The following is a 56,602-nucleotide window of genomic DNA, read 5'->3' as shown; positions in this document are numbered from 1 at the left end:
CGTGAGGCCACGGCACCGTTGAACCAGACGATTTATCCGGGCTTTTCCAGAGTACGCAACGACCCGGTCCGGCTTATCGCCGCCTATCAGCGCGCGCAGGCGCTTTTGGCTGCAGTGGCGCTTCCGGCTGGAATCGGCATGGCGGTCGTGGCTGATCCGATGATGCGGCTCGCCTTGGGAGAGAAATGGATTCCCGCCATCTTTATCGTCCAGGCGCTCGCATCGGTCTTTGCTCTGCAGACGCTCGGTTCCCTCGTCCAGCCGTTGGGCATGGCAAAGGGTCATACCAAGTTGCTGTTCATCCGCGACGCCCAGATGCTGGTGGTCCGCGTTCCCATCATCATCGTCGGCCTGATGATTGCCGGACTTCCAGGCGTCGTCTATGCGCGTGTGTTGACGGGTTTGATTTCCACCGCGGTCAATATGCTTCTCGTCAAGCGACTGATCGGCCTGCCGTTCTTCCAGCAACTCGGGGCCAACTTCCGCGCGCTTGCCAGCGTCGCATTGATGGCCGCCGGCGTCTGGGGGCTGTCACATGTCCTGAACATGCCGACCGATAAGCTGGGCCTGGCTCTCCATCTGGCCATACTGATCATCACCGGCGGTATTCTCTATGTCGGTTCCAGCTTTGTCCTTTGGCTCGCGATGAAGAAGCCAAATGGCCCGGAAACCGAAGTTCAGCGTATCTTTGTCAAGTTCCTGTCAAAAGCCAAACGTATGGCCTTACCCAAGTCGGCCTAAAAGCTAAAACGAACATCAACAAGAGAGGCAGAATGACCAGCCAATCCAGAACGGAGCTGATCGCAAAACTTAATGGTATGATCCATGATTGCCTGAAAGACTATGTCTCACGCGATGAACCGCTTGCAATCCTCGATTTTCCCGACATCCGCAATTGCGGCGACTCCGCAATCTGGCTGGGCGAAATGGCCTATCTGAAGGATCGCTTCGGCAAACGCCCGGACTATGTTTCGAGAACGGCGGACTTCTCCGCAGATGAACTAAAAAAACGCGTACCGACCGGTCCGATTTTCATTCATGGCGGCGGCAATTTCGGCGACATCTGGGTTTCCCATCAGGATTTCCGCGAAGCCATCATGGAGCGTTTCCCGGATCGGCAGATCGTCCAGTTCCCGCAGTCTATCCACTACAGTTCACCTGAGCGCATCGAGCAATCCGCACGCGCAATCGCGCGTCACAAGAATTTCGTCCTGCTCGTGCGCGATGAAGAATCGAAGGAATTTTCCGAGAAGCACTTCGACTGCACCGTTCGGCTATGCCCCGACATGGCCTTCGCCATCGGGCCGCTGCCGGACAGGGCAACGCAAATTTCCGTCCTCGCCATGCTGCGAGAGGATGCGGAACGGGTTGGCGGCACCGATCGCAAGATCCCTTCCGATATTCCCGTTGAAGACTGGATCACCGAGTCGAAGCGGAAGGTGGATATCGCCAAGAAGTTGGGGGCAGCTTCGGCTTTCCTGGCACTGAAGCCGAGCGAAGTGGCATTGCGCAAGCTGGACGCCGCAGCGCACAACCGCTTCGAGCGTGGCATCAGCCAGATTTCACGCGCCCGCGCCATCGTTACCGATCGCCTGCACGTCCATATCTGCTCGCTGCTGCTTGGCCGGCCGCATGCCGTGCTGGACAACAGCTACGGAAAGATCCGCCGCTTCATGAATGCCTTCTCCGGCGGGACCGACCTTTCATACAAGGCAACATCGCTCGAAGATGGAATCGAGTGGGCGCGTCACCAGGCCGGGCAAGGAGCGCGCGGATGACGGAGACGCTGCGTGCTTGCAGGATCAGGAGGGTAATCCGATGACACTTGTCACCTTCATTATCCCGGTCCGACATCAGGACAATGCCCGCGACTGGAGCAGGTTGAAGGCAAATCTGACCCAGACCGTGGCTTCCATTTCCAACCAGACCAATGGGGACTGGCGCGGCATTATCGTGGCAAACGAAGGCGCCGATCTGCCTGAGCTGCCGGAAAAATTCTCCGCCGTGCGCGTCACCTTTCCGCCGAACGACCTGCATGAGCTTGGAAAGGGCAGCAAGGAAGACTTCCTCGATGCCTTCCGGGCAGACAAAGGCCGTCGCGTTCTGAGTGGCATGTTGAACGCCACCGACAGTCGCTTCTTCATGATTGTCGATGACGACGATTTCGTCAGTTCGCGAATCGTTCAGCACGTGTCCGAAAATCGTGACGCCAACGGATGGACGATCGACCATGGTTATATCTGGGACGATGGCGGCAACTTCCTGTTTGGCCATGACGACTTCAGCCATCTCTGCGGCACCTCATTGATCATTCGTGCCGATCTCTACGAACTGCCGCAACGCTTTGAGGATGCTTCGCTCGACTGGATCAAGTCGATGCTGGGCAGCCATGTCCGCATAGCGGATATTCTTGCGCAACGGGGAGCGCCGCTCACGAAGCTTCCCTTTCGCGGGGCAGTCTATCGGGTCGCCCACGGCGGATCGCATAGTCAGGCACCGAGCCTGCTGCGACAGTATTTCCTGAACCGCGGCGTACTCACCAAACCGCGGCGGTGGTGGCGCAATCTTCGTAAGCTGAGGATGGTCGGCGAGGGTCACAGGCGCGAGTTTTTCGGCAAGACGCGGTCGAACCCCGCGTAAGCGCCAATCCCTTTCGAACATCGCACAGGCAGTCAAAATATGAAGCTTTTCTCTTTCGACTTCACCAAGAGGGTTGATAACTGATGTCGGATCTATTGGTCAGCGTGCTTTTTTCATCCTACAATGGCGCCAGCCGCCGGCTGCGCCATACTTTGGATTCCTTGGTGCGCCAAGAGCTTCCCCATGATCGGTGGGAACTGATAGCCGTCGACAACAATAGCAATGACGGCACGTTTGATCTTTTGGAAACCTATAGCGACAAGCTTCCCATCACCATCCTGCAGCAGCGCAAGCCGGGAAAGTCCGGCGCGCTGAATATGGCCTTGGATCGGGTGAAGGGGGATCTCGTCGTCTTTACGGACGACGATGTTCGTGCCGAACCGAACTGGCTGAAAGCGATCGTCGACTGCGCCGCAGCCCATCCGAGTTATGGCGTCTTCGGCGGCAGAATCGTCCCTGAATGGGAGAAAGAACCAAAAGATAGGTTTATCGAATGGATTCCGATGGGATCCACCTTTGCGATAGTCGATGACACCCAAAGCGGACCGTGTGACCCGACGAAAGTCTGGGGCCCGAATACGATCGTCCGGCGAGAGCTGCTCGGAACAAGCGTGCGCTACCGCGAAGATATCGGTCCTCTTCCCGGAAAGATTTTTGCCATGGGTGAAGATGCGGAAATCATCATTCGCCTGGCGGCCAATGGCGCCAAGTCCTATCGATGCGCCGAGGCCGTGGTCCATCATTGGATTCCGGCATCGAGCGTGACGGAGGATTGGGTACAGAAAAGAGGCGAGCGGCTCGGCTACGGCATGCCGGCGCTCTTTCCCGACGAGGTGCCTGGAGGGGTGAGGTTAAGCGGAGTTCCGCTTCCGACCTGGATCGAAAGCGCACAATGGGCCTTCCGGGCAGCAATGCTTTATCTCCTGCCGCGATCGAAGAAACGTTTCTGGGCGATCTGGAAATATTATTACATGCGTGGCTATCGCGCCGGAATTCGCCGATACGTTTCTCAGACGATGACGCAGTAATCGATTGCATAGGAGGCAGTAATTTGAAACTCTCGGTGCTCATCAAAAATATATGGCAGTATTTGCGCCCACGCATCGACAGCGTTCTATCGCAGGCCCAAGACATCGGTAAAGGCGTGACCCGAATCGCACAGGGAAGCGATCCGACCGAAATGAGGTCCGGAGCATCACATGAGCAAAGTCAAGGTTACAATACTGTTCTCAACTTATAACGGTGAGAAGACTTTGCCGACGATGCTTGACGCACTGTGCGCTTCAACCCTACCGAAGGAAGAATGGAAAATCGTTGCGGTCGACAACAACAGCAGCGACGACACTGCAGCAGTCTTGAATTCCTATAAGGAGCGGCTTCCGCTGGAAGTTTATTTTGAGCCAAAACAAGGTAAGCAGTACGCATTGACTTTGGGCTTCCGCCATCTGGAGGGCGAACTCGTCATTTTAACCGATGACGACGTCATTCCCGCGCCGGATTGGATCGAGCAGTTTCTCACCTTGGCAGATGAGCAGCCACAGTTTGCCATATTCGGCGGCTTAATCACGCCCGAATGGGAGGAAAGGCCTGCACCGTGGTTAGTCAAGTATGGGCATCTGGGGATTCTTTATGCGCTAAATGGCGGTCTATCCGAGGGGCCGATTTCAGCGGCATTGATATCGGGGCCGAATTCGGCCTTCCGTCGTTCCATTTTAGGATCCAGCTATATCGTTCACGACGGCCTCGGCCCCGATGCCACTGTCGCTCAATTCCCCATGGGTGAGGATACTGCTTTCGCTCTCAGGTTGGAGAAGAATGGAGCCAAGGCTTTTCACTCGCGGCATCCCGGGGTTCGGCACATTGTCAGGAAGGGCTATGTGAACGAAGGCTGGGTTTTGCGGCGCGGCGAGCGTTATGGCATGGGCTTGGTTATCGTTCGGCCGGACCTCTTCGACAGAAAAACGAAAATTGGCGGTCTGCCCATCGCTAGCGCCCTGAGATGGCTTCTGATGGTGCCGGCCAGCGTCGTCGTCAAGAGATTTCCGCCAAGCGGCGTTCGCTTCAAATTGCTCTGGGCGCAGTCGGTGAGACAGGGGATCCTGCGCCAATTTCTCAAGCAGCGATCTACGATGAATAAAACGATCTACTCTCAGGTCGGTGCCAAATGACAAAAGTACTAAACCGCGGCATCGACAGGAAGTGCTCCAACTGCGGAGGCAGCGGGCAGGATTTTCGCACGTCAGGAGGCGAGTGGGTTTGATGACGGATCCGAGAATTAGTGTCATCTTTTCGTCCTTCAACGGCGCCAGCAGACGGCTTCAACAGATGCTGGATTCGATGTTGGGGCAAAACCTTCCAGTCGAACAATGGGAACTGATTGCCGTCAACAACAACAGTAAAGACGAAACACAGGAGCTTCTCGATCAATATGCAAAGAAGCTTCCAATTGTTGTTGTTAATCATACCCGCCCAGGCAAATCAGGAGCTATGAACGCAGCTCTGGCGATAGCTCGAGGAACGCTGATCGTTTTTACGGACGACGACGTCGAGGCAGATGCGAACTGGTTGAGTTCGATCGCTGCATGCGCTGAGGCGAACCCGGATTTCGGCGTTATCGGCGGCCGAATTCTTCCAAATTGGGAGCATTATCCCCACGGGGATCCGCTGTTGGAGTGGATTCCCATGGGATCAACCTTCGCCATATCCGACCAGGAATCCAGTGGCCCATGCGACCCGACAAAAATTTGGGGTCCGAACACGACCGTGCGTCGTGAATTGCTTGGCAGCAATGTTCGATTCCGCGAAGATATCGGACCGCTTCCAGGAGGTCTTTTCGCAATGGGAGAGGATACGGAAATTGTCAGCCGCCTATCCCGAAGCGGCGTGAAAACCTATCGGTGCGCCGAGGCCATTGTTCATCATTGGATTCCAGCCTCTAGCGTGACAGAGGCTTGGGTACAGAAGCGTGGGGAACGTCTTGGCTATGGAATGCCAGCGCTCTTCGCCGAGGACATTCCAAAAGGTATAAGGATCGGGGGAATCCCCTTAAGAACCTGGATCGAGAGCGCCAACTGGGCGGTTCGGGCAGCCCTCCTTTATCCGTTGCCGCGATCAAAGAAGCGGTTCTGGGCCATCTGGAAGTACTATTACATGCGTGGCTACCGCGCCGGACTTCGCCGATACGCACCGGCAGTAAATCATTCTGGTCGACTAGCGCAGGAGGTCGTGCATTGAAATTATCGGTGCTTATCAACAATTTCAATTACGGCCGGTATTTGCGCCCATGCATCGATAGTGTTCTGTCGCAGGTCTATCCCGACTTCGAAGTGATCGTGGTCGACGATGGCTCCACCGATGATTCCCAAGAGATTCTTGCTTCCTATGGCGAGCGGATCCTGACCGTATTGAAGGAAAATGGCGGCCAGGCCTCGAGCTTCAATGCGGGTTTTGCGGCCGCAAGCGGCGATATCCTCTTTCTCCTCGACGCCGATGATGCGTTTCTGCCCGGCAAACTTGCTCGTATCGCCGAGATCTACGATCGCAACGAGATCGACTGGTGCTTCGACCGGGTGACGACCGAGGAAAGCGACCAGCCTCCTGCAGAACTGCAGGTGACACTGTTCGACAAGCGGGATACGCTTCGCAGGGGCGGCTTTCCCTCGCTTCCTGTGCCGACCTCCGGCTTGAGCTTCCGCCGCGATCTGCTGTCTCAGATCCTGCCGATGTCCGTCGCGACCGATGTCGTCCTCAGTGACAATTATATCAAGTTTGCCGCTGCCTTTCTCGGCCGCGGCGCCATCGTCGAAACGCCGCTGACGTTTCAGCGCATTCATGAGTCGAACCGCTACACGGGCACAAGCAGGGCAAAGACGCTGCGCCCGCGGATCATGATCGCGACTGGGCTGGAACTGGCACGCCGCTATGACGGGTTGCAGGCACTCGGCAAGAGCCTCGTGGCCGGCGGAATTGCCGAAACGACATCGCTTCTGAAGCTCCCGAGCGAAGCTCGCAACACGGTGGCCGGCGGTCCGTTTGGCGATGCTGCCGCGACCGAAGTGGCTTTGATGGCGGCGCGCAAGCGTTTGGGAAATATGCTGCGGAGAGGACAGTCATGAATCAGCAAGAGACTTTTCCGCATTCATCCGTCGGCACAGAAGCAGGCGTCGCACCACTGAAGATCACCGTTGGTGTGCTGACCTATCGGCGCCTCGACGGGATCGCCAAGCTGCTTGACGTCATGACGCGCCAGGTCAGGCACCCGGCTCGCCCCTATCATCTCACCATGGTGATCGTGGATAATGATGCGGCTGGCAGCGCGAGGACCACGGTAGAGAGCTTTGGTCAAACAGGTGCCTACGACCTGATCTACGTCATCGAACAAAACCAGGGCATACCCTTTGCACGCAATCGTGCACTGGATTCGGCACCTCCAGGCACTGACCTCTTCTGCTTTCTCGACGATGACGAATGGCCGGTCGACGGCTGGCTGGATGCGATGCTGGAGACACGGGAGAAAAACCGCGCCGATTGCGTCTATGGCCCCGTCCAACCAGTCTATCCCGAAAACCCGCCGGAATATTTCATCAAGGCAAGGGTGTTCGAGCGCAAGAAGAACAAGGACGGTCAACGCATTTCTTATGCGGCCTCGAACAACGTCATGTTCGACTATCCCCTGATCCGTTCATGGAATCTTCGTTTTGAAGAGAAGATGCGCTTCACCGGGGGCACGGATTACCTTTTCTTCAACCAAGCCATCCGCCGGGGCATGCAGGTCTTCTGGGCTGACAAGGCGCTTGTCCATGATATCGTTCCGGCCAGCCGGATGACCTGGAAATGGGTATTGCAAAGACAATACCGGCTCGGCAATACCTTCGCAGTCAGCGAGGTCCTGCATGGCAATCTCAAGCGCCGGATCTATCGCGCGGCCTATGGCGCCACGAGAGTTGTGCTTGGGCTGGTCATGCTGCCGGCGATCTTGATTTCACCCTATTGGGGCATGCGAGCCCTCACCCACCTTCTGCGCGGCGCGGGCATGGTTAATGGGATTCTCGGACATGCATACCAGGAATACAAGCCCAATGCCGCTCTCTGATATTGTTTACGCAGACGCCCTTGGAAGAGTTCTGAGCGTTATTATGTTCGAGCTGAAACATCACAAAGATTGGCTGTCCATGAACTTCAAGGCTTCAATCAACCGGGCCAAAAATGGTACACTTCTACTGAACTATCGTGACCCAATCGCTGTTCGAACAGAACGGTTTTCGCCCTTATCCATCGGTCAAATATAGGAGATGCCTGTTTATGACTGAGAAAAAATTGAAGGTTCTCGCTGCCTCGTCGGGAGGCGGCCACTGGGAACAGCTGATGGCCATGCGCGGCGCATTCGATGGCTGCGATATTGTCTTTGCAACGACCATCCCGGGACTGCTTGCAAAATACGACATTCGGGGCGGACTAGTGCTTCCCGATTGCAGCCGCGACTCGATTACCATGTCGATCCGGTGCTTTTTCACCGCCTTCTCCATCGTCATCAAGCACAGGCCCGACGTCATCATCTCGACTGGTGCCGCACCCGGCCTTTTTTGCCTGCTGGCCGGCAAATTGACGGGCAAGCGGACGATCTGGATCGATAGCGTCGCCAATGTGGAGAAGCTGTCCCTATCGGGTAAATTGGCCGGCCATATTGCGACGCTCTGGCTCACGCAATGGCAACATCTGTCGAGGCCGGATGGCCCCCATTACGCAGGAGCTGTCCTTTGATCCTTGTCACCGTCGGAACGCAGCTGCCGTTTGATCGCCTCGTCAAGGCTGTCGACACCTTCGCAAACGAACTGTCGAAACCGGTTCTGGCGCAGATCGGCAAGGGCACCTACACGCCACAGAATATGAAATGGATCAAGAATATCGAGCCCAAAGACTTTGATAACGTCTTTCGCGATGCAAGTGTCATCGTCTCTCATGCGGGAATTGGCACTGTGCTTACGGCCAAGCGTTTTGGGAAGCCGATCATTCTCGTTCCCCGGCAGGCGGCTCTCGGCGAGCACAGAAACGATCATCAGCTCGCCACGGTAAGCCAGCTCGTGGGCCGGCCGGGCATCTATGTCGCACACACCGATGACGATCTCCGGAACTATCTGCTCGAAGAGCTGGATAGCCCATCTCACGAAGATTCGTCGGAAGCCGGTCGGGCTTCACTGGTGACCTACCTGAAAAACTATATTACGGCAGTCTGACCCCGAGAGCTGTCATAGCCTCTGACGCTTACGAGCGAATTTTCATTCTCCGCAATTGTTGCCGGCGATACGTTTGACGAGCTCAGGCGCGATGATTTTGGAGGCTGTGTCGGGCAGAGGATGCACGCCATCAGGAATTGCCGTGGCCAGATCATCCGGCGTCAGACGCTCCCAATTGGGCCGGTGGTCGACAAACTCCAGACCACGTTTTTGCGCCTCCGCCTGATGTGCCGAGACGTAATTGTCGACAAAGGGGCGGATCAGCCCACGCAGTCCGGAAAACGGATTCATGGCCATGACGATGATCCGCGCTTGCGGCAGGCGCTGCCGGAGCTGATCGAGAATGTCGCCGATATTCTTTCGGCTTTGCGCAAGCGACACAAACCGATGCAATGTCGCATCATTGGCGTAGAGCTCAATCAGGATGATATCCGGCTGCTCGGCAACGACGCGATCAATCTGGGTCAGAGCCCACAGTGACGTTTCACCGCTTTTTGCAACGCTCTCGACCTTCACCGGCTTCTGCAGGCAGGCTGCAAGCTCTGTCTCAAGGGCAGGCTGCCATCCTCCCCGCGCCGTCAAGGATGTTCCGAAGGCCACTATTTTCAGCGGCACGGGACTATCGGCATAGCCGTTCCTGACCGCCGAAAGCATCACCAGACACGCCAGAAACAGAACCAGTCCATAGGCCGGTCGCCTCTCAGTCGGCACCGCTCGCCAAAACTGCAAACATATCATGAGGAGACCTTGCAGCAGGCTTGAGACAATTTCGTGAAATGGCCGCGCATGCCTGTTCGAGCAATGCGAAACCATCCAATCCCCATCCTGGCGGATGACAACGGCTGCTTTGAAACGTCGGGGCTATTAACGACGCGAAACAGCCGCCAATCACTCCTGGCGAAATACGTGCTGCATCTGATCGGTCAGCGGCTTCGTCAGATAGGATATGACGGTCCGATCGCCGATCTTGATGAAGACCTCGGCCGGCATGCCGGGATAGAGCTTTATCGTCTTCATCCTGGCAATGCTTTCAGCTTTCGGCTTGACGCGCAGGGGATAGTAGCTGATGCCCGTGCGCTCATCCTTGACGATATCGGGCGCGATCGAGGTAATCTCACCGCTCACATCAGGCGTCGTGCGTTGATCGAAAGCGCTGAAACGCACATCGACGGACTGGCCGACGTGAACCTGGTCAATATCGCGGGTGGCGACTTTCGCCTCGACCGTAAGTTCGTTATTTTCGGGAACGACGAGCATCAACGTCTGACCGGGATCGATGACACCGTTGACGGTGTGAACCGAAAGTTCGTGAACTCGCCCAGTCAGCGGCGCGGTAATGTCGAGACGGTGCAGCTGATCGACTGCGGTTCCGCGGCGCTCTTCATATTCGGCGATCTGTGCCTCGACGTCGGTCAGGTCCTTGGCGATCTCCGAACGACGATCCTCATCCAGCTGGATTGACTGGCGATCGATCTCGATTGCCTTACCCTCGGCCTCTGCCTTTGCTGCGATTTCCTGGCCGCTGTTGCCCTGGAGATCGGCGCGGGCACGCTTGAGTGTGTTCAAACGCTGAAGCGTGACGAGCCCCTTCTTGTAGAGCGTATCAATGCCCTCAAGCTCTTGTTCGATCAAGCCCAAGGCATCGTTGGTGGCGTTGATCTGAACGACCAACCCCTTTACCTGCTCGCCCAGCTGGTCCTTGCGCGATGCCAACTGGCTCTTCATTCCGATAAGTGCCGTCCTGCGACTGTCGAACAACTTCTGCTCGCCATCGAGAAGCTTCTCTGCGGAGGTGCTGGATGTCAGATCGCTGATGTTTTCCTCGACCTCGAACGAATCGGCGCCGATTCGCTCCGCCTTCAGACGGGCGCGGCGCGCATAAAGCTGAGCGAGCGTGCTTTCGACAATCGAGAGGTTCGCTCTTGTCGTCGTCCCATCGAGCCGTATCAGCACCTGCCCTGCCGTCACATGGTCGTTTTCGGCGACCAGCAGTTCCGACACGATACCACCTGTCAGGTGCTGGACCTTCTTGACATCGCCGTCGACGACGATCACGCCCTCGCCGATGACGGCGCTCGAAAGCTCTGTCGTCGCCGCCCAACCGCCAATGCCGCAAACGAGGGCTATCGACAATACACCGACAACGGCAACATGCCGATTGAGGGAGCGTTTCGATTCACTGATAACCTTGCTCACAATCTTCCCTCTGGCCTATTCGGCCGCATTCATGCCGTCGACCACGACTTTAAGCTGAGCCACGCGCTCGGCGATCGGCGTGCGCGCCGCTTCCGGCCGGCTGACCCTTGCCAGAACTTCCTCTTTGGGACCGAACGCGATCATGCGGCCATCCTGCATCATCAGCACGAAGTCGCAGACCGCCAGAACGCCGGACCGATGTGCGATGACGACAACAATGCCGCCGCGCGCCCGCACGCTCATGATCGCGGCACTCAGCGCCCGCTCGCCTTCTTCATCGAGATTGGAATTCGGCTCGTCGAGCACGACGAGGAATGGTTCGCCGTAAAGCGCTCTTGCAAGCGCGATACGCTGCCTCTGGCCGGCCGAAAGCGCGGCACCGCCTTCGCCGATTTCGGTTTCGTAACCGTTCGGCAGACGAAGAATGAGATCGTGAACACGCGCCGCCCTCGCCGCGGCAACCACCGCCTCAGGCGACATCTCCTTTGCGAAACGGCAGATATTCTGCGCAACGGTCCCCGAGAAAAGCTCCACATCCTGCGGGAGATAACCAATATGCCGGCCAAGTGCGTCGCCGTCCCACTGGTCGAGTGCTGCGCCATCGAGGCGAATGGATCCTCTGACGGTTGGCCAGATGCCCATCATCGCCCGTGCCAATGACGATTTACCCGAGGCACTGTAACCAATGACCCCAAGCGCGCTCCCTGCCCGTAAGCCGAAGCTGACATCGGAAATAACCAGGCGCTGACCCGCCGGCGGCCCGCTCGCCAGTCCTTCGACAGTGACTTGCTTGGTAGGAGCCGCGAGTGCAAGGGGGGCTGGAATCTCAGGAATGGTTTTCAGCAGGCTCGAAAGCCGCGCCCAGCTCTGCTGAGCAGACACGAAACCACGCCAATTTCCGATCGCCGCTTCGACAGGCGCCAGGGCGCGCGAGGTCAATATCGAGCCGGCGATGATAATTCCCGAAGAGGCCTGTCCCTGAATGACCAGGATTGCGCCGGTCGCGAGCGTTCCCGATTGCAAAGCAATACGGAAAATCTTCGACAAGGTCGCATATCCATTGCCGACATCCGATGCCTGCCTGGTGATCGTCCGGTATTCACTGTTCTTGCGGTCCCAGATTTCGGCCATCGTACCCGCCATGCCCATGGCGTGGATGACCTCGGAGTTGCGGATCGAGGTCTGCGCGAAGGCATTTCGCATATTGGCGGAGTCAGACTGCTTTTTTGAGAGCGTACGCGTTCCCTGATTGGTCAGGAACGTCAGGATGGCGAGAACCAGCGATCCACCAATCGCGATATATCCGATCGCCGGATGAAAGAGGAAGCAGATCACAATATAGAACGGCAACCAGGGCAGATCGAACATCGCTGTCGGCCCCATGCCGGACAGGAAGGTTCTGATCTGGTCGAAGTCGCGCAACGGCTGAAGCCCGTCGCCGCCGATTTTGACCTTCAACGGAGCCTTGATCAGCGCCCGGAACACACGCCCGTTCACCATCTCGTCAAGCGCACCGGCAACACGCACAAGCATTCTGCTTCGCAGGACCTCGAACGCTCCTTGAAAGGCGTAAAGCATTAACGCAAGTATTGCCAGGACAGCCAGCGAGGGTATGCTTTTGCTAGGGATGACCCGGTCATACACCTCAAGCATAAAAAATGAACTTGTAAGGTATAGGATATTGATAAGCGCGCTTGCTATTCCAATGAAAACAAGTCCCCCCTTGCATTTCCTCAATGCTTTGGACGGCTCGCTGACATCAGCTGCTGAACTCTGAAACACGAAGTAATCCCTCTCTTACCGTATCGCACGAAAGCAAATATGCCGCCGCGCACTCCAGCTCCGGGTCCATCACGCCCGATCAATGACACGACTGCCTTGGACCCCGACACCGGCGCCGGACCCGCTTGCAAGCCCACGACCTATTACATGAATCCAACCAAAAAGTGACCAAAATTCCAATTTATATCGAGCGGCTTCAGGGATTCTGACTTGACGCTACGCTAAATATACCAACCTAAGCAAGTGAAAATCGCATATTGCCCAACAACGGCGCAGAGGGATGAACGTGTTGCGCGCATATTCGCGACGTTTACTGGGGCGTTAACTATAAATTCAATCTATAGTTCATTTTTCCTTTGAACGGCGGAAATATTTTTTTATCCGCATCTCCCCGGCCTTCGACCGCCGACACCCCTTCATCATAAAGCTTTCAAGTCTTGAACAGCGGGGCCGGCGCTCTCTAAATTTGACGTGATTTCAAACCAGCAGGTGCGACGCTTGGCTGCTATGGAACGCGTCCACATTGATATACACGCCGAGCGAGTCGGTATCGATGTGAGAAGCGCCGTCAGAAATCTTGTATTGGAAGGATTCACTGACCTTTCCGCTGAGACCGGCGATTTTCACCGCATCGACCGTATAGGTGTAATCACCATCGCTCTCCACGTGGATAACGCCGTATTTCCCGGTCAGCGTCAGGCCATGCTTATCCACTGCACTGTCACCGAAGCGACGGAGCAGCACGGTTCCATTGATTGCGCTATCGTTTTCGAAGAGGTTGCCATGATAGGCGCCGCCCGTATCCGTGGAGATTTTCAGGCTGTCATGGGCTGCGACAATCCTGGGAACGGCGACGGTGGGTGCGGTCGGAACCTGCGCTTCGGCCGCGGGCAGAGGAGCGCTTGTCTGCGTCGGTGTTGACGGTTCGACCTGCGGCTCCACAACCGGCGTGGTAGGCGTCTCACTGTTGGACGGGGTGTTGCCACTCGTGGCGTCGAGTTCGGCCTGCGCTTGCTCCAGGGTCTTATTGTCGTTGATCAAGAAAGTGCTCTGGAGAGCAATTGCGACCGGCATTGTCAGGGTCGACACCACGCTGTCGATGATATTATCATAGAAAGAGCCGGATGCAGGCCTGTCGACCTTCAGCGCCGAGGACGACAGGTCGTCAAAGACATTACCATGAATATCGATATCCGTGCGTGTATAACTTGGGTAACCTGCAGCGCTGATCGACACGCCCCAGACGCCGTCATGAATATAGTTTCCACTGATATCGTAATTTGTCGCATTGCCCTGATCGCCAAGGCCGATACCGTAGGACCAACTATAGCCGCCGTATCCCGAGATGTCGTTGTCGTGGATGGCGATATTCGTGCCCGCGTTGGCACCTATCCCGAAACCGCCGCCGATCACGGTGTTGTCCTCGACTGCTGCATTTACAGCCCGAACAAGCACCAGGACGCCCTTTGCGCTATTGGTCTCAGTCTGCTCTAGGTGGTTACCCTTGATCAGGATATTGCTGCTGTCGTTCAACTGAACGGCGTCTGCCGCAGCGCCCTGGCTGTTGATGACCAGATTATTGACGATGGTAACGCCAATCACTTTATCCATCCAGATGCCGTCTCCATTTACCCCGGAAATCTTGCTATTCTCGATGGTAATGTTCTGGCTGCTCTGAAAATTGACGGAACCGGGTTTGCCGGCAAGTCCGGTATTTTCGACCTCGACGTTGCGGACGGTCCAGTTGGAGACATTTCCCGCATATATCGCCGCACCGCCGGTATCAGCAATCTTGATGTTCTCCACGATGATGTTTGAAGCCTTCGAGCCGTGGATGCCGTCATTGCTACTGTGAATAACTGGCACATCGCCAACGCCGTAACTGCCAATTGTAATCGGAGAGCTGACAGTGCCGGAGTATTTCAGGTCGAATTGCTCGTTAAACACGCTTCCGGCGGCAAGCAGCACGCTGTCACCCGGCTTTAACCTCAAGGATTCGACAGCGGAAAGTGTCGCGAAAGCCGACTGCTCGCTCACCCCACTGTTCTGATTGGATCCTGTTGCCGAATTTACATAGTAGACGGTCACGCCGTGATCTCCCAAAGATACTGGAAAATCTTTTACCCGCGGACCTCTCTCTGCCTGCTAAAATGGAACACTAAAATGCGTTCTATCTCGCGATAATTCTTACGCTCTTCACTAAACATCTTCGTTTATCGAATATTTTGCATTGCAACAAAAATTGCGTCGCACAGTTATGTGCGATGCTACCCAATATCTCTGGTGTAAATAATATTATTCTCCACGCATCGCATATTAGTTTACGAAAATTGCGTTTCGAGAGAAACATTACTTGATAAGCAAATGTTACAAATCATGACATCAGTTTCATCGAAAAGCAGACGCCGGTGCGGGAACCGAAGCAAGACTGAGATTTCAGGCTGTAGCCCGTAGTGATTATATCAACATCTCATCTGCGAATAAGCACCTCCGGGTATTCTTATAAATTGCCCCTGAATAAACATTCTTCTCCTCTGAAGAAACAGATGCCCGAATCTACCATTTGGTATTCTCACTTATTATTAACGTAATAATTACCATGCGTTTCATCGCCTTATGCGTGTTACAGGTGTGTCATTATTGTACAATACACCCAAAAATGTTCACTTGCTGTTAATTGCACCTTGACTCTCTGTATTAAGATATCCTTAATCGACCAGCTCGCTAAAGGTCAGAATTGACCTAGCAAAGAACAATTCGAGGAGAGACAGTAATGGCTATTCATGCAACAGATGATAGTGCAACATTCCTGGAAACCGACGCTATTTCCGGAAATCTTCTGGCCAACGATACATCCGATGGGAACTTGTTCCTTCGTTTCTTCGATCAGCAGGGCGTTGGCTCCAAGCAAGGCAACAGCCAGGTCACCGAGATCCAGGGCGATTACGGCACCTTCTTCGTCAAGCCGGACGGCAGTTACACCTATGTTCTGAGCGACGCTGCCAAGGTCGGCTTCACCAATGGTGAATTGCTCCAGGAGAAGGTCTCGTACAAGATCTCTGATGGTGCCGGTCACACCGATGTCGGCCTGTTCACCCTGAATATCCAGGGCGTAAGCCAGGTAAAGCCGATCGCTGTCGACGACAACTACAGCTTCACCGAAGGCGACGCCATCAGCGGCAACGCGTTGGACAACGACATTGCTGGCGACAATGGCCACCTCTTCCTCCGCCTATTCGGCACCACGACCGTAAACGGCGACCCGAGCGCAACAACCGACGTCGCCGGTACGTATGGTACGTTCCATGTAAAAGCGGATGGATCATTCACCTATGATCTGACAGCAGATATCGCTCCGGGGGATCAGGTCACGGAAACCATCCAGTTCTACAAGATCTCCGACGGCGAAGGCCACACCGACGCCGGCGTTCTGACACTCAACATCACTGGCGCGGACGCAGAAGTCTGATCATCAGTAGCCAATCAAAAAGCAACGCCCGCCGCGCAGACTGCGGGCGTTGTTTTATGCAAGTTGAATTCGGCCAAGAGAAAGAGCCGTAGCCGTTCAGCCTGTCGGCCAAAAGCTTGGAACTTCTATAAACCAGCCTCGATGATTACTTGCTGCAGCGCTGACGGAACCGCGCCGTCGCGGCCTCTCCGACGCTCGTCCAGCTTCGATCGAAGATCGGGCGAAGCTGTGGGCTGATCTCTCTTATCGTGGCATTGACCCTGCAACGATCGCCCCGTTTCAGCATGGTCATGAGATCGCTATCGAGCGCGCGCTCTGCCGCGGCGAGTGTTGCATCGGTGAAATCGTTCCAGAAATAAAATCGCGTCAGGATCATTACCTGGTCGTACGGCGCAAGCGCAACCGAACGCTTCATCATTCCCGCGATCGAGACCGGCTCTTCCGCAATTGTCGACTGCACGGCCGCAAGACGAAGCCAAAAATTGCTGTTCGTCGGCATACACGAAAGCGCATGCCGCAGATACTGGCGCGCACTCGAGGCCGCAGCGGCCCAGCCGTCGTAATTGAGATTGACATTCTGCCGATCGAGTTGCGCCAGAACGAGGGTTACGCCAGCAGCCACGATGTCGGATCGACAATAGTGTCCGTCAACGACATCGACACTGCGCGACGCATATTTGGTCACGACATCATCCGCAACGGTCTCGCCACGCTCGATCCTTTCGGCGACGATCGAGATGCTGGCCGTTCTTATCGAGGCGTAGAGCTCTCGACCGGCCAGCACCACCAAGACGACGGTGACGATAATGAAGGCGATCCTGGTAATCGAAACGGACTGACTGCGGAACATCAGCTTTCGGTATAGTATCGCGAATAACGCTTATAATAATATTCGCTCGAACCGAATGTCCGGTAGAGTTTCATCTGCGACGGGTCGACCTTGGTCAAGATAGTACCGACGCATTTCGCATAGAGTTCCGGCTCGGACAGCAGGGTCGATTGCACGACCTTGCGCGATGTCTTTCCCCACTCGATAACGAAAACCACCGCATCGAGCTTCGAATTGATGGCGCGCGCGTCCACAACCGGCGCCAAGGGTGGCAGGTCGACGATAATATAATCGAAGCTTTGACGTGCCGTTTCAAGAAGCTGATCCATGCCGCGTGACGCAAGCAGCTCCGACGAATGCGGAACACGATACCGTGCCACCGTTGGCAAAAATGCGAGCTTGGTTTTGGGATCGAGAAGAATCAGATCCTTGAGCGGACGGCTGTCGACGATCGCCTCGAGCAAGCCGGCCTCGGCATGGCGGCCGATCGCCCGGGTGGCACCGGGATTGCGCATATCGCCGTCGATAAGCAGGCAACGCGCACCCTGCATTGCCAGGAGTTTTGCGAAATTGATGGATGTCGTCGACTTCCCCTCGCCGGGCAAGCTCGACACGACGCCAATGACCTTGCAGCGCTGATCGGCAGCACTGAGGTCGATGGCAATCTTGGCGCTTCGAAGCGTCTCGGCAAAGGCCGAGAGCGGATGCTCCTCGACATAGGTCGTGGTCTTCCCGCCCCTGGCGATGCTTCGCGGATTGCTGGGATCAACAAGCGTCGGATCGTCGACGTTATTTTCAATCAGCGGCATGACACCGAGAGACTCGACATCGAGCACGTCCCGGACATCATCGCCGGTGCGGAAGAACCGATCCCGGAATTCGCGGAAAGCAGCTATACCACTTCCAAATGCACATCCCACGAACATCGCGAAAGCAACGACGAGAGCTCTCCTCGGAGCGCTCGGCTTCGTCGGCGTCTCCGCCGTCGTGATGATGCGCGCAGCGGTAATCGGAAAGCTCTGCTGTTGAATTGCTTCCTGGTAGCGCGTCAAGAAGCTCTGATAGAGATTCTTGTAGGTATCGCGCGTGCGCTCGAGCTCGCGAAGCTGCACCTGCGTCTCGCCAGCCGTTGCGGCCACGCCCGTCGCCTGTGTAACACTGTCGCGCAAAGAGTTTTCCCGCGATTTCGCGACCTGCAGCTCGCTTTGGTAGCTCTCGGCGATGCGGTTCAACTCATCGAACATGAGCCTTTTATATTCTTCCATTTCCGCACGAAGCCGAACCGCCTGGACGTGATCGGGACCGAGCCGCGCCTCGATTTCGGTCTCGAGCTTGGAAGCCTCCAGATATTTCTTGCGCAGGTCGTTCGAAATGGAGCTGTCGAGCACGTCCGTGACGATCGCATCGGTCTGCTTGGCGTCGATGATCGACTTGACGCGCGCATATCTTGCCTCGGCCTTTGCCGTCTCGGCCTGCGCATTGATCAATTGGGTATTGATCTCGGAAAGCTGCTGCTCGCTGATCAGCGTACCGGATCCGGCCTCGACAAGCCCATGCTCGCCGCGGAATTTCTGAACCGCAAGGTCGGTGTCCAGCGCCTGCTGCCGGAGCTCTTCGATGCGCTCCTGCAGCCATTGGCCGGCCCGGCGCGTCGCCTCGTATTTCGAATTGAGCTTGTCGACCAGATAGACGTCGGCGATCCCAGCCGCGATATCACGCGCTAGGTCGGGCGACTGCGCGGTATAACTGACATCGAGGACGTAGGAGCGGCCGACGCGTTCGACATCGATATTGCCTGCGACAGTCTCGGCAGCGCCTCGCCGCCTCATTTCCGGATTAGGTGCTACGGCTGCGTCATCGGCAAACCACGACCGAAAATTCATAAAGGATTTCAACGTTGAGACAGAAAAAAGCGAGCTTTTCGGTCCCATGAACTCCGGATTGTCGACGAGTTTCAGCTTGTCGACAACAGCATAGGCGATGGTGTCGGACTTCAACAGCTCGACCTGACTGAGGACAGTGCCTTCGTCATCGTCCATCTGGCCGAAAGCCGCCAGCTGGTTGATCACCTGACTATCGCTGCGGTCGATCAGCACGCTAGTGTCGGCGGTGTAGACAGGCACCGAAGTCAACACATACACAATGCCGAGAATGGCAAAGGCGAAACCGCAAGCCGCAACCATCCGCCACTGTCGGCGGGCGATTGCGATGAGCTTGTCGAAATCGATGAAATCAGCATCATTTCCGGTATCGCGGGAGGGGTCGATACGCGGCGTAAGTTTATCTGGCGATAGCAATTTCGATCTCCAACAAAGGCGTCAAGCGCTAAGATCTAAGGGCAATTCCAGCTATTGTATGACCGGGACACTCTGACTCGTCGACTCCGTCGGATCGGTAGACGACTGCCCTCCCGCTCCGGCGCTGACGATCGTCGTCGTTGAAGTCGACGATGAATCATCCGAGCCGGCATTCGAAACCTTCAGCGTACCCGCAGTCGTCGCAGCGCCGTCGAACGGCGTACCATCGTCCGCTCCAGGCCCCGTTTGTCCAACTTGCCCGTCATTGCCGATGCCGGAGGCGGCGGCGGCACTTGCACCCGGGCCGAGCGCCGCGGTCCCGCCTTCGGCAAGGACCTTTGCAAAGGCTGCAAGCAGCGGCGCCAGGTTCGGATCGGCGCTCGCCGCCTCGGCAACAGCCTTTTCGATCGCTAGCTTGTATTGCGGATCCGTCACCTGGCAGCTGTTTGCAGCCCGCCCGAGACCGGAGCCGATCGCCGCCATCTGTGAGGCACTGGCCTTCTTGGCCTGGTCGATCACCGGCGACAGCGCGTCATTGCTGCTTCCGACCAGCGCGCGAACACGCGAGGACAGAACCAACGGATCGGACATGTCGAGCAGGACGGCGGGGCTAGCCGTAAATCCGCTGACATCGACGGAAGTCAGATTTGCCGGTCCTAGGCAGGCTGCCGCAAAGGCGCTTGAATTCATGCCGACATACATCGCGACGGCAATTCCGCTATATGCAAGCTTACGATAAACAGCCGATCTTGCCATAACCACAATTTCCTTCATCAAATCCGCTATAAGCCTCCGGCATCGATCATTCAGACCGATGCCGGCGACCTATTTCAATCAATTTCCAAGATCCTGTACCGCGTTACGGGTATCATTCGCATCGTCGGTCACTCCGGAAACAGTGGATGATACCGAGTTCACGATGTCAAGGAACTTGACCAGTTCAACAGAGTCCGAATTGGAAATATAGATAATATCCTTGTCTTCCATCTTGAACTGCTGAACAGCAAACAAGGTTGCCGGGTCGCGCATATTCGCACGGATGATCACCGGAACCATTTCACCCGCAAATCTCGTCGTGTCCACGTGCATCGCTTGAACCGTTTTCTTCGGGACAAGACGATAGAGCAAGACCTGAGCGGGATCGGCGCGGTCGTCGCGCAGGCCGCCCGCCTTGGCGATTGCCTCTCCAAGGGTCAGGTTGGACTCTTCGAAATCGAAGCGACCACTGGTGCCGGCGGCGCCGAGCATAAGAAAGGTACGGCGCTCATGATCGATCGAGATCGTATCATCCGGTGCGACATAGATATTTTCGGCCGGGTTCTTCAACAGCGTAGTGTAGGCGACGGTTGCCGTCTTGCCGCGGCGCTGCAGCGTCACATTCGTTTCGATATTGTTGGTCGTCAAACCGCCCGCGGCGGAAATGACATCGAGAACACGCTCACCCGCTGGGCTGATCTCAACGCGCTGGGGATTGTTGACATCGCCGAGGATGGCAACCTGGCTAGAGCGGCTTGTCGTTGTCGTAATAACCACCTGCGGTTCGATCGCGCGGCTCGCCAGGCGATCCTCAACGTCCTGCTCTACGGTCTCCTTCAGGCGACCGGCAGCCGGAACCCGACCCGCATAGGGAATTGTGATCGTTCCGTTTCTATCGATGGTCTGCTCTGGCAGCGAGATGTAATTGCCGGGTCGGCTACCTGCATCGGACGGAATGAAGAGGCCGCCGGACTGAGCCTCGAAGATGGCAACCGAAACGACATCGCCGTAACCGAGCGGAATTTCGGGCGCTCCGCCTCGACCACCACCAAACCCTTTGAACGAGGTCGGCTGGGGAGCGGTAAAATACGACAGGACGTTCTTGCTGAGATCAACCAGGGCGTAGTCGATACCGACACGACGTTCCTTCGTTGTCACTTTCACCGCCGCATCTCGATCAACGTCTTTGTGATCGGGACCGGATCTTGGCAACGAGGTGCAGCTTGCCAATATAGTCGTTAGCGCTACAACAATGGCGACGCGTGTACTACCGATACGAGAACAACCCATAGAATACCCTGCGTTTACGCCCCTGAAGCTACTGCCCCGCGATCTGACAAAATACAAGACAATCCCCGATCAATAACACTGAAAGCCGATTAACATTCCCCTAACTGTGGCAGGCTGGCAACGCCGAGCCCCTTAGGAAGCGAAAAACGACTTCGGTCCGACTTTTCTTGCGTCGCAACAATCCGAAGGCTGCACCCGCTATAAAATTTCTTGGGTTTCAGAGTCAACCGTTCGCACCTGCACAATCGATCTTTTCCGAAAATCTTATTAAAATCCATCCATTTAAACTTTATGTGGTTAACGGCCGCTCATATGCCATGTCCGCCTCTCCGTTGCTACGCCCGAGACATATCGCGACAACCGCACTCAGGAAGGCGGAGTAAAACACAGCAAAACCCGGTATCTGCAGCGAAAAATCGACCGCCGCATGAAGGGCGACCAAAACGGTCGCCGCCAGGCCAAGAAGAACATAGTGCCGGAGACGGCGTCTTTGGGCGAGCCCGTGCCAGAACACTCTGGCAAGCACCGAGAAGGCAAGGACTGTCGCAATCGGGAACAATATTCCGAGGCCCAAAAATCCCTCGAGATAGAAATTATGCGCGCGGTCGAAGACCCCGAAAATTCCGCAAGCCGGATCGCGGTAGGCGGAAAACACGGTCCGGAAGGTTCCGAGCCCCGTTCCCGTCAACCAATGATCCGAAATGGCACGCCATATGCCAGGCAGAATGCAAAACCGATCATCATCCTCGAGTCGCCGCTCTTGCGCCCGCAAAATCGCCTGGCCCGCAAACACCGTCAGCAGCAGCACGACGAAACCAATCGCCGAGAGGAGCTTCAGCATCGAACGCCATCTTGGCGCCGGTCTCAGATGACGCCTCGAGCCGTTCCAATTGATGACAAGCCATGGAAAGTAGATGAGAGCGGCAACAAAGGTGGCAAATATCCCGGCACGCGAGCGGCTCAGCATCAGCGCGGTGAAGCATGCGCATAAGAGCAGGATATAGATCCACGATCTCAAGAGAAGCGCGTTTCGGCCCGGCTCGCCGGGCGGATACTTCGAATAGGCTCGGGTAATGTCCCTGACCAGGGTCAGCATCAGCAGCGTTCCAAGCCCGAGGAAGGTCGCGGCGGTATTGCGGTTGACGAAGACCGCAGTCAGGCTGTCGAGGTAGGCGCGTTTCTCCACGACGATCAGCATGTTGGGAAACAGCAAAAACTGCAGCAGGCCGAAAACCGCGATGATGCCCGCCGTAAGCCCGAGCCCGGCGAGCACTTTCCGCGCACTCTGATCGGTATCGCATAAGAGCAGCCCGGTCAGAAACGTGACGAAAGGCAGCGCGACCCAGAGGATCGACGCCAGCGTGTCGGCCGGTTCGACCGAGATCGCCGCGGACTGCGCACCTGCGAGGTCACGCGCGGCATTCCAGGCCGGGTTCGCCAGCCAATTGGCGGGCAGTTCGATGGTTTGGATGAACGTCCAGCCCGCCAGGACGACGAGTAGAAACAAAGCGATACTGAAAACCCATCTGCTTTGTCTCGGCTCTCTAAACAGCAATCCCGAAATGATGGCGAGGGCAAACATCCCGATCGCAGCGAAGGCGAAGGGAAAGGGCGTGACGCTCCCGAACGGTATGAGCGTCAATATAACGAGGCCGATGAAGGCAAAAAGCAAAACCTCTCGCAAGACCCGCTTATTGATGAGGTTGGAGAACATGTGAATTCGTTTACCAGAGTAGGCGGCGACCAATTGCAACCGAAGAGATTAATTTACTCGTACTAACATAAGTTGAACATCAAGCGCTTGCGTGCTAAAGTGTAACAGAATTCCACATCGTTTAAAATTGTCGCGAAAGGTTTAAGCCAATCGAGACAAGGCCCGGCTATGCTCCTTCCAAGCAGCAGAAACGGGACAGATATTCTGCGCCCAATACTTGGCAGATCATCAGATCGCCATGCCATTGACCGAGAAAAAAGGCAAGCCTGATCTCAATCGGTTGCCCTGAACGGGGATTTAAGAGATGAAGAAAACAGTCGTTACACTTCTGGCACTGGCCTTTACAGCAGGCAATGCATGCTCGGCATTTGCCGCCGGTCCCGCTGGTTTTGCCCGCGGTCTGACCGGTAATTCGGCGGTCAGTTATATCTCTGAAAAAGGCAAGATCATTCCGCCTTTCGCCCAGGTGCTGTTCTGCGCCCAGAACCCGTCCGAATGCCGCGACAACAATGGTTTGGCGGTCGTTGCGCTGACGGACAAGCAAATGCTGCAACTGAAGGACGTCAACACCGCCGTCAATCGTACGATGATCGGCCGGAACGACTCCCGCAACGAACTGAATGGCGACGTCTGGAAGGTGAATGTGCGCAGCGGCGACTGCGAAGATTTCGCTTTGACCAAGCGCAGCCGGCTGATCGCGATGGGCTGGTCGTCGCGCGCTTTGCGGATCGCGACGGCATATACGCCCTCCGGTGAAGGACATGCGGTCCTCGTCGTCAGAACCGACAAGGGCGATCTCGTCCTCGACAACAGGAAAAGCAGCATCAAGAACTGGCGCGATACCGATCTGCGCTGGGACAAGATTCAATCGGGAACAGACCCTTACGTCTGGTACCGGCTATAGCAGCCGAGGCAGCGACATAGACTGATTGATCCTGTTTCCGGATTGAAGTCGAGCCTGCTCTGACGAGCCGCTCGACTTGTCATATCGCCCACACAAACCTATGTTTTGGCTATCGACGGGGCAGCGCGCAACAAGTTGCGGTGCCCGGAGTTCGATTTCCGATGTGGGTTTCAGGCGATCTTCGGTATTGTCTTTTCGTCCAGATTAACTATGACGAACTCATGCTGCGACGCAGCATGACGTTCTACTCTAATGATTTGAGGGAAATATGCGCATCACGATGATTGGATCAGGCTATGTCGGCCTCGTTTCAGGCGTTTGCTTTGCGGATTTCGGCCACGACGTCATCTGCGTCGACAAGGATCTGAGTAAGATCGAAGCCCTTCGCGAAGGCCGCATTCCGATCTACGAGCCGGGTCTGGAGCAATTGGTCGCCGAAAATACCAGCACCGGCCGGCTGTCGTTTTCGACGGATGTCGGCGAAAGTGTCCGCAGCGCCGATGTCGTGTTCATCGCAGTCGGCACGCCGTCCCGGCGCGGCGACGGCCACGCAGACCTTTCCTATGTCTATGCCGCTGCACGCGAGATTGCCACCTATGTGGAAGGCTTCACCGTTATCGTCACCAAGTCGACGGTGCCGGTTGGCACAGGAGACGAGGTCGAGCGCATCATGCGCGAAACCAATCCTGCGGCGGATGTCGCCGTCGTTTCCAATCCGGAATTCCTGCGTGAAGGTGCGGCGATCGAAGACTTCAAGCGTCCCGACCGTATCGTCGTCGGCCTGAACGACGACCGGGCGCGCGAAACCATGACCGAGGTCTACCGCCCGCTCTATCTCAACCAGGCCCCCTTGGTCTTCACCACCCGCCGCACCTCCGAACTGATCAAATATGCGGCCAATGCCTTCCTCGCGATGAAGATCACCTTCATCAACGAGATCGCCGATCTCTGCGAACGGGTCGACGCAAACGTCCAGGACGTTTCGCGCGGAATCGGTCTCGACGGCCGTATCGGCTCCAAGTTCCTGCATGCCGGCCCAGGCTACGGCGGTTCGTGCTTCCCCAAGGATACGCTTGCCCTTGCCAAGACGGCGCAGGATTACGACGCGCCGATGCGTCTCATCGAGACGACGATCTCGATCAACGACAACCGCAAGCGGGCGATGGGACGCAAAGTCATTTCGGCCGTCGGCGGAGACATTCGCGGCAAGAAGATCGCGATCCTCGGCCTGACCTTCAAGCCGAACACCGACGATATGCGCGACAGCCCGGCGATCGCAGTCATCCAGACCCTGCAGGACGCCGGCGCGCAAGTGGTCGGCTACGATCCCGAGGGCATGGAGAACGCCCGCAAAGTAATCGACAACATCGAATATGCGAGCGGTCCCTATGAAGCGGCTGCTGGTGCGGATGCGCTTGTCATCGTCACCGAATGGAACCAGTTCCGCGCGCTCGATTTCAGTCGCCTGAAGCAGTCGATGCGCGCTCCGATCCTGGTCGATCTGCGCAATATCTACCGCAGCGACGAAGTCCGCAAACACGGCTTTACCTATACCGGCATCGGCACCAACCTTTATCAGGAAACGACCGGCGCCTGAGATAGCCTCCTGAACATCTGATCGTCCTGACGCCGCGGAGCATAATCCGCGGCGTTTGGTTTTGAGCATGATGCCGAAAGTGCAAGCGTTTCGGACGACACCATGCTCGCCGAATTAAAGAATTCCGACCCGCGTTCCCTTTATCGTCAGCACGGTCAGCCGGCCGGTCGCCGAAACCGCAGTGTCGATGCCGATGCGTTGCGGACCGAATGTCGGGATTCGCGCCGGGGTATGGCCGTGGATCACCAGGACAGGAAGCTGCGGCCCTTCATCCAGGAAGGGCTGACGGATCCACATGAGGTCGCTGTCTTTCTGCCTCTTGAGGTCGATGCCCGGCCTGATGCCCGCATGAACGAAGAGGATCCTTCCCATCCGCAGCATGACCGGCAGCGATTCGAGAAATTGGATATGCCGCTCGGGTATCATATTGCGAATGACGCGGGCGATTGTTTCGCTTCCGGCCGCCGACTGCAGCAGATGCTCGATATCGATACCGTATGAGTGCAGCGTCTCCGTTCCGGCAAAGCCGAGCCATTCAAGAATGCGCGCCGGTCTGCGATAGAGATTCACCAGCTCCGCGTCATGATTGCCGCACAGGACGAAACGTTGAAACCCCGGCGGCGGGGTCCTGCTCAGGAATTCCAGCACCGCGCTCGAATCCGGCCCGCGATCGACATAATCGCCGAGCATGACGATGAGCTTCGGCCCCGGAATGCGCGCGGCATCCTCCTCGATGCGGCGATGTGCCTCGACGAGTTCTTTGTAACATCCGTGAACATCGCTCATCGCGTAGACCGCAGCGAATTCGCCTTCGGCAAACGTCAGCCGAGCGCGTCTTTTACGGTTGCCAGCCAGTATCGGTATCTGTTGTCGCCACGGCGCTAGATAGTCAAACATGGAACCCATTTATGAGACCCGACCGAATGGCGGGTTGTCGGAAACAATCCATCTCTTATCCATCGCTGCAACGGCATGAGGCTCAGTGTCCATAAGAATTTGGCCTGATCGCGGCCCCACCGAAGTTATGCCCGAACCAATTGCCACATTCAGAGTGACATAGTCCCTCGCCATTTGCTGCACCGCCTGCGCCAGCTTCGCCTGACTGGTCGCGACCGAACGCTGCGCATCCAGCACATCAAGCAAGGAGGATTGCCCATCCTTGTAGCTCCCGATTGAAAGCGCAAGAGTCTCCTGCGTGGTCTTCACCTGAGCGTGCAGCGCCCGCGACTCGGCAACGCCGATATTGGCCCTTGCAGCGGCGAGGTCACGCCCCGCCTTGCGGATGTAATCATTCATACTTGGGAGGGTGCCGCGGTTAATATTACGCTATAATTTGCTATATGATGGTTAATCCGGCGTTAAACCGGCGATTATAGCGTTTCTCGCGACGTTATCGGCTAATATTCCCCAAATGGAGGAGCCACAGGTATCGGATTTCCACAGGCCACACCTTCGAAAAAGCTGTAAAAATCAACCATAACGATAGCCATCAGGAAAAAATGAACGTTAAAGAAGATGATGCTTGACGCCCCCGCGGCGCAGCATAATGATGGCGCGTTGCGAGTGTGAATGACATTTCTTGATCAGGAATCTCAGATCCAAAATTGCGGGGTGCAAAGTGGAAACTGCGGTTGATTCGAAACTTATCGAGGCGATCACCTACGACGAAGACAGCCGGCATCTACGGGTCTATCTGACCAACGGTCAGAGGCGAGAATATGAAGGCGTTCCCAAGGGCGTCGTCGTCGGGTTGACGATGGCGGAATCACCGGGAAATTTCTACATGAAGGCAATCAGGGGCAAATATCCTCCTCGCCCCTAATGTCCTATCGATCACGACGATAGAATCCTTGTTTCAGCAAAGATGCGGGACCGGCATTCGCCGGTCCCGCAAACCAGTTTCCAGCCGACCGACGGTGCACGCCGTCAATAACCGCCGAGAAAATCGCGGACCGCATTGATCTCGAGCGGCGCGATCTCGTGACCGCCGGGATGCCAGACCACCGTGATCTCCGCCCCTCGGTTTTTCAGATGTTCGGACAGCGCCTCTGTCATGGAGACGGGCGCGATCGGGTCTCGCTGCCCGGCCGTCATCAGCACCTTTCTTCCCGCGAGCGTCGACTGGGCTTCGGGTTGAAACGGAATGAGCGGGTGCATCAGAACCGCGGCATCGAAGATACCCTTCTCGATCAGGACATTGGCAAGAATATTTGCGCCGTTCGAAAAACCCAGGCCGAGAATATGGGAAGCCTGGTACTCGTCAGCGAATGCCTTGACGTAGGCGGCCATCTTCTCCGTCGCTCGTGAGAGATCGGGCATGTCGTAGACCCCCTCCCCGGTGCGGCGAAAGAAGCGCGCCGCGCCGTGTTCGGAAACATCGCCGCGCGGCGAGAGAATCGTCGCTTCAGGCAGCAGGCGCCGGCCGAAGTCGAAGAACTGGTTCTCGTCGCCGCCGGTGCCGTGCAGCACCAGCAAGATGGGTTTATCAGGTGCACCGGCATGCAGCCGGTGCACATATCCGGTTTCGGTCATATCGCCTATCCTCACACTTCGAGCGGCTGCAGATGCTGCTCGAGCAGCGCGCGAAGATGGGCGTGCTGTTGCGGCAGTTTCAGGGCTTCGCCAAGATGGGCCGTATCCTCGTCGCGGTCGAAGCCGGGCTCATTGGTCGCGACCTCGAACAGCACGCCGCCCGGCGTGCGGAAATAGATCGCCCAGAAATAATCGCGGTCGATCACCGGCGTGACCTGATAACCGGTGTCCATCAGCGCTTTGCGCACTTCGAGTTGCTTCTCACGGTTTTCGACGGCGAAGGCGACATGGTGGACGGAGCCGGCGCCCGGAAGGGCCCGGGCAATGTTCGGCATGGTCTCGAGATCGATGAGATGTGCGCCATTGCCGGAGGGCTTGATCAGCCGCTTGACGCCGTCCCTTTCCTCGGCGACCTCGTAACCCATGAATTTCAGGAGTTCGGCCGTAGCACCTTCGTCCCTCAGCCGCATGGCGACGGAGTGGAAGCCGTAAATGGCATGGTCTTCGTTGATGCCGCCATGTGTCCAGGGCTGGCGGGCGTCATCCTTGACTTCGACGAGCGCGAAGCCATCGCCATCGGGGCCGGAGAAGTTCAGCCGTTTTTCGCCGAAACTTTCCTCAGCCTTAAGGCCGTTGACACCAAGCGCGGCAAAGCGATCGCTCCAGAAGCCGAGCGAGCCTTGCGGGACGGAAAACACCGTCGTGCCAACTTCGCCGGTACCGGGACGGCCCTGCGCCATCTTCGGGAACGGAAAATAGGTCATGACCGTGCCGGGCGCACCGGTCTCGTCACCATAATAGAGGTGATAGACATCCGGCGCGTCGAAATTCACCGTCTTCTTGACGCGTCGCAGGCCGAGCGCATTGGTAAAAAACTGGTTGTTGGTGCGGGCATCCTGCGCCATCGACGTGACGTGGTGCAGACCCTTGATCTGATCGAGCATGTCAAACCCCTTTCATACCCGCCGTTGCGGGCTTTCGATGAGGCTAAGATGCGCGTTGAAACTCCCGTCGAACAGACCCGTAGACCAAAACGCATTGTCTTCTTTTAGTGAACGAACGACAAAGTCCGTTCACACCTACACCCCATGGGGATCGGCCGGCAATTGCCAGTCGATCGGCGCACGTCCGCGCGACTGCAGGAAGGCATTCGCCTTCGAAAAATGCCCGCAGCCAAAGAACCCGTTATGGGCCGAAAGCGGCGAAGGATGCGGGGCCCGGAGCACGAGATGCCGCGTCGTATCGACAAAGGCGGCCTTGCGTTGGGCATAGGAACCCCACAGCATGAAGACTACGGATTCGCATTCATCGTTGACCTTGCGGATGACGGCGTCGGTGAAGCGTTCCCACCCCTTGCCCTGATGAGCAGCCGCCTGCCCTTCCTCGACGGTCAGCACGCTGTTCAGCAGGAGTACGCCCTGCTTTGCCCAATGTTCGAGAAAACCGTGACGTGCCGGCGCTATGCCAAGATCCGTCTCCATCTCCTTGTAGATATTGACCAGCGAGGGCGGTATGCGCACGCCCGGCCGGACACTGAAACACAGCCCATGGGCTTGCCCGAGTCCATGATACGGGTCCTGGCCGAGGATGACGGTCTTGACGTTGGAGATCGGCGTCAGATCGAGGGCGCGGAAATATTCGCTGCCCTTGGGGAAAATCCGCTTGCCGACCTCTTTCTGCGCGACGAGGAAGGATTTGAGCTGTTGCATGTAGGGGCTTGAAAACTCCCCCTCCAGCGCGGCCTTCCAGCTCTCCTCGAGACTGACGGATGTATCGCTCATCTAGGAAAATCCTTCGCATAGGACGAAACAACGGACACACGGTTCTAACAAAATCGATCTACGCTGCAATGCCTGCCGGCGCGGCAATGCGTCTACACCTTCAGAATTCGGTGAGAGAAGATTGCGAGAGGCTGTCCGAGGCATCGTCGTCCGTATTTAACTATATGATGGCTTTGGTATTTACGCCGGCAGGCGGCCTGAGTAGAACTTTGATCGTGAAATCGGAGCCCTGTCTTCCCATGAAATTCGGCACGAGCGGCCTTCGCGGACTTTCAGTCGACCTCAAGGGACGCGCCTCTGCCCTCTACGCCACCGCGTTCGGCAAATATCTGCTGCAGACCGGCAAGGCGCGGGCCGGCGACGTCATTCTGATCGGCCGCGATTTTCGCGATTCGAGCCCTGAAATCTCGGGAAATTGTGCCGGTGCGCTTGCCGCGCTCGGCTTCCGGATCTTCGACTGTGGCACCGTCCCCACGCCCGCCCTTGCCCTCTATGGCCTCGACAGCAAGGCCGCATGCCTGATGGTTACGGGCTCGCATATTCCGGCGGACCGCAACGGCATCAAATTCTATCGCCCGGATGGTGAGATCGACAAATCGGACGAGGCTGCTATCACCGCATTGGCGGCCGAGATCGAGCGAACCGGTGAAACGGTGGCGCAGGCGCCAGCCGAGACGGAGGAGCATGAAGCGATCTGCCGGCAGCTCTTTTTCGAACGCAATGCAGCCCTGCTTCCGCAGGGCGCGCTGTCCGACATGAAGATCGGTGTCTACCAGCACAGCAGCGTCGCCCGCGACCTGCTGGTTGATGTTCTCGCCCATTACGGCGCCGAGATCACCGCTCTTGGACGTTCGGAGAGTTTCATTCCCGTCGACACCGAAGCCGTTTCAGACGAGACGATCACGCTGATGAAGCGCTGGGTGTCCGAGCACAAGTTCGATGCGATCGTCTCGACCGATGGCGACGGCGACCGTCCGCTGGTCGCAGACGAAACCGGCACGCCGTTGCGCGGTGACCTTCTCGGCCTTGTGGCAGCCAATTTCCTCGGCGCCGGCACGGTGGTGACACCGGTTACCTCCAATTCCGGCATCGAGGCCGCGGGCTCTTTCGCCGTCCGGCGCACCCGCGTCGGCTCACCCTTCGTCATTTCAGGCATGGAAGAGGCCGTGGCGGCTGGCAAGGATCATGTCATGGGCTTTGAAGCCAATGGCGGGCTGCTGACCGCAACCGCCTTTGATATCAACGGCCGGAACGTACGTGCCTTGCCGACACGCGATTGTTTTATCCCGATGCTCGCGATCCTGTCGCTCGCAGCCATCCGCAAGCAGCCGCTTTCGGCCGTTGCCGCCTCCTATCAGCTGCCCTTTGCCGCCGCCGACCGCCTGGAGAATTTTCCGCTGGAGACGAGTGCCGCGCTGATGGAGCATCTGCGTGCTTCGGACGAAAATCTCTCGGCTTTCCTGCAGCCGATCGGCGAGGTGGCGACGAAATCCGACATCGACGGACTTCGGGTGACGCTGAGAGATGGCCGGATCATTCATTTCCGTCCGTCCGGCAATGCCCCGGAAATGCGCTGCTACACGGAGGCCGGCAGCGAAGCTGCAGCCCTGGAGCTGCTGAATACAGGGCTCAACCGAATAACAGACTGGGCAGGCGCCCGGTAACATGCGACCAACAAGCCGTTTACTTCAAGGAACCCGCCTATGACGCAGAAAATCGTTCCCGTGATCATGGCCGGAGGCAAAGGCACGCGGCTCTGGCCGCTTTCCCGTGCCACCGCACCGAAACAATTCATCCAGTTCGTCGGCGACAAGACGCTGTTTCAGGAAACTCTTGAACGCGTTTCCGATCCCGAGCTCTATGAAGCCCCGATCGTCGTCACCAATGAGGAATTCCGCTTCCTGGTCGCCGAGCAGGCACGCGAGCTTGCCATCCCGCTCGCCGCCGTCCTGCTCGAACCGGTCGCACGCAACACAGCCGCAGCAGTGGCCGCCGCTGCAACGCTCGCTGGCGAGCTGTTCGGCAAGGGCACCATCATCCAGATGCTCGCCTCGGATCACGAAATTCTCGCCGACAAGAGCTATTTCGATTGCATCCGCATCGCCCGCGATGCCGCTGCCGACGGCAGCCTCGTCACTTTCGGCATCAACCCGACTGAGCCGGCGACAGGCTACGGCTATATCGAGATCGGCGATGCCCTCAAAAACGGTGCGCACAAGGTCAAGCGCTTTGTCGAAAAGCCGGCACTTGAGAAGGCCGAGCAGATGCTCGCCGACGGCGGCTTCTACTGGAACTCGGGCATCTTCATGTTCCCGGTGACGGAACTTATCGCCGAACTGCAGGAATATGCACCCGATGTGCTGAAGGCGGCCAGCAAGGCCGTTTCGAAGGCGAGCCGCGACCTTGATTTCACCCGTCTCGACGCCGACCATTTCGCCAAGAGCCCCGATATCTCCATCGATTATGCGATCATGGAAAAGACCGCCAAGGCAGCCGTCGTCCCCTCGCCGTTCAAATGGTCGGACATGGGCAGCTGGGATTCTGTCTGGAAATCAGGCGCCCGCGACGACAACGGCAATGTCGCCGCCGCAAACACCACCGTCGTCAATACCCGCAATTCGCTCGTCATGACCCGTGGTGTGCATCTTGCCGTCCAGGGCATGGAGGGTGTCGCCGTTATCGCCAGCGAGGACGCCGTCTATGTCGGACCGCTCAAAGACAGCCAGAATGTCGGACAATTGGTCAAGATGCTGGCGTCTTCTTCCACTACCGCGAAATTCACCGAAACCCATCCCACATCCTATCGCCCCTGGGGCGGCTATACCTCGATCTTCAACGGCGACCGCTTCCAGGTGAAGCGTATCTTCGTCACGCCGGGCAAGAAGCTCTCGCTGCAAAAACACCACCATCGTTCCGAACACTGGATCGTCGTCAAGGGAACGGCTGAGGTGACGGTCGGCGAGAACGTGCGGATGCTGCGCGAGAACGAAAGCGTCTACATCCCGCTCGGCGAAGTCCACCGCCTCGCCAACCCCGGCAAGATTCTTCTCGAGCTCATCGAGGTTCAGACGGGCTCCTATCTCGGCGAGGACGACATCATCCGTATCGTCGATGAGTTTGGAAGAACGTAAATCGCAGCCGGAGCGATGGTCGGGCCTTTCCGGCGCGACCATCCTCACTGTTGAATTTCCTCTTGGGGTTCTCGTAGAATGGATGTACCGACAGACATGACCGGAGATATCCCCCTGATGCGTACCTTGCCCGTCCTCGCCGGATTCCTTGCAATCATGGTGCCGGGAATGGCGTTTGCCGAAACGGCAAGCATGCGAACCGCAAACGAGTCGGAAATTCGCCAGCACCTGCCCGGTACGTCCGAACTGAAAGAAGCCAAGAACGGCTACGAATATCGCGACGGCAATAAGAATGGCTACAAGATAACCAATGGCCAGGTGTGCGTCCTGTTCCCCAGCAAGAAGACCGATTGCGTCAACGTGAAGACCGACGGCAAGAGGTTTCAGATGATCGACAAAAAAGGCGGCCGAACCAGATTCTGAGTTGTAGCCCCGCGAGATTTCCTTGCCCAGGCAAAATCATTTTGCCGGTGAAGTTTCGCCGTCCTTGTCGAGAACGAAGTCGGCGACCAGGCCCGAATGGTTCGAGCCGAGATTGTCGTCGAGACGTTTCAGCGATGTCAGATGAATCGGCGCCCGCGCAAATATGTGGTCGATGGCGATCCCGAGCGCGCCGGCGCCGATCGGCCATGTTGCCGGTTCTGGCGTGATCGTTTTCAGCTTCTGCTCGCGCAGGAAACCCTGGATGCTCGGGGCGATCGCCGAGGAGTTGAAATCACCTGACAGCACCAGAGGCCCGTCGATCGAGCCAAGCGCTTTCCCGAGATCTTCCAATTCAGCCATCTGGAAATCGTCGAAATATGGTTTGGTCAGGTGCGCCGAAACCAGATTGATGGTCTCGCCGCCGAAGTCGACGCTTGCTATAACAAGCCTGTTTTTTCGAAGACTGCCCATGCTTGCGACCTGCCGGCTGACGAATGGGCGTTTGGAGAGCACCAGCGTATCGCATGTATCCTTCCCGGCATCGCAACCGATATGGTAGGGATAGGCCTTGAACAATTGCTGCAGGTGGAACGTCAGCGGCTTGGCTTCGAGCAGATTGACGACGTCGGCATTCGACGCGATCACCATGTCGGTGATTTCAGTCGAGTTTTTCCAGTTGTCGATCGCGATGTTGAACGACATCAGACGAAAAAGCGGCGGCCTGTCGGTGCCTCTGTCGCCCTCCGAGAACTCGCGCAGCATGATGACGCCGTGAGCGACGAGAAGAAGCGAAGCAAGCAGAAGGATGAAGCCGTAAATCTGTCTCTTGATGGCCAGAATGATGAGGCTGGCGGCGACAAACACGATACCGAGGTGAACCTGAAAGCTGTAGACGAAGGACAGAAGCCAAAAGTTCGTGACATAGCGTAGCGACACGATGGCGATGGCAACGGTCAGAAACGCGCAGAGAATCCAATAAATTATGTCTCTCATCGATCCTGACCTGCTTGCAGACGACCGGCCGGCCATAACATGCAAGCAAACATGTTGCAATGCAGCATAACGGCCGAGAGTTGCGGCTGACCTGCAGACGTTATCGATAGTCTCGCCCTCATCCGGCAAGGCAGCGGCGGACAGGCCGCCGACAGTATGGACAGTGCTGTGGCCTTCTCTTTCAAAGGCCTATCGACTCGGCCTCTTTTTATCTTGTAAGTGGGGTCACTTGATACGGAATCGGCTCTTTGCCGTCAGCAGGGAGCCGAGAAAAGGTGGGAATGCGCTACTTCATTACAGGGACTGCCGGCTTTATCGGTTTTCATCTGGCCAGGCGCCTGCTGCAGGAAGGGCATGACGTCACAGGCTTTGATGGACTCACTCCCTATTACAACGTCAAGCTCAAGGAGATGCGCCATGCCGCACTCTCCCAGTTTCCGGCCTTCAGACCCGTCATCGCCATGCTCGAGGACCGGCCAGCGCTGGAAGCGGCGGTTCTGGCGGCCAAGCCCGATATCCTGATTCATCTCGCCGCACAGGCCGGCGTGCGCTACAGCCTGGAAAATCCAGAAGCCTATCTTCGTTCGAACGTCGAAGGCTCGTGGAACATCATGGAAATTGCGCGGCGCGTCGAAATCCGCCATCTGATGCTGGCCTCGACATCATCGATCTATGGCGCCAATGCGACCGTCCCCTTTCACGAGACCGATCGCGCCGACGAGCCGCTGACCATCTATGCGGCGACGAAGAAATCGATGGAACTGATGGCGCACAGCTATGCCCATCTTCACAAGATTCCAACCACGGCTTTTCGCTTTTTCACCGTTTATGGCCCATGGGGCCGGCCCGACATGGCGCTGTTCAAATTCACCAAGAACATGCTTGAAGGCCAGCCGATCGAGATCTACGGCGAAGGCAACATGAGCCGTGACTTCACCTATATAGACGATCTCATCGAGGCGATCGTCAGGCTATCGGCGGTCGTCCCATCCGAGGAAAATCGCCTCGAAAACACGACTGTCGAAACGCTCTCGCGCCAGGCGCCCTTCCGTGTCGTCAATATTGGCGGAGGCCAGCCGGTCAGCCTGATGGATTTCGTCGAAACCGTGGAAAAAGCGCTCGGCCGTCCTGCCATTCGCAAGATGCTGGCGATGCAGAAGGGGGACGTGCCGCGCACCTTCGCGGCCCCCGATCTGCTCGTTGCGCTGACGGGCTACAAGCCGGATACGACCCTGGAGGTCGGCGTCAAGGCCTTCGTCGACTGGTATCTCGATGTGCGCGGCGAACTCGACGCCTAGCGGATGTCGCGCAAGGGTGTGTAGCGGTTTTGCGACAACGACATGCGACGCGCTTTGGGTGCGGATGATCTTAGGCCCTGATCGGCCTAAGATCTGGCTAGGTATCAGCGAAGAAACGTAACTGCCTGCACGGCTTCGACCGCCGTCGAAAACACGTAACCGACGACAACGGTTAGGCTCTGCGAATAGGTCTTGAGCCGGTAGCCCTCGCCCTCGACCGTAGCCGGGCTGCGCAGGACGAAAGGAACGCCTGGGCGCACGAAACCGGCGCGGGTCGTCAACGGAACCTCGGGCGAATGGCCGATGGCGGAGGTGTACATCAGGTCGCGGGCAAGGCTTGCTGGGCCGACGGCGAATGCCGGCTCGGCGGCGGCAGTGATGGTCAGGGTCAAGGCGATGGCGGCAAGAGTTCTGTGCATGCTGAAGTCCCCGTTTGCGGATCGGCGGGCTTTCGGTTTGCCCGGCTCCAAACGATCGATGCGTCTGTCCACGCTTCGGTCGCTTTCATGAGACCACTCTACACATCAGTATTTTCAGGGCTTTTAAGCGGATCGGTCAAATTTTACGAAATTTGATTTTCTGTCCGGAAGGGCTTGAGACGCACAAAAAATGAGGTCCCGGCCCGCGGTCCGAGTGCGCAACATCGGCAATGGCCTGGATGCTGTATCGCAGTCTACAAAATGCGATCCAGCTTCTTGTTGATATGCAGGTTCGGCATCACGCCCGCGCTTTGCGCGGCATGATAGGATTCGCGCGCCGCATCGAATGAGATCGACCACATGATGGCACTGAGCAGCAGCGCGATAATATAAATCTGAATACGCATCGTACCGGCGATACGGAAAGAGCAAGGCAGTTTTGTGTCAAAACATAGCCACAGGGATCACGAAAAGTGGCGGGCTTTTTGTTTTGCAGCCGGTCGGCACCAGACATATTAGTGTCGTGAAAATTAGCGATATTGTAGCGCTACCTGTTAGCAGCCGACCCCGAGGCTTGGTTCCTCTTCCCACCCCGAGAACCCTGAGAGACCCGTTCCCACGGGTCTCTTTGCCTTGTTTCCGAACGTTTTCCAGAGCAGCTGAGATCGCCCTGATCCGAATTGACGCTGAACCGCTGAACGGCACATCTCGATCCGCAATCAGGCCACGCATCCAGCCATGCGAGATGTTGCGTTTCTTGCCCTTGCATCAGCGAAGGCATCCGCTCCAAAAATATATCAATCGATTGACTTATTTTCTTGTCAATGTTATAAAACTGTCATGACCCAAGAACACGACAACCAGTCACCGGCCTCCGCCCGTGCCGAGATCGCGCGTCAGAAGATGCTATCCACCGCCCTCGACGTCTTCGGCCGCTATGGCTTCGACGGCGCCTCGACGCGCCAGCTCACGGAAGCGGCCGGCGTCAACCTGCAGGCAATCCCCTATTATTTCGGCAGCAAGGAAGGTCTCTACATCGCCACCGCCGAATATCTGATGATGCGGATCAATACGCATGTCGGTGACATGAGGGCGCACGTCGGCGCGCATCTGCTGGCGCTCGACGCTGCCGGCAAACCGCTTGGTGAAGCGGAGGCTCGCCATTTCCTGACCGAGATTTTGCAGACCATGGTGACGCTGTTTGTCGGCAAGGAATCCGAATCCTGGGCGCGCTTCCTGATCCGCGAGCAGATGGAGCCGACAGAAGCCTTCACACGGATCTATCAGGGCCTCATGCGGCCGATGATCGAGATGGGCCGGCGGCTGATCGGCGCCATCCTTCATGAGGATCCCGCCTCGGAACATGTGCGCCTGCGCACCTTCACACTTCTCGGCAGCATCCTCGTCTTTCGCGTCGCCCATGCAGCCGTGCTCGCCCAGATGCAGTGGGACGGCGTCGGCCCGGAACAGGTGGAAACCGTGCGCGGCCTGGCTGCAGAACTGGTCGATGCCATCGGCGCATCGAAAGGAAGTGCAGCATGAAACGCATCCTTCCCCTCGCCATCCTTCTTCTCGTTGCGGCAGGTGCCGCCGCCTGGTGGTACGCCCTGCCCCAAAAGCTCGGCTGGTTGCCTGAGGCCAGCCGTGAATTCGTCCTTTACGGCAATGTCGATATCCGTCAGGTCTCGCTCGGTTTCCGTGTCAGCGGCCGTCTCGCTGAACTCCACGCCGACGAAGGCGACGTCATCAAGAGCGGAGACGTTCTCGCAAAGCTCGATGCAGCACCCTATGAATTTGCGGTCCGCTCGGGCGAAGCCAATGTCGCAGCCCTCCAGGCAACGCTCGACAAGCTGAAGGCCGGTCCGCGACCGACAGAGATTGCCCAGGCGCGCGCCGCCTATGACGAAAGTATCGCCGATCTCCGCAATGCCAACCTCGCCTATGATCGCGCCCGCCAGCTGCGTCCGCAGGGCACGATCTCCGAGGCAAGCCTTGATCAGGCGACCGCTGCGCGGGCCATGGCCGCCGCACGCTCCGACTCCGCCAACGAGGCGTTGAAACTGCTCCTGGAAGGCTCCCGTGTCGAGGATATCGCCGCTGCCGACGCCCAGTTGAAGGCGGCGCAGGCTACACTCGCCTCGGCCCGCACCTCGCTGGAGGATACCCAATTGCGCGCGCCAAACGACGGCGTCATGCTCTCCCGTGTGCGCGAGAACGGCGCCATCGTTTCCCCCGCCGACACCGTCTTCGTGTTGTCGCTGACAGAACCCGTCTGGGTACGCACCTATGTCGCCGAACCCGATCTCGGCCGCATCCATCCCGGCATGAAGGTTGCGGCCACCTCCGATACGGCGCCCGACAAACCCTATGAAGGCACGATCGGCTTCATCTCGCCGGTTGCCGAATTCACTCCGAAATCGGTGGAAACGCCGGAGCTGAGGACAGACCTCGTCTATCGCCTCAGGATCGTCATCCACAAGCCAGGCCCGGATCTGCGCCAGGGCATGCCGGTCACCGTGCGTTTTCCCACGCCGACGGCGGGTGGACAATGACCGCCGCCGAGACCGGCCGGGGCGACAAGCCGCTCGTCCGGATCGACGGTGTCACCAAGCGCTTCGGCGATGCGCCAGCCGCCCTTGACGCCGTCTCCGGCATGATCGGCGGCGGCGCAATCACCGGTCTCGTCGGGCCTGACGGCGCCGGCAAGACGACGCTGATCCGCCTGATGACCGGCCTGATGCTGCCCGACACGGGAACGATGGAGGTTCTCGGCTTCGACACGCGCAAGAACCCCGCCGGCATCCAGGCGGCGATCGGCTACATGCCGCAGCGCTTCGGTCTCTATGAGGACCTTTCGGTGCAGGAAAACCTCGATCTCTATGCCGATCTGCGCGGCCTGCCGAAGAGCGAACGCGCAAGCGCCTTCGACGAGCTGCTGACCTTCACCGATCTCAAGCGTTTCACCGGCAGGCTGGCGGGCAAGCTCTCCGGCGGCATGAAGCAAAAGCTTGGCCTTGCCTGCGCGCTTCTGAAGAAGCCGCGGCTGCTGCTACTCGACGAGCCGGGCGTCGGCGTCGATCCGATCTCGCGCCGCGATCTCTGGAAGATGGTCGAGAACTTGACGAAGGAAGGCATCGGCGTCCTTTGGTCGACCGCCTATCTCGACGAGGCTGAAGCCTGCGACCATGTGCTGCTCTTGAACCAGGGAAAGCTGCTTTTTTCGGGAAAACCGGCGGACCTGACCGGCCGCGTCAGCGACCGGGTTTTCCGCGTCTCGGGCATGACAGGGCGCCGCCGGCAGGTGCTCGCCGGGCTTCTGCAGGCCGATGGCGTCATCGACGGCGTGATCCAGGGCGAAGCGATCCGCCTCGTCGCCGCCAAGGACAAGAAACCGGACATCGGCTCGGCCGGCGATGGCGCAACGCTCACCCCTGCCCCGCCGCGCTTCGAAGATGCTTTTATCGACATGCTGGGTGGTGGTCCTGGCGGCCGCTCGAGGCTGGCCGAGGCGCAAGAACCGACGAAGGGCGATGACGACCGGCCGGTGATTGAGGCCAAGGGGCTGACCAAGCGCTTCGGCGATTTCACCGCTGCCGACAATATCAGCTTCGATATCCGCCGCGGCGAAATCTTCGGCCTACTCGGCCCGAACGGCGCCGGCAAATCCACCACCTTCAAGATGCTCTGCGGCCTGCTGAAGCCGACCGGCGGCGAAGGCCGCGTTGCCGGTTTCGACCTTCGCCGCGATGCCGCCGAGGCCCGCAACCAGCTCGGCTATATGGCGCAGAAATTCTCGCTCTACGGCGATCTGACCGTCATGCAGAACCTTGAATTCTTCTCCGGCGTCTATGGCCTTCGCGGAAAACACCGGCGCGAGCGCATCGATCTCATGGCCAGTATCTTCGATTTCGGTCGCCATGTCAGCCAGCCGGCCAAGGACCTGCCACTCGGCCTGAAACAGCGGTTGGCGCTCGCCTGCGCCGTCATGCACGAGCCGCGCGCCCTCTTCCTCGACGAGCCGACCTCCGGCGTCGATCCGATCACCCGACGCGAATTCTGGACGCATATCAACGCGCTGGTCGAAAAGGGCGTCACGGTGCTCGTCACCACCCACTTCATGGACGAGGCGGAATATTGCGACCGCATCTCGCTGATCTATCGCGGCCGCTCGATCGCGCTCGGCTCGCCCGATGAATTGAAGGCCCGCGTCGCGACCAAGGAGCTGCCGGACCCGACGATGGAGGACGCCTTCATCGCCCTCGTACAGCAATCGGAAGCGGAGGATGCCGCATGAGCGCCTCCTCCGGTCAACTTCGGCGTCTTTCAGCTCTGGTGCGCAAGGAAAGCTTCCAGGCGATCCGCGATCCGAGCAGTATCCTCATCGCCTTCGTGCTGCCGCTGATCCTGCTATTTCTCTTCGGCTACGGCGTCTCGCTCGATACCACCCGCACCCGCATCGGCCTCGTGACCGAGGAGATGACGCCGCTGACGCAGGATCTGTCGGCCAGTTTCCAGGCCTCGCGCTATTTCGATGTGGCCATCGGCCGCGACCGGCGTCTGTTCGAGGAAGACCTCGTGCTCGGCAAGCTGCGCGGCATCGTCGTCATCCCCGCCGATTTCACCACGCGCTACACCGCCGGCAACCGGCCCGGTATCCAGGTGATCGTCGATGGCTCCGAACCGAACACGGCGAATTTTGTGCAGAATTATGCCCAAGGCACTGTTGCCAACTGGGAGCGGCAGAGGCAGGCGGACGTCGCCTCCCACAGTCCCGCCATTTCGGTCGAGCAGCGCTTCTGGTTCAACCCCGAACTTACCAGCCGCAATTTCCTCGTGCCCGGCTCGATCGCCATCGTCATGACGCTGGTCGGCACGCTTCTGACCTCGCTCGTCGTCGCCCGCGAATGGGAGCGGGGCACAATGGAGGCGATGATGGCGACACCGGTGACGGCGGTCGAACTGCTCGCCGGCAAGATCCTGCCCTATTTCCTGCTCGGCCTCACCTCGATGACGCTCTGCGTGCTGCTTGCGGTCTTTCTCTTCGGCGTGCCGTTTCGCGGCTCCGTCGCCGCTCTTTACGCACTGTCGGCCGCTTTCCTGATCCCGGCCCTCGGCCAGGGCCTGTTGATCTCGACGGCCACGAAGAACCAGTTCCTCGCCTCGCAGCTGGCGCTGATCTCGGCCTTTCTCCCTGCTTTCCTGCTGTCTGGCTTCCTCTTCGAGATCAATTCCATGCCGACCGTGATCCAGTGGATCACCTTCATCGTGCCGGCACGCTACCTGATCCCCAGCCTGCAGACGGTGTTCCTCGCCGGCGACATCTGGCCGATGTTTCTGCAGGCAATCGGCGTGATGCTGACGATCGGCGCCATCATGTTCGTGCTGGCGGCCCGCAGCACCAGAAAGAGGATCGGCTGAGATGTGGACAAGGCTCTACGCCCTGATCGTCAAGGAGCTGCTCGCCGTCCTGCGTGATCCCAAGGGCCGCGCCATCCTGATCGGCCCACCGATCGTCCAGCTTCTCGTCTTCTCCTATGCGGCGACGCTCGAAGTCCGCAATGTCGACGTGATGATCCTCAACCGCGACAGCGGTCACTGGGGCCAGGAACTGATCGAGCGCATCGATGGCTCGCCGACCTTCCGGAAAATCGAGATTGCAGGAAGCCAGGCGGAGGTCCGGGTGGCGATCGACAACCAGACGGCCATTGCCGCCGTTGAGATCGGCCCGGACTTTTCGCGCAATATTGAGGCGGGAGCGCCGGCCGACCTGCAGGTGGTGCTCGACGGCCGCCGCTCCAACGCCTCGCAGATCGTCGCGGGCTATCTCTCGCAGATCGGCGCCGCCCTCGCCGCCGAGACGCCGGCCGGCAAACGCGCCGGTGCCGACATCGTCTCGACAGTGCCGCGCAACTGGTTCAACCCGAACCTCACCTATCAATGGTTCATGGTGCCGAACCTGATCGCTAGCATCGCGCTGCTGATCGGCCTCATCGTCACGGCGCTGTCGATCGCTCGCGAGCGCGAGCTCGGCACCTTCGACCAGTTGATGGTCTCGCCGCTGCGCATCCACGAGATCCTGATCGGCAAACTGATCCCGCCGATGATGATCGGCCTCTTCCACATCACCGTCTATATCCTGGCCGCCGTCTTCCTCTTCGACGTGCCGCTGCGTGGCTCGCTCTTCCTGCTATACGGCAGCGCAATCTTCTATTTGGGCTCGGTCGCCGGCCTCGGCCTGTTCATCTCGGCGCTGTCGATGACACAGCAGCAGGCGATCCTCGGCGCCTTTCTGTTCATGGTCCCAGCCATGCTGCTCTCCGGCTTCGCGACACCGATCGAGAACATGCCGGGCTGGCTGCAGCCGGTAACGCTCGTTAATCCGCTGCGCTATTTCCTGGTGATCGTCAAAGGCGTTTTCCTCAAGGATATCCCGTTGAGCGAGGTGGTGAACCAGACGATCCCGCTGGCGCTGATTGCCGCCGTCACCCTCAGCGCCGCCGCCTGGCTCTTCCGCCGGCGGCTGGAATAATCAATGCTTCGGCCGCCTCACAGAATGTGAACCGGCCTTCCAAAGCGTGACTCTCTCCTGCCGGAACCTCGGATTGGCGCGGTCGTTACCCAAGCGCAACCCCAGCAAAGGAGAAGCAAAATGTACAAGATCCTACTTGTCTCCAGCGCCCTTGCGCTGTCGTCGCTCGCCACCAATGCGCTGGCTGACGGAGCCGTGACCGGTGCAGCCGGTGGCGCCATCACCGGCGCAATCGTCGGCGGCCCCGTGGGTGCTGCCATTGGCGGCGTGGCCGGCGGTGTCGCCGGTGCCGTTGTTGATCCGCCGCCGCGCGAGGTCGTCACCTATGTCCAGCAGCAGCCGGCCCCGACCGCCTCCGTGGTCGTCCAGGAACCAATTGTCGTCGGCAAGCCGCTTCCGGCAGACGTCGTCGTGACGCCGGTGCCTGACAATCCGAAATATGCCTATACGGTCATTAACAATCAACACGTGATTGTCGAACCCCGCACCCACCGCGTGGTGCAGGTGATAGAATAATCAGGCAACCGAAGCCGCCTGTTGCGGCTCGGCAACTTCCGGTCCCGCTTCGGCGGGGCCGTTTTTCGTGCCTTTGCGAAAACCCATTGTGCTTGTCGCCGGTTAAGCCCTGTAGGCGACGAGTACGGCGCCTCCCGCAATCAGAATGACGCCAAGCCAGTTCGGAAGCGTTAGGCGTTCGCCGAGGAACAGCACCGCAAAGACGGACACGAAGACGACGGACAGCTTGTCTATCGGCGCGACGCGGGCGGCATCGCCGAGCTTCAGGGCTCGAAAATAGCAAATCCAGGATGCGCCGGTGGCAAGGCCGGAGAGCACCAGGAAGAGCCAGCTCCTGCTCGACACCGAGGACGGCTCCTGCCAGCTGCCTGAGATATGGACCATCATTCCCGCCGCCAGCAGGATGACGATGGTGCGAATGAAGGTCGCGAAATCGGAATTCACGTTCTCGACGCCGACTTTGGCAAAAATCGCCGTGAGCGCAGCAAAGCCGGCGGAAAGAAGCGCCCAAAGCGGCCAGCTTGTCAGAAGGCTTTTCATGCGGCTTGCCCTGTTATGCCTCAAACCTACCAGAGGCAGGAAAAACAAGAATATAGACTGCCTTACGAAGATATGCGGCGAGGAAACCGCTCACGACGTTCCTATCGTGAGCGGTTCGATATCTCGTCAGACCTTCAGTTCGCGCCGCTCGCGCTCGGTCACCATCGCAAGGTCGAGCACCTTCTGCAGGTTGGCGGCGTGGCGGAAGTTCGGGTCCGGCTGGATGCCGCTTGCCACGGCCTCGGCAAAACGCTCGTAATTGGTCGCCACCGGTTCAACTTCGATCTGCGTCCAGGTGGCAGTTTCGACACCCTCGCCGAGGCAGCCATGCAGCTCGGAACCGCTGGGACGATGGATGACCTCGAGGCTGCCCCTCTCGCCATAGATGCGCAGCTTCAGCTCGTTCAGATGCCCTGTCGCCCAGCGGCTGGCGTGGATGACGCCGAGCGCGCCATTGGCGAAATCGACGGACATGGTGAAGCTATCATTGGCATCGAGCAGATATTCGCCGATCTGGCCGCCCGGCGCCTTGTTGAAGGTCTTCAGCCGCGCAAAGACGTGGTCGATGTCGGTCGCCGCGCCATAGGCGGCAAAATCGAGGATATGGATGCCGACGTCGCCGAGCACGCCGTTCGAGCCGTGGCCGGTGGAAAGCCGCCACAGCCAGGTCGATTCCGTGCGCCAATCGCCCCAGGCACGCGACACCAGCCAGCTCTGGAGATAGGAAGCTTCCACGTGCCTGATCGTGCCGAGTTCGCCGGCGAGCACCATCTCACGTGCGCGCTGCAGCGGCGCGACGTTGCGATAGGTCAGGTTCACCATGTTGATGACGCCGGCCTTTTCGGCCGCCTCCGTCATCTCAAGCGCCTTCGCATAGTTCTCCGCCAGCGGCTTTTCGCAGAACACATGCTTGCCCGCGGCAATCAACGCCATCGTCGTCGGGTGATGGATCCGGTCGGGCGTGACGTTCGTCGCCGCATCGAATTCACCCCAGGCGATCGCCTCTTCCAGCGAAAGAAACCGCTTTTCGATGTTGAACTTATCGGCGAAGGCCGAAAGCCGCTCGGGATCGGTGTCGACGGCGCCGACCACCGTCACGCCGTCGATGAGGGGGAAGCGGGCGAGCTGGTTTTTCGCCATCACCCCCGTGCCAAGAACGAGTAGTCGCATGGATGCTCCTCAGCGGTAACCGGCTTCGCCGGCCTGGTGCAGTCTCGGGCCGCGTTCGACGATCGGCTCCAGTGCTTTTTCTACCGGCACATTTGGGGCATCGGTAATGCTCTTCAATGCACCCTCGGGATTATAGGCCCACTTCACACCGTTGATCAGCACCTTCTGGACATTGACGTCGTGATAGGTCGGATAGGTTTCGTGGCCGGGACGGAAATAGAAGATGTTACCGGCGCCGCGCCGCCAGGTCAGGCCCGAGCGGAACACTTCGCCGCCCTGGAACCAGGAGATGAACACCGTTTCGAGCGGTTCAGGCACCGAAAACTGCTCGCCGTACATTTCCTCGTTCTCAAGCTCGAAATGCTCGCCGATGCCGGCGGCGATCGGATGGCGCTGGTTGATCGTCCACAGACGCTCGCGCTCGCCCGCCTCGCGCCATTTCAGCGCGCAGGGCGTGCCCATCAGCCGCTTGAAGATCTTGGAGAAATGGCCGGAATGCAGCACCAGCAGGCCCATGCCTTCCCAGACGCGTTTGGCGACACGCTCGACAACGACGTCGGAGACCGCGCCGTGATCCTTGTGGCCCCACCAGGTCAGGACGTCGGTTTCGGCAAGGCGGACTTCGCTGAGGCCGTGCTCCGGCTCCTGCAGCGTCGCTGTCGTCGCCGAGATAGCGGGATCTGTGTTCAGCGCATTGGCGATCGTCGTGTGCATGCCCTCGGGATAGATCCCCCGGACGATTTCGTTGGTATTCTCGTGGATATTCTCTCCCCAGACGACGGTGCGAATGGCCATGATGTGCTCCTGTAGAACCTGGAAGTATCGATAGGCGGGAAAGCAGAAGAATTCAAAGCGCTTTGGAAAACGGCGCTGGCTGCGCCTCGTCTCCTCCACGTCCAAGGAACACATAGACCTTTGTCAGTATTTTGACAAAGGGGAAAATTTACCGGCCGAAGACAGAAAAACCGCCTGGCAATATCGCAGCAATATCAATGCGAAACCGATTTAGAAAATAGATTGACGACCAAAACGCCGGATATGATCAGCCCGAGCCCGACGATTGCCGGCAGGTCGAGGCGCTGCTTGAAGAACACCAGGCCGACCGAGGAAATCAGTACGATTCCCAAAGCGCTCCAAATTGCATAAGCGATACCGACGGGGATGCTTTTCAGCGTCAACGACAGGCAATAGAAGGCGGCCGCATAACAGGCGACGACGAGTGCCGTCGGCCCGATGCGGGTGAACTGCTGCGACAGTTGCAGCGCGGTCGTGCCGATGACCTCGAGCACGATGGCTGCAAACAGCAGCCCGTAGACGGCGGCCTGGCTCATGGCGAATTCCCTTTCGAATTACTTGCCGGTCAGTTCGACAAGGCGATCGATGAGATCCCGCCTCAGAACGCCGTTGATATCATGGCTTTCCAACGTATCTGCGAACCAAAGTCCGTCGGCGGCGAAACGCACGACCTGTGCATCGAGGGAGGAATCGGTGCCGATATATTCCTCGGCCCGCGCCTGCACCCATTGGCGCCAGCGAAGACGCAGTCGAGGTTCGGCAAGAAGCGCGATCGTCACCTGCGTCCAACTCCTGGAATCGTCGGGACGCTCGTTGAGACCGGATACCGCTCTCAGATAGGCGCGGGTGAAGCGGCCCTGCGGCAACGGATCGCCGCGCATCAGTTCCTCTATATCGGCGTCGAACTTTTCGAGCAAGCTCTCGAACAGGGCATCGAGCAACGCATTCTTCGTTGGGAAGTGATGCAGCAGCCCGCCCTTGCTGACGCTGGACGCGGCAGAAACCGCATCGAGCGTGACGGCCGCCATGCCGTCGCTGGCAGCAAGGCGCGCGGCGACCTCCAGCAACTGCTGGCGCACGAGCACGGGCTGTTTCTTGCGATGATGAGCGTTCGACATTCAGCTAAAAGATACCGTCCGGACGGTTTTGTCAAGGAGAATCGGCCGCAACCCCTGCTGTCCGGCATTATGCGCGAAATGCCGCGGCACCTTGATGACAGTTGCGATCATTTTCCGCCCGGTGCATGAAGAGGCCGGGGAATGTCGAGTAATGGCGATGGGATCGGGGATGGTTTCGTGACGGAGAAGGTCACCACACTCTATGAGGCGATCGGGGGCGATCCTGTCGTGCGAGCTCTGACCCACCGTTTCTACGAGCTGATGGACACGCTGCCGGAGGCGAGAAACGTGCGCGCTGTGCATCCGCCGAGCCTTACGGGCAGCGAAGAGAAATTCTACGAATATATGAGCGGTTATCTCGGCGGCCCGCCGCTCTATACCGACAAGCGCGGCCATCCGCGCCTGCGCAGCCGCCATTTCGTCGCCGAGATCGGCCCTGTCGAGCGTGACGAGTGGCTGCTCTGCTTCCGCCGCGCCCTGGACGAGACGATATCGAGCCAAGCGCTGCGTGATCTCATCTGGGCGCCGGTGGAACGGCTCGCCTATCACATGCAGAACAAGGCCCCCGACAACAAGGCCCCTGACGACAAGGAACAACCATGAGCTTGAACGCGCGTCTGGAGCCGGTGCTCTATCTCTTCGCCGGCCTGTTTGGCGTAGCCGGCGTGGCGCTTGCCGCCCTTGCTGCCCATGGCGGCGAAGCCAATCTGGCGGCATCCGCATCTGCCATGTGCCTTGCCCACGCCCCTGCCCTGCTGGCATTGGCTCTCGGCAACGTCAGGCTCAGAACCGCCTGGCTGGCCGGTTTGCTGATGATTGTCGGAACGCTGCTTTTTGCGGGCGATCTCGTCACCCTACGCTTTTCCGGCTCCGGCCTCTTCCCCTATGCCGCGCCGAGCGGCGGCTGGGCGATGATGCTTGGCTGGCTGGCCATTGCGGCAGGCGCGATCTTCCGGGTTAAGGCGTGAGAAGCGTCGGGGGCAGCTCCCTTCCTGAGGACGCGCTCGTAAAATTGCTCGCGGCATATAGAGGCGGCTGACGGGAAGCTTCGCCTCACCTCCCTCATCCCTGTGCTCGTCCCAGGGATCCAGCGCACCCAAGTCCCTGGGTGCGAAAGACTCTTCTCGGCGGGATTGATTCATTCACGGCGCAGACGCGCCGTGGCTGGATTCTTGTGACAAGCACAGGAATGACGGAGGGGGAGGTGCAGAGCGAATGCAAAAACCAAGCATTAGCGAGGCAAACTACTTAACCTCGATCAGTTCCAGCCGGCTTGCTCCTGCAAGTCGAAGCCTCAACACCCGTGCGTCGCTTTCCCGCCTTTACACATGAAACCGCAACAACCAAAATCAAATGCCGTCGACCACGTTGAAACCCTCGAAGACCGGCGGCCCCTTGTAGATCGCCTTGTGATCGCCGGCATTGCGGTGCGCCGCGCGAAAGCTCTCGGACTTCGTCCAGTTCTGAAAATCAGCTTCGCTTTTCCAGACCGTATGCGAGGAATAAAGCGTATAGCCCTCCTCTTCGTTGGCCTTGCCGCGCAGCAGGCGGAATTCGACGAAACCGGGCACCTCGGGCAGGCTGGAATCGCGATTGCGCCAGACCGTCTCGAAATCGCCTTCGCTGCCGGTTGCAACCTTGAAGCGGTTCATTGCGATATACATGGAATCTCCCTACGCCTTCCTCTTGCCCGCCCTTGCAGAACGCAAGGGAAAGGCGAGAACATTATCGCCGTTTGCCGCTGCTGGGCCAAGCGGTCTTGTTGTCGCTTCCCCGGGCATGCGCGCTTCCCAGGTCGGGAACAGCGTCACATTCTTGTAAATCTGCTGGCGTTCGGCATGCTGCTGGAAAAGTTCGTAGAGTTCGGGCACGAGGCCCTCGCCTGTCTGCGCGGCGAGCTTATGCAGGCCGATCATGGTGAAGCCGTCGGGGCGCTGGTCGTTCATCGGGAATTGTCTCGTTCGTTCATCGTCTGCAGCGCACGCTCCAGGCTGGACTTGCTGCCGTTGCGAAGCGGGATGAAGGTCTTGCCGAATTTCTTGCAGCCAGTCTTCACACGCAGGCAGGCATCGTGGCTGATACAGTCGATCGGGCAGAACACGCAGTCGACCGAGGGAAGGACGGTATCGATGCGGGAAACCGCTTCGCGCAACCCGCCGTCATGATGAATGAGCTCGGCGCCGAAATTGCTGGCGATCTGGCGAAGATGCGCCACCTGGCAGTCACGGCCACCGACATAGAGGAAACTGCGGCCATCCAGTTTGGACCGTCCGAGGGATGCCTGACCAGCTTCCTCGCCCGCGCTATCGCGGACCTCCCGGTTCGAACCCTTCTTGCCCTTGCGAGCCATATGCCACCCGTTCGCTCGTTGATCGTCACACGATTCCTGCGTGTGCGGGTGGACCTTATTAAACTTGATTTTTAGAGTAAAGTATAAAGTTGATTGTTTTTATCATATTTATCGAGCGGTGACTTGGACAGGAAAACTGTACGAGCGCGAGGATCCGGCCCAGTCATCCGGCATAGCAGGAAGATTACAGGAAGCGATCCGGGACAAAACGGCGCTGTCCACCTCGGCCAAGCCCGAACCTCGGACAAGGCCTGATGCGGTGACATCTCCGTTGCGATTGATCGTAATGCGGACATTCAAGGATGCAGAATTGCGACGATATCGCGATTCAATCCGGTCAACGCAACGGAACAGTCGCGAGACGATCTTGCCCTTGTAATTGGCTTCGGATGCACCGCCCGATCCACTCCGTCCGCCCGACGTGCGTGAATTATTATCTGAATTGGCGTCTGCCTGCCCGTCCGCGGCGCCCCTGCGTGACTCCTGTTTGGCCTCTCCCTCTGAACCCTGTGCCTTCTTCGGGGGCTGCTTTCTTTCGATCGGCTTCTTTTCTACAGGCTTTTCCAACTTCGGTTTCGGCTGCGGCGTGACGATCTCTGTAGGCGGCTCCGGCTCGGGAGAAATCGCGGCCGTCTCGACAGGCTTGATCTCTTCCGGTTCGGATTGCATCGCGGTTGCGACGGGTGGCTCGGTGGATGTTATCGGCATCTCCGGGGATTGCTCCGGCACCACTGTCGACATTGGCTGCGCAACTGAAGTTTCCGCAGGAGTTTCCGATACCAGCACCTCTGGTTCCGCGGTGGTCACCGTCTCCGCTGACTGACGCGTGACTTCTTGCGTGGGCTGAACGGCTTCGACCGGCTCTGCATCGGTCGGCTGGACAGTTTCCGGTTGGACGGCCTCCGGCTGCATTTCCGTTGTTTCTACTGGCTTGACCGTGTCGGGTTCGACAGCTTCCGGAACAATTTCTTGCTGGATGGTCACCTCGGTCTCGCCAGCGGCGCTCTGATCGGCGTCAGAACTGCCGAGCATGACGACGCTGATCGCTTCGCCCGCCTCCATCAGCGTCTCCTCCGGCGCCTTAGGGAAAGCAATGATCAATACAGCGGCCAGCGTCGCGTGGAAAATCAGCGAACTAACGCAGGCGAGCGCCACCCGTCGCCGCGCTGGCTTCTTCTCGTCTTCCTGCTTTTCCACCGCCGCATCCATCGGCGGCGCAGGAACGGAGGTTATCGGCTCGGCTTCCGGATGATCGGGAAAGGAGGGTATCTGCGCGAAACGCGCGTAGTGGACCACAGCCTCGCCCGCCGGCTGCCGCTGCACATTGCGCAGGTCGGAAAGCTCGTGGCCGGGATGCATGTTATTGTCGTTCAGACCGCCGTCAGCGTCCGGCTCCCCGATGAGCACCTGTCTCGATCTGGTCTTCGCTGAAATTGCCATTTGTATGCCTCGGACAGCCTGAAACATGTCCGCCGGGAATCATTCCCGGCGTATCCTTAGCCCTCGAAGGGAACGGAAATCTGTGAACGGGTGACGAGACCCTTCATGCATTCGCCCGCCGCCGGGCCGTCGCAGACCGGCGTGTCGTTGATGATGATGCGGGTGACCGTCTCGCACTTCACATTCGGCATATCGAACTGGCGCACGCGCTTCTTGCCCTGCGGCAGATCGCGGAAGTCGAGCACGGTGATGCGGTCGACGGAATTCTTGTCGTTGAAGAAAGCGAGCTCGAAGGAGATCTTGTTGATCGGGGTCTGGAGATTGTTCTCGGCGACAAAAGTCATCATGCAGCCCTTTTGCGATGGCGCCAGAGCGTTGAGTTCGACATTCAGCTTGGCGGTTGCCGCATCCTGCGCCTGGCATATGCCTGAAACCGCCATCACCATGCCGGCTGCAACAGCCGCAAACCTAACCGTCATCATCTTCTCCGCCATTGTCGCGAACCGCCGCCAGGCGGCCTCATATCAGCAATCTCAAAAACTTGACTGCAATAGTCTCCTATTGCGTCTTTAAAAAACTATGAGTAATAAAGTCAAGATAATTGTCATCACAACCGGGGACCCCGATCGCCGGCCTCACGGAATTGCCAACCGAAATGATGGTTGAAAAGCCAGATAACTTTAAGCATGTGCCGCTGCAGAGCGAGCCTGCGGCGCAGCACCGGATCGTCGAAAGCGCGGATCTTTTCCGCGGCACGAACGAGATCATGATAAGACATGACGGCTTGGTCTATCGCCTGAAGATCACCCGTCAGGGCAAGCTCATTCTCAATAAGTAGGGTAGGACATGACCGAACAGACAAGACCGGCGCCAGCCGAAATCCGTGCGTTTCGCGCCGAGAATCCGAAAATGCGCGAGCGTGACATCGCCGCCCAATTGAAGATTTCCGAGGCAGCGCTCGTCGCCGCCGAAACCGGCATCAGCGTGACCCGCATCGATGGCAGTGCGCTGAAGCTTCTCGAACGCGTTGAACGCCTGGGCGAAGTGATGGCGCTGTCGCGCAACGAAAGTGCCGTTCACGAGAAGATCGGTGTCTTCGAAAACATCAAGAGCGGGGCGCAGGCCGCGATCGTTCTCGGCGAGAATATCGACCTACGCATCTTCCCGAGCCGCTGGGAGCATGGTTTCGCCGTATCCAAGAAGGATGGCGATCAGGAGCGCCTCAGCCTGCAATATTTCGACAAGGCGGGCAACGCCGTGCACAAGGTGCACCTGCGCCCAAGCTCGAATGTCGACGCCTATCACGCAATCGTCGCCGAGTTGAAGCTGGAAGACCAGTCGCAGGAATTTGTCGAGGCTGAAACCTCGAACGCCGCCGATGAGATCGCCGACGTCAGCCGCGACGAACTGCGCGACAACTGGAGCAAGCTCACCGATACACATCAGTTCTTCGGCATGCTGAAGCGCCTGAAGATCGGCCGCCAGGCGGCCGTGCGCACCGTCGGCGACGACTATGCCTGGAAGCTCGACAACAGCGCGCCGGCAGAGATGATGCATGCCTCGGTGAAATCCGGCCTGCCGATCATGTGCTTCGTCGCCAATGACGGCATCGTCCAGATCCATTCCGGCCCGATCTTCAACGTGCAGCCGATGGGGCCGTGGATCAACATCATGGATCCGACCTTCCACCTGCATCTGCGCCAGGATCACATCGCCGAGACCTGGGCCGTGCGCAAGCCGACCACGGACGGCCACGTCACCTCGCTCGAAGCTTACAATACCGAAGGCGAGATGATCATCCAGTTCTTCGGCAAGCGGCAGGAAGGTTCCGACGAACGCGCCGAGTGGCGCGAGATCATCGAAAACCTGCCGCGGGCAGCAAGCGTGGCCGCATAAGGATCGCTACGATGACGATGCGTAACAATCTGCGCCGGATCCGCACTTGGGAACTGGCCCTGACGGCGGCCGTCATGGCGCTGCCGCTGATCCCGACGGCGCGGACGGTCGACGGCTTCGCCTTCGTCCGCGCCGCCCACGCCGAAGAAAAGAAGCTCGACACGTCGCGCCTGGTTTCTGTCGGTGGCGACATCACCGAGATCGTCTATGCGCTCGGCGAGGAAAACCGGCTGATCGCGCGCGACACGACGAGCATCTATCCGGAGGCGGCGCTGAAGCTGCCGAACGTCGGTTACATGCGCGCGCTCTCGCCGGAAGGCATCCTCGCTATGAACCCGACCGCGATCATCGCCGTCGAAGGTTCGGGCCCGCAGGAGGCGCTGGCCGTGCTGAAAAATGCCAGCGTGCCCTTCGAGGCCGTGCCGAGCGCCTTTACCCGCGACGGCATCATCGCCAAGATCGACCGTGTCGGCACGCTGCTGGGCGTGCCCGACAAGGCGAAGGCGCTTGAAGAAAAGGTCGCCGCCGATCTCGACGCGGCGATCGCCGATGCCGAAAAGCGCCCGGAGGCCGAGCGCAAGCGCGTTCTCTTCATCCTCAGCGCCCAGAACGGCCGGATCATGGCATCGGGCACTGGCACGGCCGCCGATGGCATCGTCAAGCTCGCCGGCGCCATCAACGCCGTCGGCGCATTTCCGGGCTACAAGCCGCTGACGGACGAGGCGATCATCGAAGCCAAGCCCGACATCATCCTGATGATGAATCGCGGCGATGGCGCCGGCACCAAAAACGAGGACCTGCTGGCTCAGCCGGCGATCGCGCTGACGCCGGCAGGCGAGAAAAAAGCGATCATCCGAATGGATGGCGTCTACCTGCTCGGCTTCGGCCCGCGCACCGCAGCCGCCGCGCGTGAGCTCAACACGGCGATCTACGGGGGCTGATCATGGCCCTGCCGCAAGCCATGATGGAGCAAAGGCGACAATTCCCGATGGCGGACATCCGCGAAATCAGGCAGGCGGGCGACAGGACGCGGCTCGCCTTGCTGGCGATCGCGCTGCTCGTCGCCGGCTCGGTCTTTTCGATGCTGTTTTCGGTGACGACAGGCGCCTCGGATGCCTCGATCCTCGACGTCATCAGCAACATGGCCGGCTCCGAGACGGCGCTCAGCACGCGTGACCGGATCATCATCTTCGATATCCGCCTGCCGAGGGCGATCCTCGGCTTCCTGATCGGCGCCTCGCTTGCCGTCTCCGGTACGGTGATGCAGGGCCTGTTCCGCAATCCGCTGGCCGATCCCGGCCTCGTCGGCGTCTCCTCCGGCGCAAGTTTTGGCGCGGTTGCAATGATCGTCCTCGGTGGCGGTCTCGCAGCGCCGATCGAGGCGCTTCTCGGCATCTACGCTCTGCCGACAGCCGCTTTCGGCGGCGGCCTCGTCACGACGCTCCTGCTCTACAGGATCGCCACCCGTCATGGCCAGACCTCGGTGGCGACGATGCTGCTTGCCGGCATCGCACTCGGCGCACTCGCCCTCGCCGTCACGGGACTGCTGATCTACATGGCCAACGACCAGCAGCTGCGCGACCTGACCTTCTGGAGCATGGGCTCGCTTGCCGGCGCCACATGGACGAAGATCGCCGCCGCCAGCCCGATCATCCTCTTGTCCTTCACCGCCCTACCCTTCATGGCTCGCGGCCTCAATGCCATCACGCTCGGCGAGGCGGCCGCCTTTCATATGGGCGTTCCGGTGCAGCGGCTGAAGAATGTCGCGATCGTCGGCGTCGCCGCGGCGACCGGCGCGTCCGTCGCCGTCAGCGGCGGCATCGGTTTCGTCGGGATCGTCGTACCGCATATCCTGCGCATGGCGATCGGCCCCGACCATCGTTTCCTGCTGCCGGCCGCAGCGCTGCTCGGCGGCTCCCTGCTGATCTTCGCAGATGTCCTGGCGCGCACCCTGGTCGCCCCGGCCGAGCTGCCGATCGGTATCATCACCGCGGCGGTCGGCGGCCCGTTCTTCCTGTGGATCCTGCTGAGGCAGCGTTCGCGCCTTGCCCTGTGAATGATGTCGTGAGTGACCCCCGTGAGTGACATTGCGATGATCGAAGTTTCCGGCGTCTCCGTGCGCCTTTCCGGCAAGACCATCATCAGCGACGTCACTTTTACGGCAAAGGCCGGCGAGCTGACGGCGATTGCCGGGCCGAACGGCTCCGGCAAGACGACGACGATGAAAGCCATCTCCGGCGAACTTGCCTATGGCGGCTCGGTACGCATCGGCGACGACGAGGTAAAGGCGCTGAAACCCTGGCAGCTTGCCGCCATTCGTGGGGTGCTGCCGCAGGCAAGCACCATCTCCTTTCCCTTTACCGTGCGCGAGATCGTCCGCATGGGCCTGACATCAGGCCTCAACCTGCATCCCGACAAGGCCGAGCAGACGGCGGCGGCAGCGCTTGCGTCCGTCGACTTGACCGGCTTCGAAGGTCGTTTCTATCAGGAGCTCTCCGGCGGCGAGCAGCAGCGTGTGCAGCTTGCCCGCGTGCTCTGCCAGATCGCCGAGCCCGTCGTCGACGGCAGACCCTGTTGGCTGCTGCTCGACGAGCCGGTCTCGAGCCTCGATATCAGCCACCAGCTGACCATCATGACGCTCGCCCGCAATTTCTGCGAACGCGGCGGCGGCGTCATCGCCGTTATGCACGATCTCAATCTGACCGCACTCTTTGCCGACCGCATCGTGCTGATGAAATCCGGCCGCCTCGCCGCCGCCGGCAGCATCGGTGAAGTGCTGACGAACGAAACAATGCTCTCGGTGTTCGGCTGCGCGCTGCGGATAAACCAGGTACCATCAGACGGCACGCCCTTCGTGCTCGCCCACAGCGCCGTTTCCCGCCCCTGAGCACTGCGCGGGCGGAACTTTTGATCGTCCGGCACGTTGTCGGCAGTGATCTGGGTCAATGCCGGGCGATATCATTCATGCAACGGACGGTGGTGACCCTCGTGCGAAATAGGCGGGCTTGCGCGCGCCCCAGCCAATGGAGACAGCCATGAGCTATTCTATCTTCCAGTCCGGCCGCAGTCGCCGCAACGGTACCTTCCACAATTTGGAATCCGGCATCGAGGAGCAGGTCGAGGCGCTTCGCGACGAACTCGCGGAACTGACACGCCTTGTCGGCAAGAGTTCGCGCCATCAGGGCGAAAAACTCCGCAGCCGGGCCGGTGCCGGCTATGAAGAACTGCTCGGCCGCAGCGAGGATCTGCTGCGCGAATTGCAGCAAGGCTATGAGCGCGGCGCGACGGAAATGCGCGATACCGTGCGCAAGCATCCGCTGGCAACCATCGGCGCCGCGGCCGTTTTCGGCCTTGCCATCGCCTTCCTCGCCCGGCGCTGAGGAAGGCGATGCTGTTTTCGATCCTCAGCCTGCTGACGGGCGCAAGCGTGCACCGGACCGTTGCGCGCGCCAAGCGCAATAGCATCTTCATTGCGCTTGCCGTGCTTTTCCTCCTCACCGCCTACGCGCTGGCCGTCACCGCCGGCGCCATCTGGCTCGCCGGCATCTACGGCCCGGTCGGCGCTGCCCTTTTCCTGGCCGCCTGCGCGCTGCTGATCGCCATCATCGCCCTGGTGGCGATGTCGATCATCAACGCCAGGGAAGCACGCCGCGCCCGTGAACGCCGTGCGGCGGTGGAATCGCTGGCAACGGTCGGGCTCGGTCTTATCCGCGCCCAGCCGCTCCTGACTGCCGGTGTTCTGGCAGCAATCGTCGCGGCCAATCTGGTGGGCTCGAAGCGCGAGGATTGATGGGGGACTGGCTCCCCTGATCGTTCTAAGAGAAAGGACGAGGAGAAGCGGGTTTGCATCCCAGCAGAGGATTGGGCTACGACGCCGACCCCTCCCTCACCAAGTCAGTTTATGCGTTGATCTGCATTGTTTCATTTTGCTGTCGCACGGCGTCCCTGACACGGGCGTTTGCGA

59 protein-coding genes and 1 pseudogene (1 of these 60 cut by a window edge) are annotated in these 56,602 nt (G+C 58.7%); 33 read left to right on the top strand and 27 right to left on the bottom strand.

What is annotated here, in order from left to right:
* The 10 genes from HX899_RS10250 to HX899_RS10205 form a co-directional block, all read left to right on the top strand.
* On the top strand, positions 1-741 hold the 3' portion of the coding sequence (locus HX899_RS10250) for a lipopolysaccharide biosynthesis protein (protein WP_181292380.1). The gene continues 762 nt to the left of window position 1, outside the view; 741 of the gene's 1,503 nt are visible here — the last part of the coding sequence; its start codon lies beyond the left edge, outside the window; the stop codon is at positions 739-741.
* Between the two features lie 32 nt (positions 742-773).
* The gene (locus HX899_RS10245) at positions 774-1,778 is read left to right on the top strand and encodes a polysaccharide pyruvyl transferase family protein (protein ID WP_003561855.1); all 1,005 of its coding nucleotides are present in this window, start codon (positions 774-776) and stop codon (positions 1,776-1,778) included.
* 40 nt (positions 1,779-1,818) lie between these two features.
* A complete protein-coding gene (locus tag HX899_RS10240) occupies positions 1,819-2,640 on the top strand; it encodes a glycosyltransferase family 2 protein (protein ID WP_138330271.1) in 822 nt (273 codons plus the stop codon).
* Between the two features lie 83 nt (positions 2,641-2,723).
* A complete protein-coding gene (locus HX899_RS10235; protein WP_017961657.1) occupies positions 2,724-3,668 on the top strand; it encodes a glycosyltransferase family 2 protein in 945 nt (314 codons plus the stop codon).
* Between the two features lie 171 nt (positions 3,669-3,839).
* Positions 3,840-4,808 carry a glycosyltransferase gene (locus tag HX899_RS10230; RefSeq protein WP_181292379.1) on the top strand — a complete coding sequence of 323 codons (969 nt, stop codon included), beginning with the start codon at positions 3,840-3,842 and terminating at the stop codon, positions 4,806-4,808.
* Between the two features lie 91 nt (positions 4,809-4,899).
* A complete protein-coding gene (locus HX899_RS10225) occupies positions 4,900-5,874 on the top strand; it encodes a glycosyltransferase family 2 protein (protein ID WP_181292378.1) in 975 nt (324 codons plus the stop codon).
* Complete coding sequence (locus HX899_RS10220) at positions 5,871-6,755, top strand: glycosyltransferase family 2 protein (RefSeq protein ID WP_180195046.1); 885 nt, start codon at positions 5,871-5,873, stop codon at positions 6,753-6,755. The genes HX899_RS10225 and HX899_RS10220 overlap by 4 nt, the downstream gene beginning before the upstream one ends.
* On the top strand, positions 6,752-7,732 hold the full coding sequence (locus HX899_RS10215) for a glycosyltransferase family A protein (RefSeq protein ID WP_171598504.1): 981 nt from the start codon (positions 6,752-6,754) through the stop codon (positions 7,730-7,732). The genes HX899_RS10220 and HX899_RS10215 overlap by 4 nt, the downstream gene beginning before the upstream one ends.
* Before the next feature lie 209 nt (positions 7,733-7,941).
* Positions 7,942-8,400 carry a glucuronosyltransferase gene (locus tag HX899_RS10210; protein WP_129421574.1) on the top strand — a complete coding sequence of 153 codons (459 nt, stop codon included), beginning with the start codon at positions 7,942-7,944 and terminating at the stop codon, positions 8,398-8,400.
* Complete coding sequence (locus HX899_RS10205) at positions 8,397-8,873, top strand: glycosyltransferase (protein ID WP_017961662.1); 477 nt, start codon at positions 8,397-8,399, stop codon at positions 8,871-8,873. Before HX899_RS10210 ends, HX899_RS10205 begins: the two co-directional genes overlap by 4 nt.
* Positions 8,874-8,915: 42 nt before the next feature.
* Here the strand turns inward: HX899_RS10205 and HX899_RS10200 are convergent, their stop codons facing one another.
* The 4 genes from HX899_RS10200 to HX899_RS10185 all read right to left on the bottom strand — a co-directional run bounded on the left by HX899_RS10200 (position 8,916) and on the right by HX899_RS10185 (position 14,939).
* Positions 8,916-9,611: an SGNH/GDSL hydrolase family protein gene (locus HX899_RS10200; protein ID WP_180195176.1), complete on the bottom strand. Its 696-nt coding sequence runs from the start codon at positions 9,609-9,611 to the stop codon at positions 8,916-8,918.
* 150 nt (positions 9,612-9,761) lie between these two features.
* Positions 9,762-11,069: an HlyD family type I secretion periplasmic adaptor subunit gene (locus HX899_RS10195; protein ID WP_171598505.1), complete on the bottom strand. Its 1,308-nt coding sequence runs from the start codon at positions 11,067-11,069 to the stop codon at positions 9,762-9,764.
* Between the two features lie 15 nt (positions 11,070-11,084).
* Positions 11,085-12,851: a type I secretion system permease/ATPase gene (locus tag HX899_RS10190; RefSeq protein ID WP_138330266.1), complete on the bottom strand. Its 1,767-nt coding sequence runs from the start codon at positions 12,849-12,851 to the stop codon at positions 11,085-11,087.
* A 477-nt stretch (positions 12,852-13,328) separates the two neighbouring features.
* Positions 13,329-14,939: a right-handed parallel beta-helix repeat-containing protein gene (locus tag HX899_RS10185; RefSeq protein WP_348647911.1), complete on the bottom strand. Its 1,611-nt coding sequence runs from the start codon at positions 14,937-14,939 to the stop codon at positions 13,329-13,331.
* A gap of 685 nt (positions 14,940-15,624) precedes the next feature.
* Here HX899_RS10185 and HX899_RS10180 point away from each other — a divergent pair.
* Entirely contained in the window at positions 15,625-16,320 is a 696-nt protein-coding gene (locus HX899_RS10180) for an Ig-like domain-containing protein (protein ID WP_025395616.1), read from the top strand.
* 145 nt (positions 16,321-16,465) lie between these two features.
* Here the strand turns inward: HX899_RS10180 and HX899_RS10175 are convergent, their stop codons facing one another.
* The 5 genes from HX899_RS10175 to HX899_RS10155 all read right to left on the bottom strand — a co-directional run bounded on the left by HX899_RS10175 (position 16,466) and on the right by HX899_RS10155 (position 23,206).
* On the bottom strand, positions 16,466-17,170 hold the full coding sequence (locus HX899_RS10175; RefSeq protein ID WP_171598507.1) for a hypothetical protein: 705 nt from the start codon (positions 17,168-17,170) through the stop codon (positions 16,466-16,468).
* Positions 17,170-19,446 carry a polysaccharide biosynthesis tyrosine autokinase gene (locus HX899_RS10170; protein WP_062943561.1) on the bottom strand — a complete coding sequence of 759 codons (2,277 nt, stop codon included), beginning with the start codon at positions 19,444-19,446 and terminating at the stop codon, positions 17,170-17,172. The genes HX899_RS10175 and HX899_RS10170 overlap by 1 nt, the downstream gene beginning before the upstream one ends.
* Before the next feature lie 51 nt (positions 19,447-19,497).
* Positions 19,498-20,202, bottom strand: a complete 705-nt coding sequence (locus HX899_RS10165) for a sugar transporter (protein WP_138386831.1) — start codon at positions 20,200-20,202, stop codon at positions 19,498-19,500.
* 78 nt (positions 20,203-20,280) lie between these two features.
* On the bottom strand, positions 20,281-21,492 hold the full coding sequence (locus HX899_RS10160) for a polysaccharide biosynthesis/export family protein (protein WP_062943559.1): 1,212 nt from the start codon (positions 21,490-21,492) through the stop codon (positions 20,281-20,283).
* A gap of 289 nt (positions 21,493-21,781) precedes the next feature.
* On the bottom strand, positions 21,782-23,206 hold the full coding sequence (locus HX899_RS10155; RefSeq protein ID WP_181292376.1) for an O-antigen ligase: 1,425 nt from the start codon (positions 23,204-23,206) through the stop codon (positions 21,782-21,784).
* Between the two features lie 304 nt (positions 23,207-23,510).
* Here HX899_RS10155 and HX899_RS10150 point away from each other — a divergent pair, with 304 nt between their 5' ends.
* Positions 23,511-24,110 carry a transglutaminase-like cysteine peptidase gene (locus HX899_RS10150; RefSeq protein WP_129421567.1) on the top strand — a complete coding sequence of 200 codons (600 nt, stop codon included), beginning with the start codon at positions 23,511-23,513 and terminating at the stop codon, positions 24,108-24,110.
* A 268-nt stretch (positions 24,111-24,378) separates the two neighbouring features.
* Positions 24,379-25,707 carry a UDP-glucose/GDP-mannose dehydrogenase family protein gene (locus tag HX899_RS10145; RefSeq protein WP_138330261.1) on the top strand — a complete coding sequence of 443 codons (1,329 nt, stop codon included), beginning with the start codon at positions 24,379-24,381 and terminating at the stop codon, positions 25,705-25,707.
* Between the two features lie 114 nt (positions 25,708-25,821).
* Here HX899_RS10145 and HX899_RS10140 read toward each other — a convergent pair whose 3' ends face one another.
* Positions 25,822-26,613, bottom strand: coding sequence for a metallophosphoesterase family protein (locus HX899_RS10140; RefSeq protein WP_181292375.1), 792 nt, complete (start codon positions 26,611-26,613; stop codon positions 25,822-25,824).
* A pseudogene (locus tag HX899_RS10135) lies at positions 26,614-26,928 on the bottom strand (TolC family protein); the annotation flags it as partial.
* Between the two features lie 358 nt (positions 26,929-27,286).
* On the opposite strand from HX899_RS10135, the gene HX899_RS10130 reads away from it, so the two are divergent.
* Positions 27,287-27,529, top strand: coding sequence for a KTSC domain-containing protein (locus tag HX899_RS10130; protein WP_003542164.1), 243 nt, complete (start codon positions 27,287-27,289; stop codon positions 27,527-27,529).
* A gap of 104 nt (positions 27,530-27,633) precedes the next feature.
* Here the strand turns inward: HX899_RS10130 and HX899_RS10125 are convergent, their stop codons facing one another.
* The 3 genes from HX899_RS10125 to ung form a co-directional block, all read right to left on the bottom strand.
* Entirely contained in the window at positions 27,634-28,239 is a 606-nt protein-coding gene (locus HX899_RS10125) for an alpha/beta hydrolase (RefSeq protein ID WP_180195049.1), read from the bottom strand.
* Between the two features lie 11 nt (positions 28,240-28,250).
* Positions 28,251-29,183, bottom strand: coding sequence for a VOC family protein (locus HX899_RS10120; protein ID WP_138330257.1), 933 nt, complete (start codon positions 29,181-29,183; stop codon positions 28,251-28,253).
* Between the two features lie 135 nt (positions 29,184-29,318).
* Positions 29,319-30,020, bottom strand: coding sequence for a uracil-DNA glycosylase (gene ung, locus HX899_RS10115; protein WP_138330256.1), 702 nt, complete (start codon positions 30,018-30,020; stop codon positions 29,319-29,321).
* A gap of 239 nt (positions 30,021-30,259) precedes the next feature.
* On the opposite strand from ung, the gene HX899_RS10110 reads away from it, so the two are divergent.
* From HX899_RS10110 to HX899_RS10100, 3 genes are all read left to right on the top strand, one after another.
* On the top strand, positions 30,260-31,684 hold the full coding sequence (locus HX899_RS10110) for a phosphomannomutase (protein ID WP_181292373.1): 1,425 nt from the start codon (positions 30,260-30,262) through the stop codon (positions 31,682-31,684).
* 39 nt (positions 31,685-31,723) lie between these two features.
* On the top strand, positions 31,724-33,151 hold the full coding sequence (locus HX899_RS10105; RefSeq protein ID WP_181292372.1) for a mannose-1-phosphate guanylyltransferase/mannose-6-phosphate isomerase: 1,428 nt from the start codon (positions 31,724-31,726) through the stop codon (positions 33,149-33,151).
* 117 nt (positions 33,152-33,268) lie between these two features.
* A complete protein-coding gene (locus HX899_RS10100; protein ID WP_026157454.1) occupies positions 33,269-33,574 on the top strand; it encodes a hypothetical protein in 306 nt (101 codons plus the stop codon).
* 36 nt (positions 33,575-33,610) lie between these two features.
* Here HX899_RS10100 and HX899_RS10095 read toward each other — a convergent pair whose 3' ends face one another.
* Positions 33,611-34,567 (bottom strand): endonuclease/exonuclease/phosphatase family protein, encoded by a 957-nt coding sequence (locus HX899_RS10095; RefSeq protein ID WP_181292371.1) that lies wholly within the window; start codon positions 34,565-34,567, stop codon positions 33,611-33,613.
* 281 nt (positions 34,568-34,848) lie between these two features.
* Between HX899_RS10095 and HX899_RS10090 the strand changes: the two genes are divergently transcribed.
* Positions 34,849-35,865, top strand: a complete 1,017-nt coding sequence (locus HX899_RS10090) for an NAD-dependent epimerase/dehydratase family protein (RefSeq protein ID WP_171598517.1) — start codon at positions 34,849-34,851, stop codon at positions 35,863-35,865.
* Positions 35,866-35,969: 104 nt separating this feature from the next.
* Here the strand turns inward: HX899_RS10090 and HX899_RS10085 are convergent, their stop codons facing one another.
* Both HX899_RS10085 and HX899_RS10080 read right to left on the bottom strand, forming a co-directional pair.
* A complete protein-coding gene (locus HX899_RS10085) occupies positions 35,970-36,356 on the bottom strand; it encodes a hypothetical protein (RefSeq protein WP_171598518.1) in 387 nt (128 codons plus the stop codon).
* A 182-nt stretch (positions 36,357-36,538) separates the two neighbouring features.
* Complete coding sequence (locus HX899_RS10080; RefSeq protein WP_003542181.1) at positions 36,539-36,691, bottom strand: hypothetical protein; 153 nt, start codon at positions 36,689-36,691, stop codon at positions 36,539-36,541.
* 433 nt (positions 36,692-37,124) lie between these two features.
* Between HX899_RS10080 and HX899_RS10075 the strand changes: the two genes are divergently transcribed.
* The 6 genes from HX899_RS10075 (at position 37,125) to HX899_RS10050 (ending at position 43,329) form a co-directional block, all read left to right on the top strand.
* Positions 37,125-37,826, top strand: coding sequence for a CerR family C-terminal domain-containing protein (locus HX899_RS10075; protein ID WP_181292370.1), 702 nt, complete (start codon positions 37,125-37,127; stop codon positions 37,824-37,826).
* Complete coding sequence (hlyD, locus tag HX899_RS10070) at positions 37,823-38,836, top strand: secretion protein HlyD (protein ID WP_181292369.1); 1,014 nt, start codon at positions 37,823-37,825, stop codon at positions 38,834-38,836. Before HX899_RS10075 ends, hlyD begins: the two co-directional genes overlap by 4 nt.
* Entirely contained in the window at positions 38,833-40,578 is a 1,746-nt protein-coding gene (locus tag HX899_RS10065; RefSeq protein ID WP_181292368.1) for an ATP-binding cassette domain-containing protein, read from the top strand. The genes hlyD and HX899_RS10065 overlap by 4 nt, the downstream gene beginning before the upstream one ends.
* Positions 40,575-41,702 (top strand): ABC transporter permease, encoded by a 1,128-nt coding sequence (locus HX899_RS10060; protein ID WP_138386826.1) that lies wholly within the window; start codon positions 40,575-40,577, stop codon positions 41,700-41,702. Before HX899_RS10065 ends, HX899_RS10060 begins: the two co-directional genes overlap by 4 nt.
* 1 nt (position 41,703) lies before the next feature.
* On the top strand, positions 41,704-42,813 hold the full coding sequence (locus HX899_RS10055) for an ABC transporter permease (protein ID WP_138330248.1): 1,110 nt from the start codon (positions 41,704-41,706) through the stop codon (positions 42,811-42,813).
* A 120-nt stretch (positions 42,814-42,933) separates the two neighbouring features.
* Positions 42,934-43,329: a DUF1236 domain-containing protein gene (locus tag HX899_RS10050; protein ID WP_003542187.1), complete on the top strand. Its 396-nt coding sequence runs from the start codon at positions 42,934-42,936 to the stop codon at positions 43,327-43,329.
* 102 nt (positions 43,330-43,431) lie between these two features.
* Here HX899_RS10050 and HX899_RS10045 read toward each other — a convergent pair whose 3' ends face one another.
* The 5 genes from HX899_RS10045 to HX899_RS10025 form a co-directional block, all read right to left on the bottom strand.
* Positions 43,432-43,869: an EamA family transporter gene (locus tag HX899_RS10045; protein ID WP_138330247.1), complete on the bottom strand. Its 438-nt coding sequence runs from the start codon at positions 43,867-43,869 to the stop codon at positions 43,432-43,434.
* 126 nt (positions 43,870-43,995) lie between these two features.
* On the bottom strand, positions 43,996-45,039 hold the full coding sequence (locus HX899_RS10040) for a Gfo/Idh/MocA family protein (RefSeq protein WP_138330246.1): 1,044 nt from the start codon (positions 45,037-45,039) through the stop codon (positions 43,996-43,998).
* A gap of 9 nt (positions 45,040-45,048) precedes the next feature.
* Positions 45,049-45,834, bottom strand: a complete 786-nt coding sequence (locus tag HX899_RS10035) for a ThuA domain-containing protein (protein ID WP_180195056.1) — start codon at positions 45,832-45,834, stop codon at positions 45,049-45,051.
* Between the two features lie 194 nt (positions 45,835-46,028).
* Complete coding sequence (locus HX899_RS10030) at positions 46,029-46,370, bottom strand: SMR family transporter (RefSeq protein WP_168253327.1); 342 nt, start codon at positions 46,368-46,370, stop codon at positions 46,029-46,031.
* A gap of 18 nt (positions 46,371-46,388) precedes the next feature.
* Positions 46,389-46,952, bottom strand: a complete 564-nt coding sequence (locus HX899_RS10025; RefSeq protein WP_138330243.1) for a TetR/AcrR family transcriptional regulator — start codon at positions 46,950-46,952, stop codon at positions 46,389-46,391.
* Between the two features lie 177 nt (positions 46,953-47,129).
* Between HX899_RS10025 and HX899_RS10020 the strand changes: the two genes are divergently transcribed.
* Positions 47,130-47,555, top strand: coding sequence for a group II truncated hemoglobin (locus HX899_RS10020; RefSeq protein ID WP_171598588.1), 426 nt, complete (start codon positions 47,130-47,132; stop codon positions 47,553-47,555).
* Positions 47,552-47,920: a DUF423 domain-containing protein gene (locus HX899_RS10015; protein WP_171598523.1), complete on the top strand. Its 369-nt coding sequence runs from the start codon at positions 47,552-47,554 to the stop codon at positions 47,918-47,920. Before HX899_RS10020 ends, HX899_RS10015 begins: the two co-directional genes overlap by 4 nt.
* A 381-nt stretch (positions 47,921-48,301) precedes the next feature.
* Here HX899_RS10015 and HX899_RS10010 read toward each other — a convergent pair whose 3' ends face one another.
* From HX899_RS10010 to HX899_RS09990, 5 genes are all read right to left on the bottom strand, one after another.
* Positions 48,302-48,616, bottom strand: a complete 315-nt coding sequence (locus HX899_RS10010; protein WP_027663899.1) for an antibiotic biosynthesis monooxygenase — start codon at positions 48,614-48,616, stop codon at positions 48,302-48,304.
* A 9-nt stretch (positions 48,617-48,625) separates the two neighbouring features.
* Entirely contained in the window at positions 48,626-48,898 is a 273-nt protein-coding gene (locus HX899_RS10005) for a hypothetical protein (protein WP_138330241.1), read from the bottom strand.
* Positions 48,895-49,302, bottom strand: coding sequence for a DUF2325 domain-containing protein (locus tag HX899_RS10000; protein ID WP_138330240.1), 408 nt, complete (start codon positions 49,300-49,302; stop codon positions 48,895-48,897). The genes HX899_RS10005 and HX899_RS10000 overlap by 4 nt, the downstream gene beginning before the upstream one ends.
* A 108-nt stretch (positions 49,303-49,410) precedes the next feature.
* Positions 49,411-50,742 (bottom strand): TonB family protein, encoded by a 1,332-nt coding sequence (locus HX899_RS09995; protein WP_181292367.1) that lies wholly within the window; start codon positions 50,740-50,742, stop codon positions 49,411-49,413.
* Between the two features lie 56 nt (positions 50,743-50,798).
* Positions 50,799-51,221: a hypothetical protein gene (locus HX899_RS09990; protein ID WP_138330238.1), complete on the bottom strand. Its 423-nt coding sequence runs from the start codon at positions 51,219-51,221 to the stop codon at positions 50,799-50,801.
* Between the two features lie 176 nt (positions 51,222-51,397).
* Here HX899_RS09990 and hemP point away from each other — a divergent pair, with 176 nt between their 5' ends.
* The 7 genes from hemP (at position 51,398) to HX899_RS09955 (ending at position 56,428) form a co-directional block, all read left to right on the top strand.
* Positions 51,398-51,580, top strand: coding sequence for a hemin uptake protein HemP (gene hemP / locus HX899_RS09985; protein ID WP_012758649.1), 183 nt, complete (start codon positions 51,398-51,400; stop codon positions 51,578-51,580).
* Positions 51,581-51,588: 8 nt separating this feature from the next.
* Positions 51,589-52,638, top strand: coding sequence for a hemin-degrading factor (locus HX899_RS09980; RefSeq protein ID WP_138330237.1), 1,050 nt, complete (start codon positions 51,589-51,591; stop codon positions 52,636-52,638).
* Positions 52,639-52,649: 11 nt separating this feature from the next.
* Positions 52,650-53,579: a hemin ABC transporter substrate-binding protein gene (locus HX899_RS09975; protein WP_181292366.1), complete on the top strand. Its 930-nt coding sequence runs from the start codon at positions 52,650-52,652 to the stop codon at positions 53,577-53,579.
* Positions 53,580-53,581: 2 nt separating this feature from the next.
* The gene (locus tag HX899_RS09970; protein WP_181292365.1) at positions 53,582-54,694 is read left to right on the top strand and encodes an iron ABC transporter permease; all 1,113 of its coding nucleotides are present in this window, start codon (positions 53,582-53,584) and stop codon (positions 54,692-54,694) included.
* A gap of 36 nt (positions 54,695-54,730) precedes the next feature.
* A complete protein-coding gene (locus HX899_RS09965; RefSeq protein WP_181292576.1) occupies positions 54,731-55,525 on the top strand; it encodes a heme ABC transporter ATP-binding protein in 795 nt (264 codons plus the stop codon).
* 148 nt (positions 55,526-55,673) lie between these two features.
* Positions 55,674-56,018, top strand: a complete 345-nt coding sequence (locus HX899_RS09960; protein WP_181292364.1) for a YqjD family protein — start codon at positions 55,674-55,676, stop codon at positions 56,016-56,018.
* An 8-nt stretch (positions 56,019-56,026) separates the two neighbouring features.
* On the top strand, positions 56,027-56,428 hold the full coding sequence (locus HX899_RS09955; protein WP_181292363.1) for a hypothetical protein: 402 nt from the start codon (positions 56,027-56,029) through the stop codon (positions 56,426-56,428).
* The last annotated feature ends 174 nt before the right edge of the window (positions 56,429-56,602 follow it).

Origin of the sequence: Rhizobium sp. WYCCWR 11146, from assembly GCF_013591995.1 — a bacterium.
Lineage (GTDB): Bacteria > Pseudomonadota > Alphaproteobacteria > Rhizobiales > Rhizobiaceae > Rhizobium > Rhizobium indicum.
Note: the sequence above shows the minus strand (reverse complement) of the source record. Positions and strands in the feature narration are given on the sequence as shown.

Coding starts and splice junctions, on each gene's coding strand:
- HX899_RS10200 (WP_180195176.1), bottom strand. CDS start 9,611: ATGATATGTTTGCAGTTTTGGCGAGCGGTGCCGACTGAGAGGCGACCG.
- HX899_RS10245 (WP_003561855.1), top strand. CDS start 774: ATGACCAGCCAATCCAGAACGGAGCTGATCGCAAAACTTAATGGTATG.
- HX899_RS10030 (WP_168253327.1), bottom strand. CDS start 46,370: ATGAGCCAGGCCGCCGTCTACGGGCTGCTGTTTGCAGCCATCGTGCTC.
- HX899_RS10225 (WP_181292378.1), top strand. CDS start 4,900: ATGACGGATCCGAGAATTAGTGTCATCTTTTCGTCCTTCAACGGCGCC.
- HX899_RS10010 (WP_027663899.1), bottom strand. CDS start 48,616: ATGTATATCGCAATGAACCGCTTCAAGGTTGCAACCGGCAGCGAAGGC.
- HX899_RS10240 (WP_138330271.1), top strand. CDS start 1,819: ATGACACTTGTCACCTTCATTATCCCGGTCCGACATCAGGACAATGCC.
- HX899_RS10045 (WP_138330247.1), bottom strand. CDS start 43,869: ATGAAAAGCCTTCTGACAAGCTGGCCGCTTTGGGCGCTTCTTTCCGCC.
- HX899_RS10235 (WP_017961657.1), top strand. CDS start 2,724: ATGTCGGATCTATTGGTCAGCGTGCTTTTTTCATCCTACAATGGCGCC.
- HX899_RS10150 (WP_129421567.1), top strand. CDS start 23,511: ATGAAGAAAACAGTCGTTACACTTCTGGCACTGGCCTTTACAGCAGGC.
- HX899_RS10165 (WP_138386831.1), bottom strand. CDS start 20,202: ATGGCAAGATCGGCTGTTTATCGTAAGCTTGCATATAGCGGAATTGCC.
- HX899_RS10120 (WP_138330257.1), bottom strand. CDS start 29,183: ATGCTCGATCAGATCAAGGGTCTGCACCACGTCACGTCGATGGCGCAG.
- HX899_RS09975 (WP_181292366.1), top strand. CDS start 52,650: ATGACGATGCGTAACAATCTGCGCCGGATCCGCACTTGGGAACTGGCC.
- HX899_RS10050 (WP_003542187.1), top strand. CDS start 42,934: ATGTACAAGATCCTACTTGTCTCCAGCGCCCTTGCGCTGTCGTCGCTC.
- HX899_RS10105 (WP_181292372.1), top strand. CDS start 31,724: ATGACGCAGAAAATCGTTCCCGTGATCATGGCCGGAGGCAAAGGCACG.
- HX899_RS10015 (WP_171598523.1), top strand. CDS start 47,552: ATGAGCTTGAACGCGCGTCTGGAGCCGGTGCTCTATCTCTTCGCCGGC.
- HX899_RS10000 (WP_138330240.1), bottom strand. CDS start 49,302: ATGGCTCGCAAGGGCAAGAAGGGTTCGAACCGGGAGGTCCGCGATAGC.
- ung (WP_138330256.1), bottom strand. CDS start 30,020: ATGAGCGATACATCCGTCAGTCTCGAGGAGAGCTGGAAGGCCGCGCTG.
- HX899_RS10035 (WP_180195056.1), bottom strand. CDS start 45,834: ATGGCCATTCGCACCGTCGTCTGGGGAGAGAATATCCACGAGAATACC.
- HX899_RS09970 (WP_181292365.1), top strand. CDS start 53,582: ATGGCCCTGCCGCAAGCCATGATGGAGCAAAGGCGACAATTCCCGATG.
- HX899_RS10055 (WP_138330248.1), top strand. CDS start 41,704: ATGTGGACAAGGCTCTACGCCCTGATCGTCAAGGAGCTGCTCGCCGTC.
- hlyD (WP_181292369.1), top strand. CDS start 37,823: ATGAAACGCATCCTTCCCCTCGCCATCCTTCTTCTCGTTGCGGCAGGT.
- HX899_RS09980 (WP_138330237.1), top strand. CDS start 51,589: ATGACCGAACAGACAAGACCGGCGCCAGCCGAAATCCGTGCGTTTCGC.
- HX899_RS10075 (WP_181292370.1), top strand. CDS start 37,125: ATGACCCAAGAACACGACAACCAGTCACCGGCCTCCGCCCGTGCCGAG.
- HX899_RS10080 (WP_003542181.1), bottom strand. CDS start 36,691: ATGCGTATTCAGATTTATATTATCGCGCTGCTGCTCAGTGCCATCATG.
- HX899_RS10025 (WP_138330243.1), bottom strand. CDS start 46,952: ATGTCGAACGCTCATCATCGCAAGAAACAGCCCGTGCTCGTGCGCCAG.
- HX899_RS09965 (WP_181292576.1), top strand. CDS start 54,731: ATGATCGAAGTTTCCGGCGTCTCCGTGCGCCTTTCCGGCAAGACCATC.
- HX899_RS10095 (WP_181292371.1), bottom strand. CDS start 34,567: ATGAGAGACATAATTTATTGGATTCTCTGCGCGTTTCTGACCGTTGCC.
- HX899_RS10145 (WP_138330261.1), top strand. CDS start 24,379: ATGCGCATCACGATGATTGGATCAGGCTATGTCGGCCTCGTTTCAGGC.
- HX899_RS10125 (WP_180195049.1), bottom strand. CDS start 28,239: ATGACCGAAACCGGATATGTGCACCGGCTGCATGCCGGTGCACCTGAT.
- HX899_RS10230 (WP_181292379.1), top strand. CDS start 3,840: ATGAGCAAAGTCAAGGTTACAATACTGTTCTCAACTTATAACGGTGAG.
- HX899_RS09955 (WP_181292363.1), top strand. CDS start 56,027: ATGCTGTTTTCGATCCTCAGCCTGCTGACGGGCGCAAGCGTGCACCGG.
- HX899_RS10040 (WP_138330246.1), bottom strand. CDS start 45,039: ATGCGACTACTCGTTCTTGGCACGGGGGTGATGGCGAAAAACCAGCTC.
- HX899_RS10090 (WP_171598517.1), top strand. CDS start 34,849: ATGCGCTACTTCATTACAGGGACTGCCGGCTTTATCGGTTTTCATCTG.
- HX899_RS10005 (WP_138330241.1), bottom strand. CDS start 48,898: ATGAACGACCAGCGCCCCGACGGCTTCACCATGATCGGCCTGCATAAG.
- HX899_RS09990 (WP_138330238.1), bottom strand. CDS start 51,221: ATGACGGTTAGGTTTGCGGCTGTTGCAGCCGGCATGGTGATGGCGGTT.
- HX899_RS10215 (WP_171598504.1), top strand. CDS start 6,752: ATGAATCAGCAAGAGACTTTTCCGCATTCATCCGTCGGCACAGAAGCA.
- HX899_RS10100 (WP_026157454.1), top strand. CDS start 33,269: ATGCGTACCTTGCCCGTCCTCGCCGGATTCCTTGCAATCATGGTGCCG.
- HX899_RS10110 (WP_181292373.1), top strand. CDS start 30,260: ATGAAATTCGGCACGAGCGGCCTTCGCGGACTTTCAGTCGACCTCAAG.
- HX899_RS10160 (WP_062943559.1), bottom strand. CDS start 21,492: ATGGGTTGTTCTCGTATCGGTAGTACACGCGTCGCCATTGTTGTAGCG.
- HX899_RS10180 (WP_025395616.1), top strand. CDS start 15,625: ATGGCTATTCATGCAACAGATGATAGTGCAACATTCCTGGAAACCGAC.
- HX899_RS10210 (WP_129421574.1), top strand. CDS start 7,942: ATGACTGAGAAAAAATTGAAGGTTCTCGCTGCCTCGTCGGGAGGCGGC.
- HX899_RS10175 (WP_171598507.1), bottom strand. CDS start 17,170: ATGTTCCGCAGTCAGTCCGTTTCGATTACCAGGATCGCCTTCATTATC.
- HX899_RS10065 (WP_181292368.1), top strand. CDS start 38,833: ATGACCGCCGCCGAGACCGGCCGGGGCGACAAGCCGCTCGTCCGGATC.
- HX899_RS10060 (WP_138386826.1), top strand. CDS start 40,575: ATGAGCGCCTCCTCCGGTCAACTTCGGCGTCTTTCAGCTCTGGTGCGC.
- HX899_RS10140 (WP_181292375.1), bottom strand. CDS start 26,613: ATGGGTTCCATGTTTGACTATCTAGCGCCGTGGCGACAACAGATACCG.
- HX899_RS09995 (WP_181292367.1), bottom strand. CDS start 50,742: ATGGCAATTTCAGCGAAGACCAGATCGAGACAGGTGCTCATCGGGGAG.
- HX899_RS09960 (WP_181292364.1), top strand. CDS start 55,674: ATGAGCTATTCTATCTTCCAGTCCGGCCGCAGTCGCCGCAACGGTACC.
- HX899_RS10155 (WP_181292376.1), bottom strand. CDS start 23,206: ATGTTCTCCAACCTCATCAATAAGCGGGTCTTGCGAGAGGTTTTGCTT.
- hemP (WP_012758649.1), top strand. CDS start 51,398: ATGATGGTTGAAAAGCCAGATAACTTTAAGCATGTGCCGCTGCAGAGC.